The organism is uncultured Altibacter sp. (assembly GCF_963972995.1).
Classification (GTDB): Bacteria; Bacteroidota; Bacteroidia; order Flavobacteriales; family Flavobacteriaceae; genus Altibacter.
Map to the genome: position 1 here is coordinate 1 of NZ_CAXAXI010000012.1, position 57,671 is coordinate 57,671.

Consider the following 57,671-nt stretch of genomic DNA (forward strand, 5'->3'; position numbering starts at 1 on the left):
GTTAGGGATCCTTTTATTCAGCATAAGCGTAAAAAGCTGTGAGATTCAGCTCCACAACGTGGAGCGCACAGTTTTTACGGTGGTTTAGAATGCGGGAGCATTCCAAAATGCCTAAGAAAAGGATAGAAGGTCTTTTTCTTTGCAACTTTCTTTTGGACCAGCAAAAGAAAGTTGAATAATATTAAGAGTGTCGTTTCGAGGGATGCGCCGTAGGCGCATTGTATCGAGAAGGGGCATAATCACTTTACATAACCCTTCACCACTCACCGGTCTCACTGATCACTCCTCCGAAGCATGGTGAGGTTATGGTGGGGTTAAAGTGGGGTTAAAGTGGGGATAGACCGGGAGCAGCCTTGAACTAAACACGGGTGATCCTCGGGTGGCATACAGGTGGTATGCGGTACCCACAGTGGGTTTCTTACTTGGTGGTCTACTGGAACCAAAACCCAGCCTGCCCTGCTCTTTTCATGCGGACGATTGGCCTATTGAAATTTTTGCTATCTTTAAACCACTCCCCGACATCCCGCCGGAACCCTCCGGTAGGTGTCGGGTTTTTTATAGGGTACGAACAAAAGGCACGATAGACTGAGGACATGCCTTGTAAAAGTTAAGGAAATAGAAGATATAACTAGTTGTAACCAATTTTGAAAATAGATTTTGTGAACGATTTATTTAATTTCGTTATAAGACAGCTACTAACAGGATATATAGGAGCTACTCTTTTACTGATTTTATATAAAATCAAAGGACGAAAAATTACATACGAACAAATTTTGAATGAAGTCGATCCAAAAACGGGATTAAAAAAATATTACTATAAAGCCTTTTATTTAGGTCTCGGATTTATAATACTACTGATCTTAATTTTAACTACAATTATTGGACTCAACCCTAAAATCTATAGACCAAAATAATAACCATTTTGTTCAATAAATGTATATAGATATTTGCTTATTCGATTATCCACTAAGTTTTGACAACTATAGACTAATAACAAACGAAAAAACTGGTTACAACATAGGCTACCCTTCAGCGGGACTGAACTAATTGAAAGAAAAATTATACATTTAAAGAAACAAAAAACCAACTCGGATAGATTTGGTTACGCAACTCCCCACTCCGATCTAACCGCTGCGCGGTTTCCGGAAGTCGCTGCCAGACCCGCCGAAATGGTAGCCTTAACCGTTGTATACAATATGAAAAGAAACCTATTAGTTTTGCTGAGTTTTTTACTAAGTTTTACACTATTCTGTCAGAATATTGATTGTGAAAACTTTAGAGAAGGTGAATTTATAGTCCAATCAAGTAATCCTGTTCCAATAGAATATAAAGTAACAAGAACAGGTATGAATCAAATCGAGGAAATTATTAAAATTCCTCAAGAGATCGTGGATTCTGGTTATTTAGTTCAACCCGGATATGGAATTATTAAATGGATTGATGAATGTAGCTATCATTTAATGTACGATCCATCAATTCGACCACTTACTGAAACTGAAAGAATGGTTAATGAAAATGGAGGTGTAACTGTAAAAATAGTTAGTATCGATTCTACCTGCTGTAGTTTTCAATCTGTTTCTAGCGTAAATGGTGAAGAATATCTGATAGAAGGAATAATGTGTAAAAAATGATGTCATACTGTGTACAACACCGTATAACTTTTATAGCTAGTTTCGTAAACACTTGATGTTTGTAATTCACAAAAACTATATCTTTAACCGACAAACAACACAAGCGGCATTGCCGTCACTCCTGTCTGCCAGCAGGCAGGTCTAATTCGCTTGCTGCGCTGCCCACTATTGCTAACGCAAAATGCCTCGCTCCGAATCAGCTCCGTCAGACCGTCTCAAAGGTTGAGCAGGACCGGTTTACTTCATTATTTGATTCTATCAAATGATTAAAAATCATATCTTTAGCGAAACTAACCAGATTCCCGCGTTTACGGGAAATAGCATATGATCAAATTCTTCCGGAAAATCCGTCACAGATTACTCGCTGAAAACAAGTTTAGTAAGTATTTGCTTTATGCCATTGGAGAAATTATACTTGTAGTGATTGGAATTTTAATTGCGCTACAGATTAATGATTGGAATGAAAAAAGGAAAATTGGAAATGTTGAAAAAGAGATTCTAAATGTATTACTTGAAGATTTAAATGCTGCTAAAGAATATTCAGAAGCGTATATCACCAGTGAGCAAAGCTACCTTGATGTTATCGAAACCGTACTGCATACTGATTCAATAAAAACGATCTTAAGCAATACGGATAGAACCAGAGAATATTTCAATAAGGCATTTTGGGATTTTGAAATAAAATTTCCGGTAATTAATACGTATTCCGATCTAAAAAATGCCGGGAAAATTACACTTGTCCAAAACGATTCCATTCGAGAAAGACTGAGCGTTTTAGAGGCTAATATTTATAATTTAGATAAACTCATCCAGGATAGAATGAACGTCCATCAAATTAGAATTGATGAGATATGTGTGGAATATGTGAACTTCCTGCCGCTTCTAAAATATAAGATGCCTGATTACAATATTTCATTAGGTCCAGAAAACGACTACATTGCGATTATGGCACAACCAAAAGTTCGAAACTTAATGGGGATCAAATCTGTGCTCACGAATGAGGCATTAGGGTACCGCAAAAATCTTCACAATGAAATAGAAGCAATTATAAAATTGATACGTACTGAACTGAACGAAGGTAAGAACTAAAGAATATAAAAAACGATAACACAACAATGTAAAACCACGATGACGGTTTTAGGGTTCGATTGACAATTTCTTGCACCATTTGGCTATCTTAACTTCCGAAACATTTAAACAAACAGCGCTCCGATGCCCTCCCGTACCGAAAGGTAGGTTCGGGCGGCTTCTGATTATGTCCAGTGACCCGCTCCGAATCGCAACCGTCAGACTGTCACGAACGTTGTGCAAGTTCGTTGTGTCACCTAAGAACAATTGTTATGGCAAAAACGAAAACGAAAGAAACAGACGCAAATGTCTACGAGTTCATCAATGCATTTGCTAACTCAGAACAAAAGAAAAAAGATAGTTACGAATTGCTGAAAATACTGCAAGACATTACGGGCGAAGCACCCAAAATGTGGGGACCGACCATTATCGGCTTCGGTAGTTATCATTACAAATACGAAAGCGGACATGAAGGCGATGCTCCCATACTTGGATTCTCCCCTAGAAAGGCTGCCTTTTCACTCTATATTTATTCTGACACGGAAAAAAGTAATTCGATCATTTCCGACCTCGGAAAATTCAAAATGGGAAAAGCCTGTATTTATGTTAACAAACTTGCAGACATCAAAATTCCGGTTCTAAAAGAGCTTTGTATAGAGTCTATTAAATACATACAGGAACATAACGAGTGTTCTTGCAGGAAAAAATATTCTAACTAAGGCTACGCACAGTAACGGGTAGCGTCCATGCCCATTGCGGTGTGCACGCTACGCTCAACGTTGTACCCATGCTATCGAAACCCCAATCGATTAAAAATCATATCTTTAGAGAAACGAACTACCCATGCTAAAATTCTTTAGAAAAATTAGATATGACTTACTAAGCGAAGGCCAAACCGGTAAGTATTTGAAATATGCCATTGGTGAGATCTTATTGGTTGTAATCGGTATTTTGATCGCGCTACAGATTAACAATTGGAATCAGATAAAGAAAGATGACAAAGTTTTGAGGGAATACCTGGGAAAGATAAAAGCACACACCCAAGAAGACATGCGCATGTTAGATTCATTAACCAAGTATCGAAAAAATATTGGCGATCTTTGTAAGAAAGCAAGAACCGTGATTCTAGATAAAAAGGAAGATGAAAACCTGCTTCTGCTCATGGGTTGCGGATCTGCCTTTATGGATTTTCATTTCAAACCTAATACCGACGGCTATGAAGCGCTAAAAAATTCTAGTTATTTCGGTAAAATAAACAATACGAATCTCGATTCCCTTTTAATTCGGTACCACCGACTTGTAGATGACATTTCACAAAATGAAGAAAGTTATAATGGTTATCTAAAAGGCCAAGAGAATTATCTTTCCTCTCAGTTTGATAAATCGTTGGTTCTCGCAACAGCCTTCTTACCTCCGGATTCATTAAGCCTGAGAGCTACACCACAATCTGAATATTACGAAGATTTTAAAGTATACACTTCCTCTGCATCCTATAGAAATGTAATTAATTTAGCAGCTTTTCAGTTTGATTGGATGATTGATTTATATGGCCAACTTGATGAAGTTGGTGAAAATGTTATCAAGGAAATAGATTTATATGATAATTGATGTTCTAACGACAGTACAACAAAGCATAACGATTTTATGTCTGGTTGATCTGGAAAACGTGAGATTCCATAATTAAAAAGCTTTCTCTTTAACCAACAAATAATATGTCACGGTTTTTACATACATAGTACCGCTGGCACTACTCTGGTTATTTGGTATGCTGTCACCGTAACGCCATTAAATGTATACATAAATTGTCCATCTTTATTTTAAAAATCCAATGAATTAAAAATCATATCTTTAGAGAAATGTATCGCTAGTGATAAAATTCTTCCGAAAAATTCGACACAAATTACTAACTGAAAATAAATTCAGTAAATATGTGCTCTATGCGATTGGTGAAATCGTCTTAGTAGTTATTGGTATAATTATCGCACTTCAGATAAATAATTTGAATGAAAGGCGAAAAGATCGTGCATTTGAAAAAGAAACACTTTCGCAAATAAAAGAAAATCTCATACAGGATCGTACAAATCTTATAAACATTAAAGCCTGGCACCAAAAAGCTTTGGATGCCTCAGCGAAACTCGTAGATAATGGTCTTAGGACTAAAAAAATGGACAGTGTTCCTCATTGGCTGGGAGAAGTGGTACATTTTAGCAGGTTTCAATCACTTACAAATTCATATGAAGCACTCAAATCTAATGGTCTTCAGACTGTAACGAATCAAGCATTGAGAAAGAATTTAGGTATTTATTACGATGATAAGGTAAACCACACTAATAAGGCCTTAGCCGATATTGAGTATGTGTTTAATAATCAATGGCTACCGCTAATAGAGTCTCACGCCACCCAATTTGAATTCAAGAAAATTCTTGAGGTAGAGGATATGCAGCGTTTTTTTATTGAAACAAATGCTTGGAGAATACTTATGTTAAACCGCGATAACATAGGAGCTACCATTGGCTATTTGCAAAATACCATTGACGTAATTGATGTAACACTTTCACTTATGCCGGAGAATTTAAATAAAATTGAATGATAAATTTCATCCGAAAAATCCGTCACAGATTACTCTCTGAAAACAAATTCAGTAAATACTTGCTTTACGCTATTGGTGAAATCATCCTTGTCGTGATTGGGATATTGATTGCGCTTCAAATTAATAATTGGAATGACCGTAAGAAGAACGCAGCATTGGAGCTTACTTATTATAACAGAATATTAGACGATTTCGATATGGACAAACAACTCATTGTCCAATCTTTAGAAAAAGCCGATAAAAGGATTAACACAAGTAAAGAACTGTTATTAGAATTACATTCAGGTACAGAAAGCAAGAATTATCTTATAAACAAATTTTTAGTAGCTATTAGAGGTGATGTGTTTGTGGTTCGCGACGTTACCTTTAAAGATTTAATCTCATCCGGAAATATTAAGCTGCTTAATGATATCGCAATAAAAAATAGCCTGATTCAGTATTACAGCGAATTGGAAAACGTACAAACTCAAATGAAACAAAATAGAGATGAAAACCTAAAAAACATATTTGAATTATTCAGCGGTTCGGTCGAATTTGGAGGCACACAGGAACTGCAATACGTAAATCAAATTCTTGGACCGGAGATTCTTAAGACGTTAAAGCAAATTGATTGGACAAAAGATAAAGACAGCAAGTATTACGAAAAATTTCAAACGGAATTAGTATTCAATATTTCAATGGCAGATAGAGAAAAACAACATTTAATGACAATACGTAATTTAATGGAATCTCCTTATGCCCTATTGGTGCAGAAGTGTCGGAAAGATGAGAATTGATTAATGTATAACTATCACTATATTTACTTGCGGCTTTTGATATAGATAAAAATTCGAATCATAAAAAACCTTTATCTAAAAAAATCCGAATACATACCAAACATCGCACCCGAAGCATTACCCAAAACCTCTCGCCGCAACATCAAGACATCTGCCAAAACTGTTTATCGGAATGCAGGAATGGTAGTCTTCCCCGTTGGGCTTCCTTATTTTAAATTCCCAATTAATTAAATATCATATCTTTAGAGAAACTAACCGCTTGTGATAAAACTATTTCGAAATATGCGACAAAATGTACTTTCCGAAGGAAAGACCGGAAAGTATTTGAAATATGCCATTGGAGAAATCCTTCTCGTCATTATTGGTATTTTACTAGCCCTTCAAATTAATAATTGGAACGATCAAAGAATTGAAAGAAGACAGTTACATTTTTCTCTATATTCTATGATTGAAGAATTGAACCAAAATATTCAGTTTTTAGAAGCAGAAAAAGTAGACAAGCAAAAAAGATTATTAACAATAGAAAATTTTAAAGGGGTAACGGGTTCAGATCAAGACCATCGATATATAGTATTTGCCGTAAGTGACGAAATCAAATCGAAAGAATTTAATACGATTTATCTATCGTTAAAAGACGAGAAGAAGCTTCGCCTAATACAATCTCCGGAGCTGCGAAACCAAATTACTACCTTTTACGAATATGAACTAGCTGGTATTAGGGAGGCTAATATTTGGCATGAAAAGTTTGTTGGTGAAAATGTTGACCCTTACATTCTAGACAATATTCCTTTGTTCAACGACAGTGAAGCCAAACATGAAATGGTTAATGATTTTATTAATCAATCAAAATTTAAAAATATACTTGCCACACAAAAAGTGATCTATACAGGCTACGTATCTTCAAATGAAAAGGTTACTCAATTAGCCAATGACCTTAAGACCTCCATATCTTCTCACTTAAGTGAATAAAGCGAACAGAACTGTATATAGCTGTTCGTGACCATGTTTATTTGATTTGAAGAAACACAAGGCAACCATACCATTTCATTAACGTACGATCTACACTTCCAAAAATAGTATGTGAAACTGTTATGCTTCCTTATTTTAAATATGCAATTAATTAAATATCATATCTTTAGAGAAACTAACCAGATTCCCGCCTTTGCGGGAAATAGCATATGATCAAATTCTTCCGAAAAATTCGTCAAAGATTGCTTACCGAACATAAATTCAGCAAATATATACTCTATGCGATTGGGGAAATTGTACTGGTTGTTATTGGAATTTTAATTGCGCTTCAAATTAACAATTGGAATGAGAACTTAAATAAAGAAAGACAGGAACAAGAAATTTTGAACAATTTAAAACAAGATTTTGAATATAATCGCTCCGAATTACTTTCTGTATTAAACAGTAATGCCGAAAACATAAAAGCAGCCATTACCGTGCTACACAATACCGGCAATCGTTATTCTGAAGGATTCGATCTGGACCCAATACTTGGTGATGTAACCTCTTCTGTCTATTATTATCCCAAGAATGGTTTCTTAAATGACCTTATAAATTCCGGTAATTTGGGTATCATAAAAAGTACTGAATTAAGAAATCGTCTTTCTTCTTGGATGCCAAGATTAGATGATTTGAATCTTAGACAAAAAGCTACGAAGGAATTCGAGAACTTAATGATTAGGTATGTCATTGAAAATGGTAGTTGGTTGTCAGCCGATGCATCTGAAGACGATGAAACTATAATAAGACTAAATTTCCCCACTTCAGGATTTGAAATCAATAATAACGATCTTCTTAAGGATATAAAATTTGAAAATATGGTTGAAAATCAAGCTGTTTTCGTCGAACTGATTAATGAAAGACTACGGTTGTGCCTGGAACTAAATGAAGAGATATTAGCATTATTACATCAAGAAATAACTAAATAAAGAAGACCCACAACGAATCACTCACATGGCTCAATTGAAATCCAATTAAACACCGGTCGAACAAAAAAACTATCTTTAATCAGAAATAGCAACCAAACGGCTTCACATGTATTCTGATCTGCAGGCTCCACCTAAGATCATTGCTGCCGGTACGGCAGCCCCGGACGTACGGTACGTGCGGAATGCCATACGCTGGAAGGTGTATACAAGGACTTAGCTCTTTAGAACAAAATCATGGTTATGAGAATGACACAAAAAATTTTACCAACGTTAGTAATAATCTTAATCATCATGACAGGATGTAAATCTGATACCTCGGAATTGGATGGTATGGTCGAATTCGGGCAAAAATATACCGATGCCTGGAATAGTAAATTGCCCGAAAAAATGGCTTCATTTTACGCTGAGGACGGAATCCTTACCGTTAATAACGGAACTCCGGCAATGGGAAGAAAACAAATCGCAGAAACGGCGCAATCATATATGGAGGCATTTCCCGATATGGTTTTAACCATGGATAGTTTAGTAAAGAGAAATGATCAATATCGATATTATTGGACTTTTAAAGGAACTAACTCCGGGCCAAATGGAACGGGAAACAAGGTAGAATTCAGCGGATTTGAAGAATGGACCATGAATGACGATGGAATCATCGAAAAATCCATGGGAACTTATGATAGCGATGACTATGCAAGACAACTGAACGGAAGTTAAAAAACAGATTGCAAGAGAGGATAATCATGTTTACTCGCACCTAAATAGGTAAGTTACCGGATCTCGTGAACGTAGTTTCGAGAAGTGCTCGCAGGTCGGCACTTTACACGCTTGTCATTAGCATTTGCTATCTTCGTGCTACGATGTACGTGAGATTCTATGTTTCCGTAACAAAACCGTATGCCAAAAGGCTGGAACCATATTAGAAACCAGATACATGTGATATAAAACCAATACAACTGTACAATGAGATTACAATCAAATGCCGGCTTGCAAATACAAAAGCCAATAGCCGACGTTTTCGAAGGGATCGTGAATCCCGTGCACATGACCCAATACTTTATTTCTGAAAGCAGCGGACGCCTTGAAACCGGAAAAGAGGTGGTATGGAAATTCCCGGAATTTCCTGATACCTTTCCAATCACACAAGTTTCTGTTGTCCCGCAGCATGAGATCTCATTTGTATGGGATCCGGAAACTGTGGTGACGATCACGCTGGAAGCAATGCCTGATCAAAGCACCGTGGTTAGGGTCAATGAAAACGGGAAGGAACTTACCGAGGAGAACCTGAAATGGGCTTTGGAAAATTCAGGAGGTTGGGCAAATTTCCTCGCCTGCATGAAAGCTTATTTGGAGTACGGAATACGACTTCGTGAAGGGGCCTTTGATTTTATGCGGAAAAACAAGAGTAATTAAAACAAACATATCGATACGATGAAAGTTACGGCAGAAAAAAATGAACAAATTGGCAAAATGACCTTTGCATCTGTTTATCCTCATTACATAAACAGACTAGAGAAGAATGGCAGAACGAAAGCAGAATTCCATCAGGTGATAGAATGGCTAACCGGGTTCGATAACGATAAAATACAAGAAATGATCGATAAGAAGGCAACTTTTGAGACCTTCTTTCAAGAAGCAGAATTGAATCCCAATGCCCACCTTATTAAAGGCGTCATTTGCGGTTATCGCATAGAGGATATAGCTGATGAATTTGAATTGTACAGAAAATGTCGCTATTTAGATAAGCTCTATGATGAATTGGCAAAAGGCAGAAAGATGGAAAAAATTCTGCGGGAAGAGAAAACATAGACGTTTCACTCGTATTTCTTATCCCGAACAAAAGTTTCACAAACCATCTCCTAATAACAATGCATTGCTATCGTATGGGTAATGTTCTGCAAAATCTCAACAATCAATGCTGAATAAAATCAAAGGAAACAATTGGAGCGAGGAATCGTTGAAAGCTGTATTTCTAAAACTCATTGGAACGTATTCTAAGGATCTTTCCTATACTACAGAATGCTGGAAGGAGATCGCAGTTCACTATTCAAATCCATCCCGCTATTATCACAATCTGTCGCACCTGTCGACCATGCTTACGGAACTAGAACCGGTCCGATCACAATGTGAAGCGATCGACACCCTTCTTTTTTCCATATTCTACCATGACATCATCTATTTTCCAACTAAAAGCGACAATGAACACCAAAGTGCTTTACTGTTTAAAAAAAGAATTTCTAACACGAGCTTTCGACATATCGAGGAGTGCATGTCGCAAATAGAAGCCACCAAAACGCACGAGCTGTCAACTGATAACGATACAAATTTATTGCTCGATCTGGATTTGGTAATTCTGGGGAAAGATCCCGAAGCCTATTCAACCTACAGCAAGAATATTAGAAAGGAATACCGCATTTATCCTAACCTCATTTACCGTAGCGGTCGAAAAAAGGTACTTGAACACTTCTTGTCTTTACCGGCTATTTATAAGACAGAATACTTCAGAAAAAATTACGAAGCACAGGCGCGCACCAACCTTCAAAACGAGTGGGAGCAGCTATAATCGATCCGTTTGCAAACGGAAGCCTGAGCAAAAAACCTTTTTCATTGGGTAGTGTTTTCTTCAAGTTACGTATCTTAGTAATTCTAAGTAGCTGTCGATCAGCACTACTTAGAAGATCAATTATAATCGTAAACGATGAAAAAGAACATAGCAACAGCCGTCATAGGGCTGGTCTTTAGTTTTACTTCCGGAAGCTTTGCACAAACTTTCGATCCTGATTCTACGGTAATGGAAATGCTCCTCACCCATTGACCGGCGCCTGTAGTTGCTAATAAATATAGTCTGAAGTATGAAGTTCAGCATATATGGTTTCTTTCTTATTTCGTGCCTTTCGTGGGGTCAATCGAAGGTGGTTTCCACCTTGTCTCAATCGAAGTTGGACACCTCCGGGCCGCAACCGGTGCATGGTATTCTGTTACACATTGAAGATCCTGCAAAGCATCTTGTGTATTCCAAGAGCTTCGGCAAAACCCTCGACGGCAAAAGAGACCTTCTTCCGGAGGATAGCTTCCGTATTGCGAGTACTACCAAACTGTTTGTTGCCGTTAGTACGCTTCAACTGGTGGAAGAAGGAAAATTAACGCTTGACCATCCGTTTCTAGCATATCTCCCTGAAACCAAATCTAAGCCACTGCAATCCCTACATACCTTCAGGGACACCGTCCTTACCCATACAATTACCGTACAACAACTGCTATCCCATCGCTCGGGTTTGGCAGATATCTTTACAGACGCAGAAGAAGCCTTTATAGCGCATGTATTGAGTAATCCAAAAAGACAGTATACACCCCAATCGATCCTGGCACTCTTCTTCGATTTTCAATTGCATACAAAACCGCATTTTGCACCGGGCAACGGTTGGCATTATTCCGATATGAACTACGTACTGCTTGGGCTGCTTTTAGAACATCTTGAACAAAAGTCCCTTTCAGAAATCATTCGCTCCCGCATCATCGAACCGCTGGGGATGCATGCTACCTACTTTGAATTTTATGAACCGCCCGTTCCCTTAGAGTCTCGGGTAGCTCAATATGTTGGCACCCTGAATTTTTCCGAGATCAACACGTCTTTCGATTGGGCCGGCGGCGGACTCGTTTCTACCAATGGGGATCTTGCGGTATTCATTAAAGCCTTGTTTCAAGGCCAACTTCTTTCCGAAGCATCCATAGAAGCCATGATCGATGTACATCCAACGCAGGAAAATGAAAGTCTGTACGGGCTTGGCATCTATCGAACATCCTATAACGATGAATATTATTTTGGTCATTATGGTTACTACGGAACCTTTGTAGGCTATGCTCCTGCTACCGGAAGGGTTCTCTCCTACTGTATCACACAAGCAGAGCCCCCATTTAATGTGTACAACTACATTAGCGAAGTACTTTCAAATTACGATTGAGATGTAGTGGTTTTTTTCTGAAAGGTCTTCTAAAAAGTATATGCATAATAAATTAATTATCATATATTTAGAGGAACTAACCAAAGTATCATGAAATTTATCTTCCGAAGCTGTATGTATTGGCTTTTCTTCGGAAATGCAAATCGTTCTCAATTCATACGTAGAACGTACGGTTTTCTTGAATACTGCTTCGAACACCGGATGCATCCTTTTTCAGAGAATGTACATTTCCCGAATCTTTTTTTTCAAAACAACCAACTGTTGTTTGGCAGTATGCGAAACACCATTCTAAGTCAAAATCTTTCAGCATGAAAAATAAACCAACCCCGTGGAACAAGCTGGAGCTGCAAACATATATTCTATTGCTTTGTGCAAGTGCAGATACCGTTGCCAGTGAAGCCGAGATCCAATTAATAAAAACCAAGGCAGACCCTGCCACATTCAATAAAATATACAACGAATTTAAAAAAGATACCGAAGATGAAAGTCTGGAAAAGATAGAAGATAATCTCGAGTACCACGACTACTCAAGTAAGGAATTAGCACAATTACGCAAGGAAATGCATGCCGTTTTTTCTGTGGACAAGCGGTTTCATATGGCAGAACGCAATATCGACCGCATTTTAGACAATTTGCTGTACTGAACCAATGTACAAGAAATGAGATGTCCGCAGTACCGTCTGTCGATGCTTAGATGAATCGAGGATTCGGGACGCATCTATTCATTTGAATTTATGTAATTTACGAATCACTACATAATGATATTAAAGAAAAAATTAGGAACATTAAAACATCCCCGCCAAGTTAATTTTCCAATTATAACCAAAGGCTACAAAGAAAAGGCCCAGAGCACAACATAATATGAAAGCAAAGTCAATAAAAGGAACCTCCATCGAAGAAATCAAATCGGCATTGGAAAACAGCGTAGCGGACGGATTCGCACCAACTCTCGCTTTGGTATTTCTTTCGGTAGTCCAAGACCGAAAAGCAATTATGAATCTTTTGGATGACAAAGGAATTCAAATCTTTGGTGTTACCACCAACGGCGAATTTATCGACGAAGATACGCAGCAAGGATCTGTAGCAATGCTGTTACTAGATCTTGACACAAACTATTTCCAACTTTATTTTGAAGAATATCCCAAAAAGAATTACCGAGAAGTGGCCGCTTCGCTTGCAAAAATGGCAAAGAAAAATTTTGACAAACCTACTTTTTTAATAGGCACTAGCCATCCTGCAGTGGATGGGGAAGAAATTCTGCGTGGCTTGGAAGATATCGCCGGAGAAGATGTCAATGCTTTTGGCGGTGCCGCCGGAGACGATTATACCTTCAATGAGAACTTTGTTTTTACGAATGGTCGAGAAACCAATGAGGGCATAGTATGTATTGCCTTGGATGAGACCAAGGTGGAAGTAAAAGGCATTGCCACATGTGGATGGAAGGCCGTAGGTACTGAAAAGACTGTTACCAAGAGTGTTGGCAATCATATCTATACGATAGAAAATGAACCTGCATTGGATATTACCGTAAAATATGGGGGCCTTGAAAATATAAGTCCCGGAAATAAGGAAGTGCTCATGGAACTGGCCACCAATTTCGCGCTGCAATTGCAGCGCGAAAAGGGTGACCCGGTAATGCGTCCGCCATTGGTGGTAGATTGGGAGGACCGCTCCTATTATACGAGTGGCACCATACCGCAAGGCTCCAAAATTCGATTTTCTATACCACCGGATTGGGACGTCATGGAAAAGGTAGTAAAAGGAGTAGCACAATTAAAAGAAACTCAAATGCCTGAGGCCGACGCATTAGTCGTCTTTAGTTGCGCAGGAAGGATTTTGGCGTTGGGACCCATGATGAAGGAAGAAATTGAAGGTGTAAAGAATGTCTGGAATGTCCCCATGGTAGGAATGTTTAGCAACGCAGAGTTAGGCCGTGCCACCGGAGGAAATCTTGAAATGCACAACCTTACAACCTGTTGTGTGGCATTAAAAGAGAAGACTACTAACTAATAGAATACCCACACTTTCCTTTCAATGGGAGATTGGCAACGAAGTTTTGAAACTATAAATAATTAAAATGATGCAAAAAATAACAGTATTGTACGGCCATCCAACAGATCCCGAGGCTTTTGAAACGTATTATGAGAAGAACCACCTTCCGCTTACGGCAAACATGAAGGGCGTTGCAAAAATGGAATTAACAAAATTCTTAGGGACACCCGATGGTAAAAAAGCCGATTACTACCGAATGGCCGAACTCTATTTTAAAGATGTTGAGCAAATGCAGAAAACTATGGCTTCTGCCGAAGGACAGGCAACCGTCCTGGATTTGTCGAATTTTGCCACCGGCGGGGTCAACGTAATTATCGGCACCGTTCAAAACACGGATGAGTCATGATCGCAAAGACAGTAAAAGCAGCTTCCACCGAAGGTATCATCAAAGAAATTGATGAGGCTATTTCTCAGGATTTTAATCCCACCTTAGCCATTGTTTTCCTTTCCATAAAACAGGATTGGCAGGCCGTAACCAATGCGCTGGATCAAAAAGGAATTGCTGTTTTTGGTGCGACCTCCGCAGGTGAATTTATTGATAAGGAGATGGAAGAAGAAAGTATTGTGTTAATGCTGCTAGATATGAATCCTACCTACTTTAAATTGGAATTCCTCGAAACCGGTGAGCAAACCACGGAAGAAAATGCCGAAAAAATTGGCCGCTTAGGAAAAGAAACTTTCTCAAATCCTGCATTTATTGTCCTTTCCGGCTGGTTGACCACAGAAGGCGAAAGCATTGTGGAAGGTATTAAGAAAGGATGTAACGGAGACGTGACCATCTATGGAGGCATGGCTGGAGATGATCTACTCCTAGAGGGCCCCATAGCGTTTACCAAAGGAAAAAGTAGTTCACAAGGATTGTTGGCTCTTATAGTAGATGAGGATAAAATTGAAATTAATGGAATTGCCTCTTGCGGATGGCAGCCTATCGGCACTACGAAAACTATTACCAAAAGCGAAGGAAACATCGTTTACACGATAGACGACAAACCGGCCCTTGATATGATCCTTAAGTATCTGGGCGCGGACGAGGAATTTGATTCCGGTAAAGAAATGTTGTCGCAGTTGAGTGCCTACTACCCTTTACAAATGGAACGCGATAATGTTGCTCCCGTCATGAGGACCGCTATGTTCGCCAATAGTCAAGATCGGTCGATTATATGTGCCGGTAATGTTCCTGAAGGTTCCAAAGTAAAATTTTCGCTTCCACCTGACTTTGACGCCATCGAAATTGTAGTAGAAGAATGTAAAGAATTAAAAGAGCGGACGCAAGCTGAAGCAGATGCATTGATCATGTTCTCCTGCGTAAGCCGAAAGTTGTCTTTCGGTATATTAATGAAGGAGGAAATAGCACAGGTCCAACAAGTTTGGGAGGCACCTATGGTAGGGTTTTTTACCTATGGTGAATTCGGAAAATCGAAAACCGGGAAGCATGAATTTCATAACAACACCTGCTGTCTGGTAGCATTAAAAGAAAAATAAGAAAGAATACGCACCTCCTAAAATAAGTTCATAAATGATTTCAAAAACTATAAAAGCAAACTCAACAGCAGCCATTATCAAAGAAATCGATCAGGCGACTTCCGATGGTTTCAAACCCACGTTGGCTATTGTCTTCCTTTCCATTGAACAAGATTGGAGCGCTGTGAGCGACGTCTTAGACAAGCGCAATATTGCTGTTTTTGGTGCCACTACTGCGGGTGAATTTATCGATGGAGAGATTGAACAAGGCAGCGTTACCATGATGTTGTTGGACCTGAATAAGCGCTATTTTAATGTGACCTTTCTTGAGACAAGCGCTGAGGCGGCTTTTGATACCGCTAAGAGACTCGGTACTATTGGTAAAGAATCCTTTTCAAATCCGGCCTTAATAATCGCGACCGGCGGTGTATTTATTGATGGCGAAGCAATTATTGAAGGTATCATGGAGGGCTTCGGAAAACGGAGCACCGTGACACATGAAAATGAGTTGACCGTATTTGGAGGGATGGCCGGAGATGATTTATTAACCGAAAAGCCAGTTGTCTTTACCAACGGAAAAAGTAAAGACAATGCCCTGATCTCCCTCATCATCGACCAGGATAAAGTAGACGTACGAGGTATTGCTACCTGTGGCTGGAAGGCGATCGGCACGACAAAAACGGTAACCAAGAGCGAAGGTAATATTGTATATACCATAGACGATAAACCCGCGTTGGACATGTTAATGAAATATCTTGGCGTGGACGTAAAGCTGAATGACCAAACTGATGTCGTTCCATTTCAAAATTCATGGTATTATCCATTGCAATTGGAAAGAGACAATGGAGATACGGTAATTCGGGCCACCAGGTTTGCCAACCGTGTAGACCGTTCCCTTATATGTACCGGAAGTGTGCCCCAAGGATCTAAGATAAAATTTTCGCTGCCCCCGGATTTTGATTCCATCGAAACGGTCGTGTCAGAATGTGCGAGTATTAAGGACAATGCCCAACAGCAGGCCGATGCCTTGATCATGTTTTCATGTGTAAGCCGGCATTTATCTTTTGGAGCTTTAATGAAAGAAGAGATAGAACTTGTGCAAAAATTGTGGGATGCGCCAATGGTTGGTTTCTTCACCTATGGTGAATACGGAAAATCAAAAATAGGTACTAATGAATTTCATAACAACGCCTGTTGTGTAGTAGCATTAAAAGAAAAAGATTAAATGAATCAACACCTGGAAAAATTAAAAGAATTCATTCATCAGTCAGATGCCTTTTCAGAAGAAGATAAAGCATCGCTTCTTAAAACGGTAAAGAACGCAGAAAACGATCTCATGATCTCAGAATTTAAGTTAGAACGTACCGAAAAGGTCAAACGTACTACGGCAATCTTATTGGAAGAGACGATTGATGAGTTGGAACAGAAAAGAAAAACAATCGAAGTAGCCAACGAAGCCTTAAGCAAATCATTGAAAGAGTTGAAAGCGACACAGGCCCAGCTTATCCAGTCGGAAAAAATGGCTTCGCTGGGAGAACTAACGGCCGGTATCGCTCATGAAATTCAGAATCCCTTGAATTTTGTCAATAATTTTTCTGAAATCAGTAAGGAGTTGCTGGAAGAGATGATGGAAGAATTAAAAAACGGCGATCCCGAAGAGGTACACGCCATTGCCAACGATGTTATTCAAAACCTTGAAAAAATAAATCATCATGGCAAACGTGCCGATGGCATTGTAAAGGGAATGTTGCAACACAGCCGCAGCAGTAGTGGTGCAAAAGAACCTACAGACATCAATGTTCTCGTAGATGAGTACTTGCGCCTGGCATATCACGGACTGCGCGCTAAGGACAAATCCTTCAATGCAAGTATGGAGACACAATATGACACGTCCATAGGCAACATACCTATCGTACCTCAGGATATAGGAAGAGTGATCTTAAATCTTATCACGAATGCATTCTATGCCGTTACAGAAAAGAATAAGTCCGAAGAAAATGGATTTCAACCTACGGTTTGGATCGCTACTGAAAAGAAGAGGAAAACGATTGACATTTCAGTAAAGGACAACGGCCACGGAATGCCACAACAAGTCGTAGAAAAGATTTTTCAACCGTTCTTTACCACCAAGCCTACGGGTCAAGGCACGGGGCTGGGACTTAGTTTAAGTTATGACATTGTGAAAGCCCATGGCGGAGCGCTGAAGGTGGAAACCCAAGAAGGAGAAGGAACTCAGTTTACTATTCAATTGCCGTTACCTAAAGGATCATGAAAGTTGACAAAAAGATACAAACAGAAGTCTTTAAAGTGTACGACACTTGGTTACATGCGTATCTCAACGGAGATGTTGCTACCTATGACGCCTATCTTGATGACGACTTTCATTTTATTGGCTCTACCAATAACGAAGAATTTTTAAACCGAGCCGCCACCACACAATTCTTTGCTGAAACAGCCGAACAATTAGCAGGAAAATGCGACTTAAGGAACGAGACCAAAATCATGGATGCGTTCGACGATCTAGTCTTCATCAATCATTTTTTTGACGCTTGGTTCCAAAATGGCACCGATTGGAACTATTATGGGCGGTTCCGCTTCACTAATGTGCTTCGAAAAAACAACGAAGGATGGCGTTTCGTATACCAACACTATTCCACCCCCGATTCAAAAACCGACGCAGGAGAAACCATTGGTTTTGATAAGATACACGTAGAAAACCAAGAACTACGTGAAGCGATAAAACGTCGCACCTTCGAATTGGAGCAAAAGAATCGCGAATTGGAAGTAGAAGGTGCCCTGCAGCGTATAAGAGCCCAGGCAGTGGCAATGAAGGAATCCACAGACCTCTTGGACATTGTGGTGACCATGCGCAACGAGTTCATAAAATTAGGGCACGATGCTCACTATTTCTGGCATATGATGTGGCGGCCAGACACGTACGAAAAAGCGATGACCTCCGGAGATGGGAGCAAAATAGGTTTTGTGATGGAATTACCCAGGCATATACACGGTGACATACCGCAATTGGCCAAATGGGAAAAAAGCAAGAAACCTACGGTTGTGTATGCTATGGGGGTAGAAGACGCCCTAGATTATGTGGGTAAGATGGTGTCCCTTGGGGATTTTAAAAACATAGATCCGCAGGCTCCAACAGAAGATGACATACGGCATATAGGCGGGCTTACCTTTATCATGGCAAGGACCACTCATGGGGAAATAGGCTACAGTTTACCCGGCGTTGTAAAAAAACCGCCTACTGAAGATATCGAAATTTTGATCAAATTTGCCGGCGCCTTCGATCTTGCCCACCGTCGTTTCCTTGACCTTAAAAAAGCCGAAAAGCAGGCACGTGAAATACAAATAGAACTCGCTTTGGAAAAAGTGAGATCCCGCACTATGGCCATGCAGCATAGTGACGAGCTCCCCGTAGCCGCCAATGTGTTATTCACTGAAGTACAATCGCTGGGCGTCCCCGCCTGGAGCTGTGGTTACAACATACTTTTCGAAGATAAAAAATCGAGTACTTGTATTATGAGCAGTGAAGGTGAGCTTCAGGAACCGTTTGTGTTACCCCTTACCAAACATAAAAGCTTACGCCCATGGCATAAAGCCATAGTTAATGGAGATGACTTTTTTGTGTATGGGCAGGAAAGCAAAGAGCTGGTGGAACACTACAACTATATGAAATCTCTTCCCGAACTAAAAGGAACATTCGAGCAGTTTGAGAAAGCCAATATTGATTTGCCCACCACCCAATTCAATCATTTGGTGCGCTTCAATAAAGGATTTTTATTGTTCATTACTTATGAAGTTGTGCCGGAGGCACATGATATTTTTAAACGCTTCGGAAAAGTTTTTGAGCAAACATACACCCGTTTCCTTGACCTTCAAAAAGCTGAAAAGCAGGCTCGAGAAGCTCAAATCGAAGCTGCTCTGGAACGCACCCGTACCCAAAGTATGCTCATGCAGCATTCCAATGAACTGGATACTACATCAAAAGTTTTTCATCAACAGTTGTTACAGCTGGGCATTGAATCTGAATTCTCCTATGTATGGTTACCGGACATTGAAAATAAAAAACACAAATTCTGGGCCACATGGACGGAAAATACTAAATCATCATCAGAAATTAAAAGTCAGTCTTTTACCTATGATCTCGACAGAAATGAACCGTATACCGCCGCTTGCTTTGAGGCTTGGGAAAGCGGGGAAGCGGTTCACATCGTACCCATTCCACCTGAAGAGGTCCAAAATTTCTTCAGCATATGGAGCGAACTCCTAAGCGGGGCAAAAAATTTGAAGGCAAAGAATTTTCCTGAAGGCTTATATTATGCTGAAGCCTATATGAAGTACGGCTGCTTCGGAATAAACATTAGACGAACCCTTACGAAGGACGAACAAGACATATAAAAAGATTTACCGTAGAGTTTGAACGCACCTATACCCGTTTCCTCGACCTTCAAAGAGCAGAAGCACAGGCAAGGGAAGCACAGATTGAGGTAGCTGTGGAGCGTGTTCGCTCTGAAGCAATGGCTATGCATTCTACTGCCGATTTTGACAAAGTGACGCAGCAACTTCTAAAGCAAATGCAACATTTGGAACTCGATGGCTTTACGGGTACGTCCATTCTATTGATAGACGATAATGATTTCTTTACATGGTGGGATTTTTCATCGCCGGGAAATTTTTCAGACCCGCAAAGCCAAATATTGAGGTACGACGCACATCAATACCATTTATTAGGAACTGATGTTTTAGAAAAATGGAAAAAAGGCGACAAATACATCGTTTTCGAATATGATTTGAAAAAACTTAAAACTGCTATTAAAGAATGGGAGACTATTAATAGCGATATCGCCAAAGTTTTCAAGAAAGCAGTATTGGGTGGGCATCTCACGCATCAATGGAATCCCTGCGGTCGCTTATCCAACGGTTTATTGGCCTTTGATATGGTGACTCCACCGGATGAGGACGTTAAAAAAATTGTCATAAAAATGACACATGCTTTCGAGCAGGCCTATGTACGATTCCTCGACTTACAAAAAGCCGAAGCACAGACAAGAGAAGCTCAAATTGAAGCTGCATTGGAAAAGGTACGCTCCCGTTCCCTTGCGATGACCAAACCGGATGAGTTACAAGAGGTAGTTACCATAGTGGCCGAAAAACTGAAAGAGTTAGGTGTAATTTTTGACGCCGGAGGCGTGATCCTTTGTACTTACTTCCCGGACAATAAAGATGTGATGCACTGGATCGCCGCTCCGGATTTTTCGTATTCGGGTAAATATCTAGTCCCCTACTTTCAAAATCCTATCTTCGATGATGCATGGGAATCTAAGCTCGGTGGTGACGCCTACTTTTCTAAAGAATTTTCAGTAGAAGACAAGAATGCCTTTTTTCAATATGCCTTCGAACACAGCGATTATAAACATTTTCCCGAAGCGTTTAAACAGCACGCACTTTTGGCCGAAAAACATACGCTTTCAGCGGCTTGGCCGGAAAATTCGGCTATCATTATTCCATCGCTCACAGGAGTAACACCCTCTGAAGGAGATACTGAAATTTTAAAACGCTTTTCCAATGTTTTTGAACAGGCCTACATACGGTTTATGGATCTTCAAAAAGCCGAAGCACAGGCACGTGAAACGCACATAGAAATGGCATTGGAAAGAGTTCGCAGCCGAACTATGGCCATGCAACAAAGTAATGAAATCGGGGACGTAGCCCAGGTACTTTTTGAGCAATTAACGGGATTGGGAGGAGCCCTTTGGGGCACCGGTTTTGCATTCTGTGAAGAAAATGCTTCCGAAGATGAATTTTGGTTCGTGAATAAAGGAGGCATTTTACCTCATTTAATAATTCCCAATACGGTAGACCCCGTGCATAAAGAAATGTATAAGGGCTGGAAGGACCAATTGGCTATCTTTTCTACGGCAAAGGAAGGAAAAGAGTTAGTGACTCATTATAAGTACATGCTCTCTGTTCCCGATGTCCAACCTATATTCCAAAAAATGCTGGACGATGGTATTACCTTTCCAACATGGCAAAAATGGCATGCGGCCTATTTCAAACACGGATACCTCTTGGTGATCACAACCAAACCATACGAGGATGAAGAGATATTTATACGTTTCGCCAAAGTATTTGAGCAAACCTACACCCGTTTCCTCGACTTACAAAAAGCCGAAGAACAGGCGCGTGAAGCTAAAATTGAGGCCTCGTTGGAAAAAGTGCGCTCTGTAGCGTTAAGCCTTCAGAAGTCCGATGATATGCTGGACATCGCAAAAATTTTATACGAACAACTGCTGGAGCTTGGCTTTAGCAAAATCCGTAACGCTATCATCGACATTCATAATGAATCCGAAGAGACTTTTTTAGATTACGATTATTCGCATGATATGTCGAGTGCGATCACTAAATTCTCCTTCTATGGGGATCCGGTCATCGAACAACAAATCAAAAAAGTAAAGTCCAGTAATGATGCCTTTTTTGAAATTGAATTGAAAGGTAAACAATTGGATGAACTCATAGAAACTCGGTTACGCAACGGCGAAAAAGACGATCCTCGACTACGGGACACAGATCATCTTACCTATAATCTATATTCCTTTGGAAACGGTGCTATTGGGATTTCAAACTTCGGAATTCTTAGTGATGAACAAAAGGAAATATTGAAACGATTCCGCAACGTATTTACCTTTGCCTATAAAAGATATACCGATCTGGCCCACGCCGAAGCGCAGGCACGGGAAGCGAAGATAGAAGCCGCTTTGGAGAAAGTGCGATCCGTAGCGCTCAGCATGGACGAATCGACGGACCTGTTGCACATAGCGAAAGCCTTGTACGAGCAGTTGGAAGCTTTGGGATTCAGTGATATTCGCAATGCGATTATTGATGTGAACAATGAGGACGACCATACTTTTTTGGACTATGATTATTCCCACGAAATGGGCAGCACCGTAACGCTCATGTCCTACGATGACGATCCTACACTGGAAGAACAATTACGCGTCATAGCTGATACTACCGACGGATATTCTGAAACCATCCTGGAGGGGCAACAACTTGAGGATCTAATAAATATGCGACGCAAAAACGGGGAGGCTGACGATCCTAGACTGTTCAAAGCCGAAAAAGTCTCCTATATTTTATACGCATTTGGGAATGGCGCTATAGGAATCTCAAATTTCGGGATCCTGAGCAAGGATCAAAAGAACATTTTAGATCGGTTCCGAAATGTGTTCACGTTCGCCTATCAGCGTTTTACAGACTTACAAGTGAAAGAAAAGCAGTCGGCTGCGTTACTTGCTGAAAAACAACGATTAGAGCTTACCCTATCCGATCTACAGGCAACTCAAAAACAATTGATTCATTCCGAAAAAATGGCATCCTTAGGAGAGCTCACCGCCGGCATCGCACACGAGATTCAGAATCCGCTGAACTTTGTCAATAATTTTAGTGAAGTAAGTCAAGAATTGATCGAAGAACTCAAAGAGGAACTAAAGAACGGGAATATGGAAGATGTGACCGAACTGTTGGTCGATATCGTCCAAAACCTTGAAAAAATAAACCATCACGGCAAGCGTGCCGATGGTATTGTAAAAGGAATGCTGCAGCATAGCCGCAGCAGTAGTGCCGTAAAGGAACCTACAAACATTAATAAGTTGGCAGACGAATACCTGCGATTGGCCTATCACGGACTTCGGGCAAAGGATAAAAGTTTCAATGCCACATTAGAAACCAATTTTGATGAACGTATTGGAATGGTACCGGTAATCCCGCAAGACATAGGCAGGGTAATTCTTAATTTAATCACCAACGCCTTTTACGCCGTAAATGAAAGAAAAAATGCTTCAGAAGGAACAGATTATGAAGCTACAGTTTCGGTTTGCACGAAATTGGTGAAAGATAAGGTAGAGATTTCAGTAAGAGACAACGGCTTCGGAATTCCTAAGGACGTTCTGGACAAAATATTCCAACCTTTCTTTACCACAAAACCGACAGGACAAGGAACCGGATTGGGCTTGAGTATGAGCTATGATATCGTGACCAAAGCCCACCAAGGGGAGTTGAAAGTGGAAACTGAAGAAGGGAATGGTACAGAATTCAAGATTATATTATCAAAAAAATAGATATGAAGATATTAGTAGTAGACGACGAAAAAGATGTTAAAGATCTCTTCTTGCAGCGTTTTCGCAAAGAAATAAAAAAAGGGGATGTGGAATTTATGTTTGCCTTTTCAGGAGAAGAAGCCCTGCAGACCCTAGATACCATGCAACAAGAGGCCGTGTTGATTTTAAGCGATATCAATATGCCGGGGATGAGCGGACTCGAATTGCTTGAAAAGATCAAGAAGAATTATGTAAAGCCTCCACCCGTGGTCATGATGATCACCGCCTACGGTGATGAAGAAAATTTCAACACAGCAAAGAAATTGGGTGCAGACGATTTCCTTACGAAGCCAGTAGACTTTACATTATTGAAGGATAAATTATTAAATACGTAGCTATGGCCAAAATACTAGTAGTAGACGATGAAGCAGATCTGGAGACGCTCATTAAACAGAAATTCAGAAAGCAAATCCGCGAAAAGGAATATGAGTTCTTATTCGCTATAAACGGAATAGATGCGTTAGAAAAAATTGACGGTGAACCCGATGTGGATATCGTTCTAAGCGACATTAACATGCCCGAAATGGACGGACTCACTCTTTTAAGTAAACTCACCGAACTAAGACCCCTCCTTAAATCGGTTATCGTTTCGGCCTATGGTGATATGGAGAATATTAGAACAGCGATGAACCGAGGTGCATTTGATTTTATTACAAAACCCATCAATTTTGAGGATTTGACGCTTACCATGGAAAAAACATTGAAACATGCACAGCACCTTAAAGACACCTTACAAGCCATCAAAGAAAATAATATCCTTAAAATGTATGTGGATGAGAACGTACTCAACTTTATGGGAAGCAGGGAATACGAAACCACGCTCATGGCTAACGAGACCATTGAGGCCACTGTGATGTTTATTGATTTATGCGGTTTTACCAAGATAAGTGAAACCGCTCCGGCAGATACTGTAGTGAATATGATAAACACCTATTTTGATGTCATGGTACAAGAGATCATGGAGCAAAAAGGATTTATAGATAAATTCATTGGCGATGCCATCATGGCTGTCTTTCGAGGTGAGTATCATTTAGACCGGGCCATCGATGCCGCCATAGGGGTACGAAATAAAATCAAGGAACTTCCCAAAATTAAAGAACTGCAGGACTTTGAACCCAAAGTTTCCATTGGAATAAAAAGCGGGGATATGATCTCCGGAAATATTGGATCTGCCAGTTTAAGACGCTTGGATTATACGGTCATTGGCGATACGGTAAATACAGCGGCCAGACTTCAGGATGCTGCCAAAGAGAATCAGATTGTAATTTGCGAAAAATGCTACAACACTGTGAAGGAAGCTTTTAAGTGTAAAAAGATTGGCAGTATTTCGGTAAAAAACAAAGCCGAACCTATCACTGTGTATGAAGTACTGGAGTAAGTACACAATTCTTTATATAAAAACCGATTATTATGGAAGAATTTGAAAAACCCGAAATACCTACAACGCCCACTCAGCCTCCTCCAAAGAACGAGCACCTGGCCGATCTGGTGGATCACTACTGGGGAAGTATCAATTATGTAACGAGCCTGATAAAGGCTTCCGAATTAAAAGCCGGATTGATCCTGTCGTTTTATGGCATCCTCTTGAACTTTATCTATCAAGGTACCGGAACCATCTTGGAGAATGTGTCCAATGACACGGTATTCTACGTCTTACTAGGTTTATGGGTGTTCTGTACGGCTACTTCGGTGTATTATTGTATCCGATGCTTTATTCCGAAGATCGAGGGCAATTACGACAAGAACATGTTCTTTTTTGGAGATGTCATTTCCAAGTTTGGTAGCATTAAAGAATTTTCAAAGACTTTTTATAAGGTAAGTAGCAACGAGACTGAATTATTCGAACAATTGGGCGAACAGATTTTTATCATTTCAAAAATTGCAGCGTGGAAGTTTCGGAATGTAAAACGAGCCATTCGGTTTTTAGCCATGGGGCTTGTACTTCTATTTATTACAGCTATATACTACGCTGTATTGATGTTTACCTAGAATCACCTCTATGATTAAATTTTTCAGAAAAATACGCTACAACCTTATGGAACAGAATAAAACAGGAAAATACATAAAATACGCCATTGGTGAAATAATCCTTGTAGTGATTGGGATCTTGATTGCCTTGCAGATAAATAATTGGAACGAAGCCCGGAAAGAAAGAATAGCAGAAAAAGATTTTTATTGCAAGCTCCTCGAGGATTTTGAATTGGACCGACAGAACGTCGCACGACTTTATAAGGAATCTGACTATAAAATTGAGACTGCCAAAACATTGCTTTTGGAACTTCCACAAAAAAACAAAAGCAAGGAATACCTTATAGACACTTATATACAGGCATTGCGCACCAATGCTTTTGCACCCAGCAAGGTCGCCATCCTGGACATTACATCCTCGGGCAACTTAAATTTGATTAAGAGTGATTCCCTAAAACAGAACCTTATCCGCTATTATGCCGAACTGGACAACTTGCTATATCAATTGGAGCTAAATAGAAGCAAAAGCTTGGAAAAAGCATTCTCTTATGAAAATGATATAGCTTTCGGGTTTCAATATGCAGATTACGCAAAAAATGCCCTGGGCCCTGATGTCTTGGCTACCTTACCACAAACCAATTGGGAATTGGACCCCGACTCCGCTATATACAAACAATACCAGGACGACCTTGTATTTTTTGTAGTAATGAGCGACCGTGAAAAACAACATTTCAATAAGATTTTAAAGGAGATGGAACCAACATATAAGCAACTTCAACAATTGTGTGAAAAATGATAAAATTCTTCCGCAACATCCGCTATAAGCTCCTTGGTGAAAGCCGCTTCGGCCGCTATCTGGCTTACGCCATTGGGGAGATCATTCTGGTGGTGATTGGAATTTTGATAGCGCTGCAGATTAATACTTGGAACGAACATCGCAAGGCACAAGTCACAGAAAATACGTTTTATGAAGAAATTTTGCTTGATTTGGAAAAAGATGAAAAAAAGCTTGTGTACTACAAGCGTTTTTGCGTTAAACGAATCGCATATTTAGATACCCTCTTAACTTATGTACGCAATCCACAAAAAACAATGGGAATTGACAAATTCGGTAGGTACGTAGAACCGATTTTTTATTCAGAACAACCAACCATTTACGATGCGACCTTTGAGTCTGCTAAGGCGGCCGGCACATTTAACGTCATCTCAGATAAGATCTTGCTTAAAAATCTTGCTGAGTATTATTCCGACTTTATGCAGGTGAGGAATAATTTCAGCTCCCTGGAACGCTTTATCGAAAACCAGTTTGAACCAATGATGTACAGCCTTCCCGAAGGTTATATGAACGAAAACACGGGTGATTTAGTGATTAACCAATCAGATGTGACCGGGTTCTATAAAAAAATTGCCTCAATTAAAGACAACAGGAATATCGATTACGATTACAAAGACATATTGAACTACCCCCGAATGGAAAATTATATTATAGGTGACTTGGGCAGAACCTTCAATGTTTTGGGCAAGATTGAAATTAGGCAACAAAAGTTGAAGCAATTAAAACAGAATATTAAAGATCGTGATTAAATTTTTCCGCCATATACGCCAAAGACTTGTTAACGAGAACAGGTTTTCAAAATACCTCCTCTACGCTATTGGCGAGATTATCCTTGTGGTTATTGGGATATTGATTGCACTTTCCATAAACAATTGGAACGAAGAAAAAAATGAGCATAGAATAGAGAAGGATTACATGCAAAATTTACTGGAGGATTTGCGGGACGATTTGGATATCTATAAAAAATTTCAAAAACGCAATAGTGAAATATACACCTTGGTAGATTCCATTGTACCGGGCTTAAAAGCCGATAATAGGACCCAGCGGGTAAGCGAACTCTCCTATTGGACAAGAATGTTGACCATAAAGTGGATGATTATCCATCCTGTGGAACGAACCTTTGAGCAGATGAAAAGTTCTGGACATTTGAGGCTGGTAAAAAATAAGGATGTAGCCAACGGTATTTCAAACTATTACAATTCCCTCAAAGATTTTGACGGATACAATGAGGCCGGAATGCTTTGGGCAGCAGATTATGTGGAGACATTGGGCAAAATATTTGATGCTGAAATACTTTTAAAAATATTGCGGGAACGGAAAATGCAAGATGCAGGACCCAGCGATATGCTCACCCAAGACCCTATTATTATTAATCAATTGCTCAACAGCCTTCAGTATTTTAATGGTGCGCTCAATTTGGGCGAGACGGTAAGCATAAAAAGGCAGAAAAGTGCAGAGGACCTCATTTTGTTGATTCAAAAAACCTATAATCTCAAATAATGATAAAATTCTTCCGCCGTATACGCCAAAGACTTGTTAACGAGAACAGGTTTTCAAAATACCTCCTCTACGCCATAGGTGAAATAATCCTTGTGGTGATTGGGATTTTGATAGCCTTGCAGATCAATAATTGGAATGAAGCACGCAAAGACAGGAACAGAGAGCTTAACTACTTGCGTAACGTACATGCCGATCTAAGTAGAGAAGTAGAAAATAATTCCTCCTTCGCTACCTATCGTTTTAACAAAGCTAACGTCTGTTCCATACTTTTAAATGGGGACGCTCCTGCAACTATTGAGGATGTGGAAGAATACACCAATCGTTACGAACAGGTTTTTGTTTGGAACACCTTCGTGCCCAATAATAATACATTTAAAGAGCTGTTAAGTTCCGGCAACCTGAGTTTGATCACGAACGACTCCATTAAAAATGCATTGTTGGAGCTGGATAAGCGATATGCAGAAATTGCTACCGGTGAAGAACACATGCGAAGAGAGTTTGAAGCCTATTTGTACGATACGCACGTAGAAAATGTTGAAGCCCTTGCTTTCTTTGATTTAAAAAAACCTGAGTATGGATTTCCTGCTCGGTTAAAAACAGAAGATATTCCGAAGTCACATCACGATAAACTAATTAAAGACGCACAGTGGCAACACCATAATGAGGTCTTTAAAAATGGTCTCAGATTGGCCTTAATGAATAATAGTTATATCGCGGGCATTCATAAAGATCTGGGAGCATACATTCAAGAAATGATCAAGTTGATCGAAAACGAAATAGCCAAATGATCAAATTCGTTAGAAAAGCACGCCACAGAACTCACACCGAAAGAAACTTTTGGCTCTTTATAATAGTTACAATTCTCTTAAGCTGTACCACAAAGAACAGCCTGCCCGACCCCTTAGAGGCAGGCTGGAACGACCAAGCCGTATGCGAATTGCTTCAAGAGAATGACCAAGTACGGGTGTTGCGATGTACTTTCGCCCCGGGTGTGGGACACGAAAAACACTATCACGCTGCTCATGTAGGGTATACGCTCGCAGGAAGTCGCTTTAGGATTACCGATACAACAGGTACCCGAGAAGTAGACGTACCCACCGGATACCATTTTGAGAATGAACGTATCGGATGGCACGAGGTATTGAATATCGGAGATAGTACAGCGATCTTTTTGATCATAGAACCTAAATGCAACCAATAGCATTCACCTTTATAAAAAAAATTTAAGATGCTCTTTTGGATCAAGATTTTGCACACGATTATTTGGATATTCTTTGTAACGGTGATCGGTTACATTCTTTATTCGGGTATTTCAGGGAATCTTACCATGTACACATGGATAGGAATTGTACTAGTACTTGCTGAAGGACTGGTATTGCTTATATTTAAAATGTTCTGCCCCTTGACCCTTTGGGCTCGTAAGTATTCCGGTTCAACGCAGGCCAATTTCGACATCTTCTTACCCAATTGGTTGGCAACATATAATAAGATCATCTTCACATCGCTCTTTGTCATTGGAATGATCTTGGTCTTAATCCGTTTTTTTCTGAAGTAAACGCCTCCTCCTAAAAAAGGATTTTCTAGGTATTGAAATACCTCAGTTATAATTAAATCCCTATTTTTAGGGTTGAAGACCCTTCGTAACTTTTAATTTCATGAAAAAAATCACCACGCTCCTTTTTTTAGTACTTAGCGCAACCGCCTATTCACAAAGTTGGGATTTCGAAAGTCCCAATTATAAAGAGATCGAGAAAAACATACAAGACAAAGCGTCGCCTCTTTTTTACGATACGCTTATGGTCCGATTCCAAGATGCCGATTCTACCTTGACACTTCAGGAAAAAAGGCATCTGTATTACGGTTTCAGCTTTCACGACAAGTACGCACCGTATTCACACTCAAAAAGTTTGGACAACCTTATGACGCTTCTTAAGAAGGAAACCTTATCAGAATCAGAATTAGATCAAGTTGTCAATTTATCAGATTCATTGCTCACTACGAATCCTTTCGATGTAAGAGCCATGAACTATAAACTTTTTGCGTTCGACCAAAAGAGGGAAAAAGAGAACTTCAAGAAAACCTATATTAAAATGAATACGGTCTTTGATGCGCTTCTAAGTTCGGGCAACGGAACAAGTAAAGAAGAGTCTTTTTACGTGATCTATACCAGCCATGAGTACGATCTGCTCAATATTCTCGGATTTCAATTTGGCGGGATGCAACAACTTATTGAACACTACGATTATCTTACTGTTGCCGAAAACGAAGCCGGAATAGAGGGGCTGTATTTTGATGTGAGTCCGTGTTTAAATGCCATGTCTAACATGCTTGGTGAATAGCGGAATATGCCTAGAGAAAACTCTTTCGGAATTTATCATGATCTGCATATTGCTGCCGCTACAGAAGCCGTGTTTCAGGCCGTGTGTCTTCCGGAGAAGCTGGAACAATGGTGGCCGCTTCGCTGCACGGGAAGACCGGAGGCCGGAGCGGTCTATAATTTTTTCTTTACTCCGGAATTTGACTGGTACGGCGTTGTTTCTGAAATGGTCCCCGATAAAATCTTTGAAATTAAAATGACCAAGGCCGATACCGATTGGGACCCTACTCGCTTTCGATTTGAACTGGAGCCGAACGCATCGGGTACGTTGTTACGTTTTTCACATATTCACTGGATGCAACGAAATGCGCACTTTAGAACGGCCTCCTACTGTTGGGCGATCCTTCTCCATGGCCTCAAGCAATATGTAGAAAAAGGAATTATTCTTCCCTTTGAAGAGCGAAGTTAAGTCACGCAATAATGGTGTAGATATCATGAAAACAATCCTTAGAACACATTCTGACAATGATGACTTTATTTCCTTGGTACGTCAATTAGACAGCTACCTCGCTGTGACAGATGGGGATGAACACGCCTTTTATAATCAATACAACAAACTGGATCACATAAAACACGTAGTGGTTATTTATGTGCATAAAAAACCTGTGAGTTGTGGCGCAATTAAGCATTATGACGATAATACAATGGAGGTAAAACGTATGTTTACGGTTCCGCAGGCACGAGGGACAGGATTGGCCGGCAACGTTTTACAGGAATTGGAAGACTGGGCGCGGGAACTGGGGTATAATCGTTGTATCCTGGAGACAGGCAAAAGGCAAATAGAAGCAGTTCGGCTTTATACAAAAGAACAGTATACGCCCATTCCCAACTACGGTCAGTATCAAGAAATGGAAAACAGTCTTTGTTTCGAAAAACAACTGAAGTAGGAGTTATTCAGCGAGTAGCAGGGCTATCGTCTCTCGAACCTTCTCCGAATTCCAATCGGCGGCACCTTCCTTGCGCATTACGATCTTTCCTTCTTTTGAAATGAGAAAAGTAGTAGGCAAAGATTGATAATCCATAGCCGCGGGCGGACGTTGTCCTGAGACATAAACCGGTAGTTGATATGATTTTTTCTGAAGGAATTGGTTCACGACCGTTAGTTCTTCAGTGGTAACAAAATAGAAATCGACAACATCACCGTAGTCGTTGTGTAATTTCTGAAGGGAGGGCATTTCGGCGATACACGGCGGACACCAACTGGCCCAAAAGTTGACCAATACAACAGACCCTTCGGAGCGGGAAAAATTAACTTCTTCCCTAGTATGTGTTTGCAAAGGCCAATCGTACTCTGTTACGGTGACTCGTTCTTCCGAAGCTATTTCAGAAGGACTCCAGGCAATCAACCGCTGTACGAACACCTGTATAGGAACCCGTGTCTGCGGAAGTATAAGTAAGACTATGGCAACCAAAAAAACGAGGTTACTCCAGTGTTTCTTTAAAAATTTCATTATAGTAAACAAAAAACTCCCGCGGTTGCGGGAGTGTTCGTATGGAAACTTAAATTATTTCGCATTCTGCTTTTTGATCAGGTTCAACGCCGATCCTTCGCGGTACCATTTAATCTGTGCTTCGTTATACGTATGGTTCGTTTTAATGGTGTCTTTACTTCCATCGGCATGAACGACCTCGATGGTGAGCGGTTTTCCTTCAGAAAAATCAGAAATATCCACAAAATTGAACGTATCGTCCTCCTGTATCTTATCGTAATCGGCTTCGTTTGCGAATGTAAGCGCAAGCATCCCTTGTTTTTTAAGGTTGGTTTCATGAATTCGCGCAAACGATTTAACCAAAACGGCAGCCACGCCCAAAAATCGAGGTTGCATTGCCGCATGCTCTCGTGACGATCCCTCACCGTAATTGTGATCCCCTACCACCATGGTCTTGATACCTTTGGCCTTGTACTCTCGCTGCACATCGGGCACACCACCGTATTCGCCGTTTAGCTGATTCTTTACAAAATTCGTCTTCTTATTGAAGGCATTTACGGCACCGATAAGGGTGTTGTTTGAAATGTTATCGAGGTGGCCTCTAAATCGAAGCCAAGGACCTGCCATCGAGATGTGATCGGTTGTACACTTCCCAAATGCCTTAATTAAAAGTTTTACCCCTTGAAGGTCACTGTCCTTTATAGGTTCAAAGGGTTCTAACAATTGCAGACGCTCTGAAGTAGGGCTCACCTTCACATCGATCTTGCTTCCGTCTTCAACCGGTTCGAGATAACCGGCATCTTCCACTTCAAATCCTTTAGGAGGTAATTCGATCCCTCTAGGTTCGTCCAGTTTTACTTCTTGCCCATCCTCGTTGAGGAGTGTATCGTTCATAGGGTCAAAATCGAGACGTCCCGAGATTGCGATGGCTGCGACCATTTCCGGAGATCCCACAAAAGCATGGGTGTTTGGGTTACCATCTGCTCGTTTAGAAAAATTCCTGTTGAAAGAATGCACAATAGTATTCTTCTCATCCCCTTTCAAATCACTTCGATCCCACTGCCCGATACACGGTCCGCAGGCATTGGTAAATATAGTGGCGCCCAAATTCTCAAACACCTGCAATAAACCGTCACGTTCTGCCGTGTAGCGGATTTGTTCAGATCCCGGGTTGATTCCGAAGTCGCTTTTAGGTTTCAATTTTTTATCGATCGCTTGTTGCGCAATGGATGCGGCACGAGTAAGGTCTTCGTAAGAAGAGTTAGTACACGAACCAATCAAGCCCCAGTCAACCTTAATAGGCCAATCATTCTTACGGGCTTTTTCACCGAGTTGTCCCACAGGAGTGGCAAGGTCCGGTGTAAAAGGTCCGTTAAGATGTGGTCGCAATTCCGATAAGTTGATCTCGATCACTTGGTCAAAATAAGCTTCGGGATTTTCGTAGACTTCCGGGTCTCCCGTAAGATACTCCCTTAGTTTATTAGCTTCATCGGCGATCTCAGAGCGATCGGTAGCACGAAGAAATCGCTCCATGGAGTCATCGTATCCAAATGTAGAAGTGGTTGCACCAATCTCGGCGCCCATATTACAAATAGTCCCTTTTCCGGTACACGACAAGTTACGAGCTCCCGGTCCAAAATATTCTAAGATAGCGCCGGTCCCGCCTTTTACGGTAAGGATGCCTGCTACTTTCAGGATAACATCCTTTGAAGCAGTCCATCCGCTGAGTTCTCCGGTTAATTTAACACCGATAAGCTTAGGGAATTTCAATTCCCAAGGCATCCCTGCCATCACATCCACGGCATCGGCACCACCTACGCCTACGGCAACCATTCCTAGGCCACCGGCGTTCACGGTATGTGAATCGGTCCCGATCATCATTCCCCCCGGGAATGCATAATTTTCAAGGACTACTTGGTGAATGATCCCTGCTCCGGGTCTCCAGAATCCAATGCCATATTTATTGGAAACCGACTCCAAAAAGTCGAACACCTCGTTACTAGTCTCATTCGCTCGTTTTAGATCGGCTGCCGCACCTTGTTTGGCTTGTATCAAGTGATCACAATGTACTGTGGTTGGCACAGCCACCTTCTGTTTTCCGGCCTGCATGAATTGCAGCAAAGCCATTTGTGCAGTTGCATCCTGACACGCAATTCGATCCGGGGCAAAATCGACATAATCCTTCCCTCTTCTATAGGCTTTGGTAGGCATTCCATCCCAAAGGTGATTGTAGAGAATTTTTTCTGAAAGTGTTAGTGGTTTTCCAACAATCTCTCTTGCTTTGTCCACGCGTTCTTTCATTTGTGCGTAAACGCCTTTTATCATGTCAGTATCAAATGCCATAGTATCCTATTAATTTTTTTGAAGTGTAGCAAAAGTACAAAAATTAGAGATTATTTAAAAATATTTAATGAAAGCTTGTTATTGCTGCATATAATTTATGATATATGTAAAATATGTATGAATTATTAAGTATATAATATTTTTTTATTATGATAATTATGAAAATAACAATTTATTATCTTCGGAAATATTGAGTGATATCCGGCCGATCCCGTAGATCCATCATTGGCTTTTCATAAAAACGATACAACAGGTAAGAAAGTCCTATAGTGATACCAAGATACGTTACAACATAGAGCGCTTTGGCTCCTTCGCCTAGCGAATCGATTGAAACCAAGTTTCGCATAAGTTGCAAAATAATAGAGTAATGAAGCAAATACATACTGTAGGAAATAATGCTAATACGGGTCACGCTTTTACACCACCAGCCATGGCTGTGCTTCCATTGGGAAAGAAAAGGAAGGGTCAAGGCCATGCATATTGATCCAAATGGAAGATAGAGTACATTCCATACAAAAGGATGAGTCTCATACCCCAATTGAAAAAATGCGATACAGAGCAGCATTCCACAAAAGAGAACCATCCCACTTATAACCAGCACTCCCTTATATTGTTTCCAGAATGCCGAATGTGTCATGGATACATACGCCGCCAATACGCCAATGTAGATAGAATCGATACGATAAAGCACTACTGCTTTTAATTGTGTATTCCATTCGTTGGGTGTCGTAGCGCCGGTGTTAAAATGATACAGTAGTTTGGCACCCATAAAAAAAGCAATGATGAGTAAGGTCACGTAAAGAAAACGCATAGATCTAGGTGCCTTAAAAGGCACCAATACTGAAAGATACAACAGAAACGGCCCAATTATGTAGGCGAACTCTTCAATGGGTAAGCTCCATGATTCGGTAAAGAACAGCCCCATACCGGAACCAAAATTCTGAAGGAAGAAAAAATACGAAAACAAAGATTCGGGTAAGGTTCGGCCTAAAGAAAGCACCACTAAAATATTTATGAGGAGAATTAGGTAATAATTTGGCAACGTTCGGAACCATCGCCTTACCAAAAAATATTTTAATTGATTGGAATGAAACGTTTCCGAAGTGATAATCTTATACAGAATACGACCAATAAGGAATCCGCTAAGTACGAAGAACAGTTCTACGCCACTCACAGCCATTATTTTCAGCAATGGAACAATACCACCTTGAGCATCGGGATAGATCCAGAGCGCATGACCCAGTACCACGCTTAGAATAGCGACCGCCCTCATGAGGTCCAATCCAAAAATACGTTCGGAATATGTTCGTGTCATCGTTTTAAGGTAGGTTCCTTAAAGCGAAGGTAGTAATTTGAAGTAAGTAGACGTTCTAAAAAAGGTCTGTAATTATCTCTTCGATAGTGAGTCCTTCGGCTTCAGCCTTGTAATTCTTAATAAGGCGATGACGAAGAATCCCTACGGCGACTTTCTGCACGTCTTCAATGTCCGGTGAGAACTTTCCGTGCAAGGCAGCGTTCGCTTTTGCGCCTAAGATTAAGTTTTGTGAAGCTCTAGGTCCTGCTCCCCAATCAATATAGTTCTTAACCTGTGATGGAGCCGCTTGGCTCTTGGGCCTGGTTTTTCCCACCAATGTCACGGCATATTCTACCACATTGTCGGCGACAGGAATTCTTCTTATGAGCTGTTGGTATTGAATGATCTCTTCTGCAGAGAACAATGGATTGACCTTGGTCGATTCCCCTGAAGTGGTTGCCTTCACTACTTCTACTTCTTCAGCAAAAGAGGGATAATCAAGGTTCACGGCAAACATGAAGCGATCCAGTTGCGCTTCGGGCAGCGGATAGGTTCCTTCCTGCTCTATGGGGTTTTGTGTTGCCAATACAAAATAAGGCAGGTCCAGTTTATAATGATGACCCGCCACGGTAACAGCGCGTTCCTGCATTGCTTCTAAGAGGGCTGCCTGCGTTTTTGGAGGAGTCCGGTTGATCTCATCGGCCAAGATAATGTTGGCAAATATGGGACCTTTTATAAATTTGAACTCTCTGTTTTGATCTAGGATCTCAGACCCCAGAATATCACTGGGCATCAGGTCCGGTGTAAATTGAATACGCTTGAATTTGAGGCCCAACGCTTCAGCTACCGTATTGACCAACAAGGTCTTTGCCAAGCCCGGAACACCAATAAGCAAGGCGTGACCACCCGAGAAAATAGACAGCAGCACTTGTTCCACTACTTCATCTTGGCCTACGATCACTTTTTTGATCTCTTGCCGTAAAGCCGAATATTTTTGTACTAATTGTTCTACTGCTGTTACGTCTGACATGTGCTACTTCTTATTTTTTTAACCAATTGCTTGAGAAATCGCAATTCATATAATCTTCGTTCACATGAATATAGGTTTCCTTTATCTTTTTATCCTGCCATTCTCCAATTGCCTCGATTTGCTTTTCTTTGAGAGCAAGTTCCTTTATCTTTTCATAATCCTTCACATAATCAGCTGTATGCTCATCGTATTTATTTGTGACCATTAAAAGCTTAAAACTGCTTTTTCCTGTATAATCGCGGTCTGTAAATACTTTAGACACTTCATCTTTCTTTAGGTTGTATACCTGTGCACTAAGCGTAGGATCCATTTTAGTGAGATCAAACCGCGTGTCACCGGTAACCGGATTTACCAATTGTCCTCCGTTAAAACGGGTTTCCTTTTCATCGGAATATTGTCTCGCAGCCTCTGCAAAGGTGATGGCGCCACTTACGATTTGAGTGCGAATAGAATCTATTTTGGCTCGAGCTTCATCGATGGTTGTTTGCGAAACCTCGGGGAAGAGTATCACATGACGAACATCTACCTCTTGCCCGCGTATTTTTTCTACATATAGTATATGAAAACCAAATTCGGTTTCGAAAGGTTCACTAACTTCCCCCTCCAGTAAGGAGAAAGCCTGATCTTTAAACTCTTTAGCAAGGGGAGAATTTCTGGTAATTGAACCTATTAGACCTCCTTTAGCGGCACTTCCATCTTTAGAATACAACACCGCTTTGGTGGCAAAACTAGCGCCATTATCCACAACGTCTGCACGCATCTCATTTAACCTGTCAATAACATCCTGTTTGGCTTTTTCGGTAACCTCCGGTTCGATAACGATCTGGGCAACTTCTACCTCGGCACTAAAAACGGGGCGGTCATCTTCAGGAATAGAATAGAAAAAATTTCGCACTTCTTCAGGGGTAACCTCCACTTTCTCCACAATGGTACGTTGCATTTCACTAGCAAGTTTTAGGGTCTTATTCACTTCAAAAAGTTCGGCACGGAGATCGGCTAGATTATCCTTTCGGTAGTAAGCGGCAACCTTCTCTTCGCTGCCTAGTTCGCTAATCATGTATTGTAATTGCTGCTCGATCTTTTGATTGATCTCTGCATCGGGCACCAAGATACTGTCTTGTTTGGCATGGTGTGCATAGAGCTTGTCCTCCAGCAACTTTCCGAAGAGCTGACAACGCGTGATGCCGTCTGTAGAAATGCCTTGTGCTTCCAGTTCCAGATAACTCTTATCGATATCGCTATCCAAAACAATGTATTCACCAACCACAGCACTCACGCCTTCGGCTTTAAAACGCTTAAATGGCTGAACCGTATCTTTTTCGACTTGCGTTACCAACACTGCATCATTGCTTTTGGCTACCCCCGTGCTGTCTACGGTCACTACTTCCTGTGCGCTAGCACCGGACATCCACAGCATCAACATCATGCACAATAGGCTATTGTTCTTGATAAATTTCAAAATTTTTGTTTTTAATAGCATCATTAATAATATCTTTTTCTAGGTTCTTGATGAGTTCGAGCTTTCGCTTGTTTAGAATGATCTGTTTGATGGTGGGCCGAACGTAGGAAAGCGGCGCGATATCGTTCGTAGTAAGAACATCTTGAATTTTCACCAAATATACTCCTAATGAATCTTGTAACTGAGTAAAATTGGATTTTTTTAACAATTGCTCATTTTGGGCGCTCAATGCGGGAATTTCTTCTACCAATGACTTCTTTTTTACCCACATGGAGTCATTGAAATTGAATTTCTTAAACTGAATACTGATCTCATTGAGATCTTGTTTATCCTTTTTATTGAAACGATCTAACTTTTGACGTGTCGATGAAAGATTGGAATAATTTTCTGCCACATGAATATAGCGAACCTTCAGCAATTCGTCATTTAGCTTAAAATTTTCTTTGTTCAATGCGTAGAAATCCTCGTATTCGGTTTCAGAAACCGTACTGTCCAATTGTTTAGTTACAATTGCATTCTTATACGCCTCTGTATAGAGTTCGTTCTTGTACTCCTGTACCAACTTATTGTAGGTGTCGAGTTGATCTTGCGGTAGGTTGATCGCAGCCTTGTTGAGTAACAGCTGCTGCCGCGCCCAGCGATTGATATAGTTGGAAACAATAAGCGTACTGTCTTCCTTCGAGGTGGATTCTGAAACAAGTTGCTGAATATCTTCTTCATAAAGATAGTTGTCGTTCACTCTGGCGATAGGTGTACGTTGTGTCTCTTGCTTAAAATACTCGCAAGACGTCAACACCATCACACACATGAATATACCAATTACCTTCCCCATTACGACTCCAACTCTTTGGTTACTTTCTTCAATACTTTTTTATTTACTTCCACCTTGTATTTTGAGCGCAATGACTGCATCCAGTTTTCTTCCACATGGTTCTGGTAATCGCTCAACACCTTACCCCTTACCTCCTCTAAGGTCTTAGGCCCGGGGGGCAAGATCTTATCGACCTTGACCAACACATAGGATTCGCCAATTCTATGTATCTTGGATACACCGGTGCGTACTTCAAAATCTTCGGGAAGATCGGCTTCTCCAATTTCAAATATCCCGGATGTAACGATCACATTGATCTTTTCTTGTGTGTTCAGTTTCGATTTGATCTCTTCGGCGGTGCTGCCCTGCTCTAACAATTGTAGCGCGCTTTTGGCAGCTTCGTTCGTGGTAGCCGAAACGATCATTCCTTCAACACGTTGTCCCCATTGATATTTGTTGCGTACCGAAGCGAAATACGTGTCCAAGCCTAGAGAGTCTTTCTTTGCTTTGTTCCAAACATTCTTGTTCATTACATCGAAAATAAGGAGTCCGTCGCGGTATTCGGAGATGACGGCGGCATAATCCTCGTTCTCGTCTTCCAATCGATCGCGGAAATAGGCTTTCAGTTCGGCTGTTTCAAATTCATCGTACATAACCTCTACCAAATTTTCAAGGGTCTTGAAAGGTCTTAGTTCTCGTTGTCTTTTTACAATATAATCTGCAAATTCCCGGTAATGTACAGGACGATCTCCCACGGTAAAGATGACTTTATTCTTTGCAGGTTCGAGTGTGTCATAGGTCCAACGTCGTTTCAAGGCATTCTCGTCTAAGAATTCCGTAAAGAAGGGAGTAGGATCATTCTTCATCTGAAAGCCGTACTTTTCTTTTATCTTTTTATTGATCTGATTCGTAATCTTTTTAGACCGGGGCATGTCTGTTACTTTCTGTACCAGACCAGCCTTCATTTCTTCATAACTAAGGATAGGATGTACCTCATCCAATCGAATGATATGCCAACCAAAATCTGTTTTGATTGGTTCTGAGATATCTCCTACATTTTCCAAAGCGTACGCCGCCTCTTCAAATTCTTTGGAGCGAAGATCTCCTTTTCCGAATTTGTTGAGTTTTCCTCCTTGCTTGCCCGAATTCTTATCATCTGAGAATTGCTTGGCAAGACTTTCGAAAGATTCTCCTTGCCGAATCAATTGATAAATTTCTTGGATACGTTCTTTCGGATTAAACGTACGGGTCGCATCTTCTTTATCGGACACCATGATATGTGACGTTGTAATCTCCGGCGCACGTTTTCTCTTATCATGCACCTTTATAATGTGATATCCGTATTGCGTACGTACAATATCCGATATGCCACCCACAGGCGTGTTGTAGGCCGCAGTTTCAAAAGGATACACTAGGGAAAATACAGAGAAGTACCCCAACCTTCCTCCAGATTCCTTTGCGGCAGGTTCTTCGGAAGTTTCCTTCGCCAAGACTTCAAAATCCTCCCCTTTCAACGCTCGTTCGCGTATCTTAAGGATCTTGTTATACGCAGCCAGCGTATCTTGGGGTACATCATCAAGACCCGATAGTACCAATATGTGGCTGGCGTCTACGTCTTCTAAACTTCGGTTATAGGCTTCCAAAGCCAGGTCGTCAACAAATTTATCTTCGTACAGATAGTTACGGGAGAATTGCTCTTGATACTTTGCGTACTCAGAGCGATACCCTTCTTTTTCGTGTAATTTTTGATCATAGGCTTCCGCCACCTTCAGTTTATAATCAATAAACAAATCCAAATAGCTCTCTACGTTCTTTTGTGATTCATCCTGGACCAAATCCAAATTCTTTTTGTATACACGTTTAAATTCAGAAGTATAGACAGGAACATCGTCTATGGTAAGAAGTACTTCTTTTTTCTCTTGAGCAAACAGGGAAATACTACACAAAAGCACAAAAAACAGGGATCCTAACTTTGTATTCATTTTTACATTCTATGTTTAAAGTAATCTGGCAAAAATAACAAAAAGCAAGCGTTACGCAAGTCACATTACAGGAACGTTTTTCCTTGGATTATAGTGCTTCATTCTTTGCAGAAATTATACCAAAAATGTACCTTGCAAAGCAACTAAACGATCAAACCATGAAATACAGTTGTGAAATCACCATCAACCTGCCTCGTGAAGAGGTCATTAAAAAACTGGACAATCCGGAAAACATGAAACATTGGCAACGCGGACTGGTAGCTTACAAAACGCTAAACGGCTCTCCGGGTACTGAAGGTGCGACCATGGAACTTGAGTATAAAATGGGCAAACGCGATATGGTACTTATTGAAACGATTTTAAAAAATCAGTTTCCCAAAGAGTTCCACGCAACCTACGATGCCAAGGGAGTTCATAACATTCAGAGAAACTATTTTAAGAAGATCGACGACAATTCAACAAAATGGATCTCGGAATCTGAATTTCAATTCCAAGGTTTCGCGATGAAGCTCATGGGCTGGGTTATGCCCGGTGCTTTTAAGAAACAATCTATGAAGTATCTTACCGATTTTAAGAACTTTGCCGAACATGGTACGTCGGTTCAAGAGGTAAAATGACGGCGCGTGTCAAGCTTATCTGGGATTTTCGCGGTCCGAATGCCCAACCCATTGCCGCACATCATGCCAAACATTTGGAAGAATTTGCTGTAGCCGAAGGGATCCCAAATGCACAAACCGGAACCGAGCCCCTTAGTGATATGCACACAATCGCTTTCCTCATTGTACCCTGGGACCTTATGGAATCGTTACGCAGCAGACTAAAACCCAATCGCGGACAAAAGGTTTCTGAAACATGAAAGATTTTTTTAAGACATTGTTTGAATATAATCACAGTTGTAACCACAAGATGATCACATTGCTGGCGGAAACTCCCGAAGCCTATTCAGAAAGAGCACAGACCTTATTGAGCCATACATTCAATGCGCAGCATATTTGGAACAGCCGTATACTTGCTACCCAACCACATTATGGCGTTTGGCATCTTTTTGAACGAGATGAACTTGGCGAGATCAATGATGCGCACTATGCCGAAAGTCTTTCCATACTTGCAAATCAACACCTTGACCTAACGGTTTCCTATGTCAACACAAGGGGTGAATTCTTTGAAAACAGTATACAGGACATCCTGTACCACGTCATTAATCACAGCACGTATCATCGTGGACAGATCATGAGTGAACTGAAGCTACAGGGCGTGTCCCCGATTGCTACCGACTATATTTTTTATAGACGAACGAATACTCCCATGTTGTAACAAGCTGTTAAAAAGTAAGTCTTTAGCAAAATTTTTAGTAGTATTGCAACCCAATAAAACAGTATAATATGAAATTCTTCAAGTTATTTCTTTTATTCATATGTGTAAGCGGCTTTGCGCAATCTAAAGTAGGCACTATCGATGTGGATTTTATCTTGTCCAAGATGCCGGAACTACCCTCCGTACAGAAACAAGTGGAAGAATACGCCAAGGGTCTGGATGCCGATTTCGAGAAGAAGATGGCTGCCTACAACACTTTGGTAGACACGTATCAGCAGGAAGAAGCTATGTATACCCTGCTTCAGAAACAGGAAAAACAAAAAGAGATCGTAGCCATGGAAGACGATCTGGAAAAATTTCAGAAGAACGGGAGTCAATTGATAGTAATTAGACAAGACGAGTTGCTACGCCCACTGTATAAGAAAATTGGCACCGCCATGGAGACCGTAGCCGAAGCCGGAAAATATACCCAAATACTTCAAATGAATGAAAATGTGGTGTATATAGATAAGAATTTTGACCTCACCTTGGCTGTACTAAACGAGCTGGGCATCACGTTGCCCGAGGAAAAGAAGTAGTCTTATTGTTTAATAATCTTATGGGAGGAAAGGATTTCTTTTTCATCACTCAATATTAAAAAGTAGATTCCGGGAGGCACATTTCCGTTTATGAAGATCCTTTCGTGGTAAACGCCTAAGTTTCGCACTTCATTTGATAAAAATACATCAACAGGATGTCCAAAAATGTCATAAAGAGCTAACGTAATTGCTCTGGTTCCCCGGAACTTAAAATTCACGACAGCCTCACTTTGTAAAGGATTAGGATACACAGAAATTTTAGTATCATCACCGGGTTCTTCTATAACAGTTCCTTGGGATTCTGCCAAGAACCGCATCAATGCAAATGAACCATTGCCGCTTACAATAATTTTACCATCCTCTTGAAGGTCCATTCCTTTAAGCCGAAAAAACCCGCCTTCCAGATTCCCTACAGAGAAACCTCCTTCGCCAAAGGTGTCATCTGGAACACCGTCTTCACTGAAGCGACATAGTAAATAATTACGTCCGTCAATATAAATTTGTCCGCCTACAAGAATTTTTCCATCCGACTGAATAGCTACATTATAACCCACAGAATCATTTTCATTGAGTAAAGGCTTAAAGTAAATGCCCTCTTCTGCAAAAGTAGTATCCAAAATACCGTTCGGAAGGTACCTTGTAATAAACATATTCTGAGTATTACCGTCAAAAGCTTCGCCTACAATTAGGATTCTACCTTCCATGTCTATTTCAGCATCATAGACCAACAGCTCCGTTCCTATAGGCATAATAACTTTTCCTTCAACACCAAAAGTAGTGTCTATGGTGCCATTTGCATTATAAAGCACCATGGCAAGATTCTTTTGTTGCGGTTGAGAGGTAAGTGTTATACCCACCAAGAGGAGCTTGCCGTTCTCAAATAAAGATACGGAATATGCCCCATCCACGTTGTTTGCAATATCTGTTCTCACCCTTCCACTTCCATTAAAGGTAGTATCGTAAGAACCATCTGGATGTAATCTTGCTATGGCGAAATCGGCATTATTTCCATTGTATGAAGAACCAACAACTACTATTTTGCCATCCGGCTGGATTAGAATATCACTACCGGTATCTGCAGAAGTTCCATAGTCAATTGTTTTAGTACCGTTGCCCCAATCATCCGGTATCGCTCCATTGTTCGTAAATTTCGATACGGTCATTCTCCTTGAATATGGGACACCACTGGATCCGTATCCTGCCGTCCCGGCCACATAAATTTCTCCCGATGCGCTAAATGCCACAGCCGTCCCACTACCTTCATTCCCTAAAAAAATAGTCTGGGCTGCACCTTGTTGACCAAAACTTTCATCTATGGTGCCATTGGGGTTATAGCAAGTGATCATATAGCCTGCTCCCCAATTACCGCCACCCGATATTATAGACCCATCGGATCGAACACCACAAAATTCATTTCGATGATCATTATTGTCCGTATAGGGCGCAATTCCAAAATCACCGAAGGTTACATCAAGATATCCGGCATTTTGTCCTGCAGCCGTACTTAGCAACGTAAGACCTAAAATTAATGTAAGAAAACTAGCGTATTTCATTGATTACTTTTTTATGAGTTGAATAGTTCTTGTTGCACTCCCATTACTAAGTTTTAGTACGTAATTTCCGGTAGCAATGCCATCGAAGGCTAAGGTGTGTTTATGGTCTCCTGCCTCTTTACCTTCGGAAGAAAGAAACGTACGTATCAACTTCCCGGAGAAATCGTATAAGGTGATTGAGATCGTTTCGGCTTGAGAAAGGGTGTATTCTAAAGTTGTTTCCGAAGCAATTGGGTTGGGATAGATTAAAGGATGCAATTGTATATCATTAAAATCCACTATTCCTAACTCTAAACTAATAAAATAACGAGCCAAAACAATGTCAGACGGTTGAAGCGATGAATACGCAAGAACCGCCATACCATCATTTTGAAGTTTTATGCCGCTAATTCCCGTAAAAGCAGGGATCGCATTTAGAGAAATACTAATCATACCTGAATTACCAAAGCTTTCATCCAATTCGCCGTTTGAATGAAACTGAAACAATACCAAGCTAGTTTGATTAGTATCAGTATTGAATCCAGACATTAGTATCTTACTACCATCCCTTATGTAAAGCGACATAACCCCATATATTCCTTCTGTATTCGTAGTAACCATGCCTCCGGTGCCAAAATTAGTATTCAAAGCGCCATTGTTTGTGTATTCCAACAAAATGGAATTAGTTCCATTAAACGCTCCTAGCAAAATGTTTCCGTTGTTTAGTTCTTGCATAGCAACTGTTTTGTCATCTAGACTACCGGTATCTGTGATTGTATATCCGCTGTTTCCAAAACTTGTATCCAATGTACCATTTGAATTGTAACGAAGCAATACAATATTATTATTAGAAGTGCCCTCCCTCGTTTCTCCTGCTACTATTATTTTACCATTGAGCAATTGTTTCACGGCTGATCCCGAATTGTAATTTGATCCAACATGGGTCGTGATTCTTCCGTTATTTCCAAATGACGCGTCTGGTAGTCCATTTGAAAGTATTCTAATTAAACTTATATCGGTTGAATTTCCGGTTGAACTTGGAGAAGCTCCCGTGATTAATAATTTTTCATCCGTTTGAAGTACAGCGCCGTTAGCAACATCATTCCCGGAGGTGGTGTTTATCCAAACTCCTGAAAGTTGCTGTCCAACTTCATCAAATTTTAATGCAACTACTTTATCGTCTTGAGATCCTACTTGTATTGACCTCCCTGAAATAAAAAAACTTCCGTCGGGAAGTAACGAAATTCTCGTCATGACATCTTGGTAAGGGCCAAAAGTGTCTTGAACGTAGCCCACGTTGTTAAATGACATATCCAAAGAGCCATTTGGTAGATATCTTGCTATAAAATACCCAAAAGATGAGTCAACTAGCATGCCTCCCAGCACTAAAATTTTACCATCCGGCTGAATAACCATGTCAAAGACAAATTCATTCTGATTCAAATCGGTTATCACGATCCCATCCTCCCCAAATGTAGGATCCAAGGCGCCTTGTTGACTGAACACCAACATACTAAACAAAAGGAAAAGTGAATTTAGAAGTGTAATTTTAAATCGCATGGCAGGGTGTCTTTACATAAAGATACCCAAATACGAAAAGGTTGCCAAGCAAATACTATAAATTGTAGGAAATTACCTTGAGTAATTAGGAGCTTCCTTAGTGATGGTCACATCATGCGGATGGCTTTCATGGATCCCCGATGAGGTGATCTTGATAAACTTTCCGGTAGCTTGTAAAGTCTCAATATCTTTGGAACCACAATAGCCCATTCCGGCACGAAGTCCGCCAATAAACTGTGTCATGCTCTCCACAAGGTCCCCTTTATACGGCACACGGCCTACGATTCCTTCGGGAACTAATTTTTTTATGTCGTCTTCCACATCCTGGAAATAGCGATCCTTAGACCCTTGCTTCATAGCTTCCACAGATCCCATTCCTCGATACGACTTGAACTTACGTCCTTCGTAGATGATGGTCTCCCCGGGAGATTCTTTGGTACCTGCCAATAAGGATCCCAACATAACACTATCGGCTCCCGCGGCTAAGGCTTTAGGGATGTCTCCTGTATAACGTATTCCTCCATCGGCAATCACGGGCACACCACTACCTTTGATCGCTGCAGCAACTTCCAGTACGGCCGAGAATTGCGGGAATCCTACGCCGGCCACTACGCGTGTTGTACAAATAGAACCGGGTCCAATGCCTACTTTTACGGCATCGGCACCGGCATCGACCAAATATTTGGCTGCTTCGGCGGTAGCGATGTTCCCGACGACCACATCCAATTGCGGAAATTTCTTTTTAACTTCTTTGAGTACAGCAACCACCCCTTTGGTATGTCCGTGTGCGGTATCGATAATAACGGCATCTACTTGTGCCGCTACTAAGGCTTCGGCGCGTTCCACAGCATCTGCAGTTACACCCAAGGCAGCAGCGACGCGTAGTCTTCCGTATTGATCCTTGTTTGCGGTAGGTTTCTGTGTTAGTTTGGTGATATCGCGAAACGTGATAAGCCCTAACAAGGCTCCTTCTCTGTTCACAACAGGCAACTTTTCGATCTTGTTCTTCTGAAGGATTATCTCGGCTTCTTTTAAGGAGGTCCCTTGGGCAACGGTGACCAAATTTTCGGAGGTCATCACTTCACTGAGCTTTCTGTCATAATTCTTCTCGAACCGAAGGTCACGATTGGTCACGATACCTATTAACTTTCCGTGGGAATCTGTAATAGGGATCCCACCAATACTGTACTCCTTCATGGTCTGCTGGGCATCGCCCACGGTGGCGTCTTTAGAAAGCGTTACCGGGTCTTGGATCATCCCACTCTCGGCTCTTTTCACTCTGCGAACTTCGGCCGCTTGCTGCTCGATGGTCATGTTCTTATGCAACACGCCAATACCCCCTTCACGGGCCATGGCAATGGCCATAGCACTTTCGGTAACCGTATCCATGGCTGCGGAAACGATTGGAACATTTAAGGTGATGTTTCGGGAAAATTTGGTTTCTATAGAAACTTCTCGGGGTAATACTTCAGAATAGGCAGGCACTAAAAGTACGTCGTCGTAGGTAAGGCCTTCTCCAAGAATCTTGTCGTTGTGTGCAGTCATCGCAATTAAAATTAACTTCCGAAGTACCGAAAGTGGTTACGTATTAATTGCGTGCAAATATACTATATTTAGTTGAGAATTATTGTTTTTTAAACAACTGAATTAAAACCGCACCGGCCCCTACCACATAAACCACCGTCATCACCGTGCCGGAGATCATCACAACATACTTCATCCAAGAGATCCCTTGCCACATCAAATAAATGCCGCCAAAGGTAAATACGATCGAAACAAAGGGTTCGATCATTAAGAAGGCTTTCCATTTTTGAGGGAGGGACGTCAGGGCCAACAGTCCTCCCAAGAAGAAAAAGATAAAAGAAATCGATAAGATATGGGTATGCAAAATGGTGAGCATCTCACGCTCCCCTTTTTTAAATTTCATCACCTCGGGATCCGCTACATCTTCATTCCCTAAGTAATTCTCCTCAATGCCATGGGGTGTGGTCGTATCGGTCTGTCCTACAAATAATAATCCGGTTCCATAACCTATGCTCAAGACCACTACAAAGGCCGCAATAAACTGTTTTATATGCTTAGGAAGGGTATGAATGCGTCCGTGTAGTTGCATTACAGTTTATTTTGCTTCTGAAGGATGGAGATACTCTGTAACAGATCGTTCACGGCTTTGGTCATATTTCGCACCGAAATAGTAGCTCCACTAATAGGGATGATCTCTTGGTTATACCGAAGCTCTTTGGCACCCGCCGCAACGCCGTCGAACTGCTGCAACCAACGCTTACTTCCAATCTCGCCGCCGTACTCTTCACGATAGATCAATACTTTGCTCTTGGTAATAATGAATTGTTTATCAAAAAGCACCAGATAGTCGAACGTAGCGGTCTTACTGGGGGCATTCCCAATATACCCATAACCGGCAAACGTATTATTTACAAATACCTTGAACAGATTCTCTTCACTAAACCGGGAAGGGACTTTTTCTTGATCCGCTTCAGAAATAGTAATAGTCTCCTTTCTAATGATATCTGTATCGAAGAACTTCTCCATTACCTTATCGGCTTTCTTCTCAACATTTGACGGAATGGTGAATGCACTCAACAAAAGTACAAACACAACAAGGAAGGGCAATTTTTTAATCATGATACAAAGGTATTTAACTATTCGGACTTCATAAAATTTTTAAATGGGAATACCTCTTGTGTGTACAAGAGGCATCCCGGCTAATAAACATCTTTAGCAACTTAGAACCATACGCCGATCCCAAAGTTCAAGCGGTCGTCCACATCTCCGTTCTCTACATTGTTGTCTCTAAACTGATAATCTCCTTTCAATACTACCCCGGGTGCGATGTGATAGCTCAATCCGGTAGTGATATCGGTTCGGTTGTACGCATCATTTCTTACAAGGCCGCCTTCGGTGTCGGCATGCGTATCGTAATTCTCATATCGTGCGAAAGCAAAGAGACGTTGCTTGGCGGTAAGCGGTAATAAATTGTAGGCTCCTTCAATATAATACCCTTGCAAAGCGCTTCCCAAATCACGCCCGGTAAGATTGTTATATGCTTCGGTATCGTTCAAAGAAGCGTAAATAAACTGTCCTCTTGCGGTAAAACGCTGATATCCGTATCGGGCATCAACACCCACCATTGCGATTCCAATATCGGCTCCGTCCAAGATTTCAACATCATCTTCGGCTTGGGTCCTTCCGAAATATCCCGACAGTCCCAATCGCAAACCGGGTATTCCGTAATAATCCAATTTTGTAGAAAAAGTAGGTGAATCAATGGTAGATTGTATCCCTTTTTGACGTCCGCCGCGCAGGCCGCTGCTTCCGCTAAGAAAACCGGTGGCCCCTCCTTCTCCGTCTGAAACCGTAGATTTGAAGCCGTTAAAAATGTACGCTTGATACCCTAAGGAAGCATCGGGAAAACGACCCGTCACCCCTACTCCAATCTCACGCCACGTAGTAGGAACAATACTATTGTCTACTGCAGGACGTTCCACACCATTGAAGGTGGTTGGTTCGTGGAATTCGTTCACAATACCCATGGGTACCAGCATCAATCCACCGCGCAAACTCAGATTATCACTCACGGCATAGTTTACAAAAGCTTGTTCAACGAACACTTCCTCCACATGCTCAAACTCGATCTCCGATACGAACTGTGTCTTTTCATTGAACTTGTATCCCAACAGTACAACCAGACGCTGTACGTCCAATTCGCCGTTGTCTCCTTCCGGCTGATTGTAATTGATCTCTCCATACGCACCAATAGTAACGGCTTTCCCATAATTTCCGGAAAGGATACGTTGCGCAGCGTTCTGTTGAAGTTGTGGATCTACCGAAATAGAATCGTTGGCGGTTTGCGCCATGTTAAATGAAGTAACTAATAATAGGGCTAGAATTGTTAGATTTCTCATGATTTTTATTTAGACTGAATATAAATAGGTGTGTTTTTCAGCCGCAAAAATAAAATCAAATTGAAGATCTCACAAGCTTATTTAGAATAAATTTAAATAAATTTTAATGTCATGTTATAAATGTTTAAAAGTGAACTATTTATTACCGGAAATTTCCAACTGCGCTTTATACTGAAGCCTTGCCACAGTGGCCCACTGCAGCAAAAGTACGGTTTCATCTTCCGAAAGATCCCCGTGAATCCATGTGTACGAATCTAATGGCATTTCTCCCTCTTTTACCATTTCGATCACTTCTTCCAGCTTATGGTCCTTTTTCTTTGCCGAGTAGCTTTCCCATTCAGACACGTTAAAGTGACCCTGCCCGTGTTCTATATGTTCTGCCAGCCAAAATGAAAAGGGAGCTATTTCGGCATACCACGGATATTGTGTATGATTGCTGTGGCAGTCATAGCAGTTCTCTTTCAGCAGGGAGGCAACCTGTGCCGAAGGTTTTGTCTCCCTTTCAAAAGCCATGACACTTTCATATCCTGCCTGATTCTTCTCCGGACGTATAAATTGAATGACGATTAAGGCGATCAATGCCAAAACGAGGAAAATCTTTAGTATTTTTTTCATGGTTCCTGTTTTTTAGATTTTAGATAGAGTATCACAGCCTTCCGAATATCGGAAGCGGCTTCGTTTTCCATGGGTTCATAGACCTCCAATACACCGGGATGCTTTGGTGTTAGGAACGGAATATCGTATCCTTTTAACAAGAAGTCACTAAAAGCAATGGTGTACGTTTTGTCTTCATCTATTGCTTCGCCTCCCAGCAACCATCCTCCTGAAGTACTTTCTGAGATGTTGTACCGTTGTAAATAGGCTCCTGTGCCGCCACTTGCCTTCCCGTAGTCCAACACCTCTAATAACAGGGCACCTTCCATGTCTACCTTAACTACATTACCTCCAAACGGTAGCACTCTAAAGATGTCCAAGCTTGTCACGTCCCCTGCCAACATGTCGTCCAACCGAATGGAACCGCCATTTACCAAAGCACCATCTACATCGTGGGTAAAAGAGCGTGCCATCGCATGCGTTATGATCGCTCCTAAATTGGTCTGTATGCCCCTACTTGCACTGTCGGTTCCATCCAGAGGCGGATCTGCCACATAGATCACTTCGTTGGGATTGTCGATTACCTCCGAAACAGATCGCTGTAAAATTTCATCCCATTTTTCCACGATGGCCGCCACCTTAGGGTTGGAAGGTGTTCGTTCATCTATAGGCAGCAATTTCGAATCGATTTCAAGTACTTTTGTTTGGGTATTATACATGATTGTATGCACGTAGACCGTTTTTGCGTTCGCATCGGCTTTTACGATCGTTCCGTTTGCCGTGGGTATTCGCATGCTGTTGTGCTCATGACCGCCCATAAACAGTGGTACTTTAGGCAATTGTCGAGCCAATTCGGTGTCTTGTTCCAAGGTAACATGCGTCAACCCGAAGACAAGATCGGTCGTGGGTTCCAGATCCTGATATGCCCTTTTTGCTTCGGAAAGCACATCGCCATAGAATACAAAGTCCTGCGGATTGGAATCTAAGGTGACACTAAAGAAACCGAGGGTGACCATGGTTCCGTCGGAATCGGTCACATTAAGATGATGCGTATCATTCACCGGAATCGTATTGTTTTCCCGCTCATACACAAAAGGAATGGTATCCCCGCCCGCCACATGGCGCACATTGGCAGTCGTCCATGAAAACCGGGATTCATTCAATCGTTTTTGAAGACCTGCTTCGCCTATATCAAACTCATGATTGCCAAATGTTACGAGATCAAACTCCATAGCATTCATCACTTCTATCATTTGCTTCCCTTGAATACGTTCCCCTTCATACTTAATAGTTCCTAGTAGCGACGGATTTAAAAAATCTCCGGCCATGAAAAGAAACGTATTCGGATTTAGGCTTGCAATGGAATCTCGTACATAAGCGACACGAGCCAATCCGCCATACTTTCCTCCGCTTAAGGGTGCGATCTCGTACACATCATTAAGCTGAATAAAGGTAAACGTTATAACCCCATCATCCGTTCCGGCGGATCCTGGACTTTGTTGCGGTTTACACGCCAGCAACACCAACAAGAAAAGCATGGAAGAATAATACAGTAATTTCATATTAATGGTATTTTGTAAAGATCTTAGTGGCTTGATTATGTGCACTTTCAAAGGACATGGGGTTGATACCACTGTCAATTTTTTCCGCCGTAAAATAACTTAGCATCTTTTCCGTAGGCATGTTACCGGTCAATTCATCCTTGGCCATAGGGCAACCGCCAAACCCTTGAATGGCTCCATCAAAGCGACGACAACCGGCTTTGTACGCTGCATCGACCTTTTCATGCCATGCGGTAGGCGTGGTGTGCAAATGTGCTCCAAATTCGATGTGTGGATATTTTGGAATGAGATTAGAGAACAAATAGGTAATGATCTCGGGAGTGGAAGTGCCTACGGTGTCACTCAAGGAAAGTATCTTTACTCCCATGGCCGAAAGCCGCTCGGTCCATTCCCCTACAATAGCAACATTCCAGGGGTCTCCGTACGGGTTTCCAAAACCCATAGATAGGTAGGCAACCACTTCTTTAGAATGTTGGTCTGCCAGATCCAAGATCTCCTGTAAGATATCGATGGACTGCGCAATGGTCTTGTGTGTATTGCGCATTTGGAAATTTTCAGAAATGGAAAAAGGATATCCCAGATACTTGATCTCAGGATATCGTACCGCCGTCTCAGCCCCCCGAACATTCGCAACTATTGCCAACAACTTACTTTGTGTTTGCGTTAGATCCAATTGCGCCAAAACCGCGGCTGTGTCTTGCATTTGCGGGATGGCCTTGGGTGATACAAAACTACCAAAATCAATGGTGTCAAAACCACATCGCAGTAAGGATTGAATGTACTCGACTTTTTCGTTGGTAGGTATCCAGTCTTTGATACCTTGCATGGCATCTCTGGGACATTCTATGATCTTGACGTGTTGCATTAGGATAAAGATATAAATTCCCGAGCAGGGAAAATTCTATTCATTCAAAAAATCTAAGGGATCATGATATACAAAGCGATTCCGACAAAAACAAGTATCTGAAGCCATTTTAAAACAAGTCCAACAGTCTTTCCCTGAGTGAGAAAACGCTTAATACTTCCGGCCAACAAGGCGATGGCACTAAAAGTGAGAAATGAAACTACCATGAAGGTCATTCCTAAAATATAAAATTGGAGAACGGTGTTTTCAGAAGGATCCCATAAAAAAGCCGGAAAGAACGCCAAGAAAAAGATCATGACCTTCGGATTTAGCAAATTCATGATTACGCCTATCTTGAACAGCTCGCGGGTTGACTTTTCGGGGGCACTGTTCGCATAGGATATCTCCGCATCACTTTTAAAAACTTTATACGCCAAGTACAACAGATAAAGGGCACCTAGTATCTTGATCGCATAGAAAAGAGTTTCCGAAGCGGTAATCAAAGCAGACACTCCAAAGGCCAGTAACGTTGTGTGTACGATACAGCCGCTAATGAGTCCCGCCGTGGTCGCAATACCACTTTTGGCTCCGTTCGTCAAGGATTGCGTAAGCACATAAATATTGTCCGGACCGGGAGAAAGTGCCAACGCCAGCGTTGCTAAGATAAAAAGGTACAGGTGCTCGATCATGCCTGTTGCTGCTTCACTAAGGCTTTGTTTATCTCCTTTACAAGCTTGGGACCTTCATAGATAAAGCCGGTATACAGTTGCACCAAACTTGCACCGGCATTCAATTTTTCAAGGGCATCCTTGGGTGAATGGATGCCCCCGACCCCAATGACCGGAAAAGCATTGTTACTTTTTTCACAGAGGAACCGGATCACTTCGGTCGAGCGTTCGGTAAGGGGTTTTCCGCTCAGACCACCGACTTCCTGCCGTGCAGGTGATTCCAGACCCTCGCGGGAGATCGTTGTGTTGGTAGCGATGACCCCATCTATTTTAGTGTCTGAAACGATGTCGATGATATCCAGCAATTGCGCTTCGGAAAGATCCGGAGCAATCTTTAACAGTATGGGTTTACGCTTTAGCTTTTCAGCATTCTGCTGCTGAAGCTTCCGTAGCAGTTGCGTTAGCGGTTCTTTATCCTGAAGCGCTCTCAGGTTAGGCGTGTTTGGAGAACTTACGTTCACCACAAAATAGTCGACATGATCGAACAATGCCTCAAAACCGATCACATAATCGGTAACAGCTGCTTCATTAGGTGTGGCCTTGTTCTTCCCAATATTTCCTCCAATAAGCACATGTCCTTTCCCTGAAGGATTCTTCTTCAATCGCATTACCGCTTCTTCAACGCCACCATTATTGAAACCCATTCGGTTAATGAGTGCCTCATCCTCCACCAAACGGAACAATCTTTTTTTAGGGTTCCCCGCTTGAGGCTTAGGCGTAAGCGTCCCGATCTCAATAAACCCGAAACCAAAATTGGACAGCTCGCGATACAGTTTCGCGTCTTTGTCGAAGCCGGCGGCTAAACCAACCGGATTTGGAAAACTAAGTCCGAAAAGTTCTCGTTTCAATACGGGATTTTCCACATGGTACATGCTTCGGAAAAGTCCTCCCATTCCTATTCGGTTCATAAATCGAATGAGTGAGAAGGTGGTGTGATGAATTTTTTCAGGATCGAAAAGATACAGGATGGGCCGAAGAATCGCTTTGTACATAGGTGTGAAAATCTTTTGCAAAAATAGTATTAAAGTGCGTAATAGTTAATTTGAATATGTTTTAATTTGTACTGAAAATCTAGTAATATGATCGACAAACAACACCTCATCAACCGATTTATAGGTTATGTTACCGTGGACACCGAAAGTGATCCTGAAAGCGACACAACCCCCAGTACCATGAAACAATGGGATCTGGCCAATGCATTGGTGGAAGAATTAAAAAGTATTGGCATGGAGGAGGTAACCATAGACGAACATGCCTATATTATGGCAACCTTGCCCTCAAATGTGGATCATGAAGTGCCGGTTATTGGATTCATTTCCCATTTTGACACAACTCCCGATTTTACCGGGGCAAATGTAAAACCTCAGATCATAGAGAACTACAATGGCAAAGATATTGTCCTTAATGAAACTGAAAATATTATACTGTCACCGGATGATTTTGAGGAGCTGCTATTGTACAAAGGAAAGACCTTAATCACCACCGATGGCACCACTTTACTAGGCGCTGATGACAAGGCAGGTATCGCTGAGATCATATCGGCCATGGAATATCTCATACAACACCCCGAGATTAAACATGGAAAGATTCGTGTAGGGTTCACCCCCGATGAGGAAATTGGTCGCGGAGCACATAAGTTCGATGTGCAGAAATTTGGAGCGGAATGGGCCTATACCATGGACGGAAGCCAGGTAGGTGAATTGGAATATGAGAATTTTAACGCGGCAGGCGCCGTAGTAAGTATTAAAGGTAAGATCGTTCATCCCGGATATGCCAAAGGCAAGATGATCAATAGTATGTATATCGCCACAGATTTCATCAATTCTCTCCCCAGGTTGGAAACACCTGAGCATACCGAGGACCGACAAGGATTCTTCCATTTGTACAGCATCAAGGGTGGTGTCGATGACACCAAGCTTCAATACATCATTCGGGATCATGATCGAGAACATTTCGAGGCCCGCAAAGAGATGCTGTTGAAGTTGGCAGACGATATCAATGAACAGTATGAGCGCGAAGCCGTTACCGTGGAGATCAAGGATCAGTATTTCAATATGCGGGAAAAGATCGAACCGGTAATGCATGTTGTGGATATAGCGGAAGAAGCTATGAAAAAGGCTGGTATTACACCTTTGATCAAACCCATTCGTGGAGGAACGGACGGCTCGCAGTTAAGCTACATGGGACTCCCCTGCCCCAATATCTTTGCGGGCGGACATAATTTCCACGGACGATATGAGTATGTTCCTGTGGAGAGCATGCAAAAAGCTATTGAAGTGATCGTTAACATCGCCCAGCTCACCGCCGAAAGAGCGTAAGCTTTAGAAGAACATAAAAGTCAAAAAAAAACCCTTCAGAAGATCTGAAGGGTTTTATATTAATAAAGAATATTACTATTTTTTCGCAGGCGCATTTTCCTTATTGGTCAATTCCATAGAAAGCGCGGAGCGTTCAAATTTTACTTTACCGGCCCCTGTTTCAATAATACACGTGCCATCTTCGTGAAGCTCCAACAGTTTGCCGTGCAATCCACTTTTAGTGACCACTTTATCTCCTTTTTTAAGTCCTTTGTCAAAATTCTTTTCCTGCCGAAGCTTCTTTCGCTGCGGAAGTACAATAAAGAAAATGATAAAGACTGCAAATAGTAATAGTGGTCCGAGAAATTGTTGCATTTCTGCACTCATAGTGTGTGTTTTATTGTGCGGTATTCGTTTGGATCATGGAAGAAGCATTACCTGCCTGTCCTTCAGGAGCATTTACGAACGCCTTGATCTTTAGGGTTTCTTTTCCGGCAGCAGTATTGGCCGTAATGGTTACAGTCTTACTTACTTGATTCTTCCCACTTCCGTTGAATTTTACCAATAATTCTCCCTTTTCCCCGGGGGCAACAGGTGCTTTGGTATATTCAGGAACAGTACATCCGCAGCTACTTTTTGCATCAACGATCACCAATGGAGCATTCCCGGTGTTCGTGAATCTAAATACATGCTCTACGGCTGTATTTTGTTCGATAGTTCCAAAATCGTATTCGGTCTCTTCAAATGTCATTACAGGTACTTCACCTGCTTTTGCATCACGATCTGCAGCAGCAGCTACATTTTCTTCGTTCACTTTATCGGCTGCGTTCTCTTTACAAGAAGTAAAAGCAACTGCAGCGAGTACTGCTACTAATAAGATTGATTTTTTCATAGAATAAAAATTTTTAAGTTTTAAGCGTGGCTAAAGTACTTATTTTTTTGTTTTTATGTAAGGCCCCTGCCAATTTTATTTAATTTCCTTGCTTCGGTAAATTCCTTTACGATCTTGTCCAGTATCCCATTGATAAACAAACTGCTCTTGGGTGTTGAGTATTCTTTTGCAATTTCAAGATATTCGTTAATGGTGGCGCGTACAGGGATAGATGGGAAATTAAGGAACTCTGTAATTCCCATCTTTAGTATGATCATATCCAACTCTGCGATCCGCTCGGTATCCCAGTTAGGGGTTTTGCCATCGATCTCCTTACTCAATTTCTCTTCGTTAAGAATGGTCTTACGGAATAAGGTAACCGCAAAATCACGATCCTCGTCATTCTTATACAGTTCCGGCAGCAACACCGTCTTTACATTCTTGCCCGATACTTTGGACAATACTTTCACCAGTGCGGTATTCACAATAGGAAAATCATCCAACCAAGTAAGTCGTTTGTCTTCCAAATAGTCATAAAGCTTTTCATTGGGAGCCACGATCTCCTTGTACACCTTTATAATAAAATCCTTGTCTTCCGCAAAGGAAGGTTCACTCTTGGCAAGATAGGTATCATACCACTCCTGCTGCCGTAGTGTTTTTAACAGAATACGGGCGTATTCATCATCTTCTTTCCAATAGTTGAGTTTCTTCTTCTTGATCGCTTCGGAAAGGGAAGATTGCTCTGCAATAAGCTGAAGCAATTTATTGTTCACGAAATTCTTGCTGGGATTCTTCTCTTTCGCCGTAGGCAAATGCTTGTTCTGCGATTTTACCAGATATTCTTGGGCTTGATCACGCATCTCGACCAAGATCTGAAGCATAATAAGGTAAAGATCTTCCATTTGGTCCAAGCTGTACAGCAAGAACTTCTCTTGTTTCTCAATATCCTGATAAGCCGTTTGGTTGAAGGCATACACCGACTGTAATACTTTTACCCTAATATGTCTTCTCGTTAGCATATAGAAAGAACTTGTAAATAACAACGCACAAGAAACTCTTGTGCGTTGCAAAGATACTATTTTATAAAATGATTACTTGTTATTTTTTTTAGCGTCAATTCGCGACTGTGCAATGTTCAACGCTGCTTGATGTGTGGTCACATCATTGGTTTCGGCATTGGTAAGAATCTCTAATGTG

61 protein-coding genes (1 of these 61 running past the window's edge) are annotated in these 57,671 nt (G+C 41.2%); 39 read left to right on the top strand and 22 right to left on the bottom strand.

The features are described from left to right. Positions 1 to 1,196: 1,196 nt before the first annotated feature. From AACZ11_RS06735 to AACZ11_RS06900, 34 genes are all read left to right on the top strand, one after another. Positions 1,197 to 1,631 carry a hypothetical protein gene (locus AACZ11_RS06735; RefSeq protein ID WP_290626602.1) on the top strand — a complete coding sequence of 145 codons (435 nt, stop codon included), beginning with the start codon at positions 1,197 to 1,199 and terminating at the stop codon, positions 1,629 to 1,631. A gap of 324 nt (positions 1,632 to 1,955) precedes the next feature. Continuing rightward, on the top strand, positions 1,956 to 2,720 hold the full coding sequence (locus tag AACZ11_RS06740; protein WP_290626600.1) for a hypothetical protein: 765 nt from the start codon (positions 1,956 to 1,958) through the stop codon (positions 2,718 to 2,720). 251 nt (positions 2,721 to 2,971) lie between these two features. After that, the gene (locus tag AACZ11_RS06745) at positions 2,972 to 3,418 is read left to right on the top strand and encodes a DUF1801 domain-containing protein (RefSeq protein WP_290626598.1); all 447 of its coding nucleotides are present in this window, start codon (positions 2,972 to 2,974) and stop codon (positions 3,416 to 3,418) included. 124 nt (positions 3,419 to 3,542) lie between these two features. After that, a complete protein-coding gene (locus AACZ11_RS06750) occupies positions 3,543 to 4,307 on the top strand; it encodes a DUF6090 family protein (RefSeq protein ID WP_290626596.1) in 765 nt (254 codons plus the stop codon). 259 nt (positions 4,308 to 4,566) lie between these two features. Further along, a complete protein-coding gene (locus tag AACZ11_RS06755; RefSeq protein WP_290626594.1) occupies positions 4,567 to 5,289 on the top strand; it encodes a DUF6090 family protein in 723 nt (240 codons plus the stop codon). Further along, positions 5,286 to 6,065 carry a DUF6090 family protein gene (locus AACZ11_RS06760; protein ID WP_290626592.1) on the top strand — a complete coding sequence of 260 codons (780 nt, stop codon included), beginning with the start codon at positions 5,286 to 5,288 and terminating at the stop codon, positions 6,063 to 6,065. Before AACZ11_RS06755 ends, AACZ11_RS06760 begins: the two co-directional genes overlap by 4 nt. A 282-nt stretch (positions 6,066 to 6,347) precedes the next feature. After that, positions 6,348 to 7,034 (top strand): DUF6090 family protein, encoded by a 687-nt coding sequence (locus tag AACZ11_RS06765; RefSeq protein ID WP_290626590.1) that lies wholly within the window; start codon positions 6,348 to 6,350, stop codon positions 7,032 to 7,034. 209 nt (positions 7,035 to 7,243) lie between these two features. Then, complete coding sequence (locus AACZ11_RS06770; protein WP_290626588.1) at positions 7,244 to 8,002, top strand: DUF6090 family protein; 759 nt, start codon at positions 7,244 to 7,246, stop codon at positions 8,000 to 8,002. 291 nt (positions 8,003 to 8,293) lie between these two features. Then, positions 8,294 to 8,716: a DUF1348 family protein gene (locus tag AACZ11_RS06775; protein WP_290626586.1), complete on the top strand. Its 423-nt coding sequence runs from the start codon at positions 8,294 to 8,296 to the stop codon at positions 8,714 to 8,716. Positions 8,717 to 8,962: 246 nt separating this feature from the next. Continuing rightward, positions 8,963 to 9,412: an SRPBCC domain-containing protein gene (locus AACZ11_RS06780; protein ID WP_290626583.1), complete on the top strand. Its 450-nt coding sequence runs from the start codon at positions 8,963 to 8,965 to the stop codon at positions 9,410 to 9,412. 18 nt (positions 9,413 to 9,430) lie between these two features. Further along, positions 9,431 to 9,808: a DUF2200 domain-containing protein gene (locus AACZ11_RS06785; RefSeq protein ID WP_290626581.1), complete on the top strand. Its 378-nt coding sequence runs from the start codon at positions 9,431 to 9,433 to the stop codon at positions 9,806 to 9,808. 106 nt (positions 9,809 to 9,914) lie between these two features. After that, complete coding sequence (locus AACZ11_RS06790; RefSeq protein WP_290626579.1) at positions 9,915 to 10,562, top strand: hypothetical protein; 648 nt, start codon at positions 9,915 to 9,917, stop codon at positions 10,560 to 10,562. A 289-nt stretch (positions 10,563 to 10,851) separates the two neighbouring features. Continuing rightward, complete coding sequence (locus AACZ11_RS06795) at positions 10,852 to 11,961, top strand: serine hydrolase domain-containing protein (protein WP_290626577.1); 1,110 nt, start codon at positions 10,852 to 10,854, stop codon at positions 11,959 to 11,961. Positions 11,962 to 12,051: 90 nt separating this feature from the next. Then, the gene (locus AACZ11_RS06800) at positions 12,052 to 12,273 is read left to right on the top strand and encodes a hypothetical protein (RefSeq protein ID WP_290626576.1); all 222 of its coding nucleotides are present in this window, start codon (positions 12,052 to 12,054) and stop codon (positions 12,271 to 12,273) included. Further along, positions 12,270 to 12,605, top strand: a complete 336-nt coding sequence (locus AACZ11_RS06805) for a hypothetical protein (RefSeq protein WP_290626574.1) — start codon at positions 12,270 to 12,272, stop codon at positions 12,603 to 12,605. Before AACZ11_RS06800 ends, AACZ11_RS06805 begins: the two co-directional genes overlap by 4 nt. A 217-nt stretch (positions 12,606 to 12,822) precedes the next feature. After that, entirely contained in the window at positions 12,823 to 13,971 is a 1,149-nt protein-coding gene (locus AACZ11_RS06810; protein WP_290626572.1) for an FIST N-terminal domain-containing protein, read from the top strand. Between the two features lie 67 nt (positions 13,972 to 14,038). Further along, on the top strand, positions 14,039 to 14,359 hold the full coding sequence (locus tag AACZ11_RS06815; protein WP_290626570.1) for an EthD family reductase: 321 nt from the start codon (positions 14,039 to 14,041) through the stop codon (positions 14,357 to 14,359). Further along, complete coding sequence (locus AACZ11_RS06820) at positions 14,356 to 15,495, top strand: FIST N-terminal domain-containing protein (protein ID WP_290626568.1); 1,140 nt, start codon at positions 14,356 to 14,358, stop codon at positions 15,493 to 15,495. The genes AACZ11_RS06815 and AACZ11_RS06820 overlap by 4 nt, the downstream gene beginning before the upstream one ends. Positions 15,496 to 15,529: 34 nt before the next feature. After that, positions 15,530 to 16,699, top strand: a complete 1,170-nt coding sequence (locus AACZ11_RS06825; RefSeq protein WP_290626565.1) for an FIST N-terminal domain-containing protein — start codon at positions 15,530 to 15,532, stop codon at positions 16,697 to 16,699. Further along, positions 16,700 to 17,746, top strand: coding sequence for an ATP-binding protein (locus tag AACZ11_RS06830; RefSeq protein ID WP_290626563.1), 1,047 nt, complete (start codon positions 16,700 to 16,702; stop codon positions 17,744 to 17,746). After that, entirely contained in the window at positions 17,743 to 19,884 is a 2,142-nt protein-coding gene (locus AACZ11_RS06835; RefSeq protein WP_290626561.1) for a nuclear transport factor 2 family protein, read from the top strand. The genes AACZ11_RS06830 and AACZ11_RS06835 overlap by 4 nt, the downstream gene beginning before the upstream one ends. A 125-nt stretch (positions 19,885 to 20,009) precedes the next feature. Then, complete coding sequence (locus tag AACZ11_RS06840) at positions 20,010 to 23,603, top strand: ATP-binding protein (RefSeq protein ID WP_339831916.1); 3,594 nt, start codon at positions 20,010 to 20,012, stop codon at positions 23,601 to 23,603. A gap of 2 nt (positions 23,604 to 23,605) precedes the next feature. Next, entirely contained in the window at positions 23,606 to 23,977 is a 372-nt protein-coding gene (locus tag AACZ11_RS06845; protein WP_290628021.1) for a response regulator, read from the top strand. A gap of 2 nt (positions 23,978 to 23,979) precedes the next feature. Next, positions 23,980 to 25,020, top strand: coding sequence for an adenylate/guanylate cyclase domain-containing response regulator (locus AACZ11_RS06850; protein ID WP_290628023.1), 1,041 nt, complete (start codon positions 23,980 to 23,982; stop codon positions 25,018 to 25,020). A 32-nt stretch (positions 25,021 to 25,052) separates the two neighbouring features. After that, positions 25,053 to 25,631, top strand: coding sequence for a Pycsar system effector family protein (locus AACZ11_RS06855; RefSeq protein WP_290628025.1), 579 nt, complete (start codon positions 25,053 to 25,055; stop codon positions 25,629 to 25,631). A gap of 46 nt (positions 25,632 to 25,677) precedes the next feature. After that, entirely contained in the window at positions 25,678 to 26,406 is a 729-nt protein-coding gene (locus tag AACZ11_RS06860) for a DUF6090 family protein (RefSeq protein ID WP_290628027.1), read from the top strand. Then, positions 26,403 to 27,194 carry a DUF6090 family protein gene (locus tag AACZ11_RS06865; RefSeq protein ID WP_290628028.1) on the top strand — a complete coding sequence of 264 codons (792 nt, stop codon included), beginning with the start codon at positions 26,403 to 26,405 and terminating at the stop codon, positions 27,192 to 27,194. Before AACZ11_RS06860 ends, AACZ11_RS06865 begins: the two co-directional genes overlap by 4 nt. Continuing rightward, positions 27,187 to 27,945: a DUF6090 family protein gene (locus AACZ11_RS06870; RefSeq protein ID WP_290628030.1), complete on the top strand. Its 759-nt coding sequence runs from the start codon at positions 27,187 to 27,189 to the stop codon at positions 27,943 to 27,945. The genes AACZ11_RS06865 and AACZ11_RS06870 overlap by 8 nt, the downstream gene beginning before the upstream one ends. Then, positions 27,945 to 28,733 carry a DUF6090 family protein gene (locus AACZ11_RS06875; RefSeq protein WP_290628032.1) on the top strand — a complete coding sequence of 263 codons (789 nt, stop codon included), beginning with the start codon at positions 27,945 to 27,947 and terminating at the stop codon, positions 28,731 to 28,733. The genes AACZ11_RS06870 and AACZ11_RS06875 overlap by 1 nt, the downstream gene beginning before the upstream one ends. Further along, positions 28,730 to 29,146, top strand: a complete 417-nt coding sequence (locus tag AACZ11_RS06880; protein ID WP_290628034.1) for a cupin domain-containing protein — start codon at positions 28,730 to 28,732, stop codon at positions 29,144 to 29,146. The genes AACZ11_RS06875 and AACZ11_RS06880 overlap by 4 nt, the downstream gene beginning before the upstream one ends. A 27-nt stretch (positions 29,147 to 29,173) precedes the next feature. Continuing rightward, on the top strand, positions 29,174 to 29,500 hold the full coding sequence (locus tag AACZ11_RS06885) for a hypothetical protein (protein WP_290628036.1): 327 nt from the start codon (positions 29,174 to 29,176) through the stop codon (positions 29,498 to 29,500). Positions 29,501 to 29,600: 100 nt separating this feature from the next. After that, on the top strand, positions 29,601 to 30,284 hold the full coding sequence (locus AACZ11_RS06890) for a DUF4919 domain-containing protein (protein ID WP_290628038.1): 684 nt from the start codon (positions 29,601 to 29,603) through the stop codon (positions 30,282 to 30,284). Between the two features lie 6 nt (positions 30,285 to 30,290). Then, entirely contained in the window at positions 30,291 to 30,731 is a 441-nt protein-coding gene (locus AACZ11_RS06895; RefSeq protein WP_290628040.1) for an SRPBCC domain-containing protein, read from the top strand. A gap of 25 nt (positions 30,732 to 30,756) precedes the next feature. Then, on the top strand, positions 30,757 to 31,209 hold the full coding sequence (locus tag AACZ11_RS06900) for a GNAT family N-acetyltransferase (RefSeq protein WP_290628042.1): 453 nt from the start codon (positions 30,757 to 30,759) through the stop codon (positions 31,207 to 31,209). 3 nt (positions 31,210 to 31,212) lie between these two features. On the opposite strand, the gene AACZ11_RS06905 is transcribed toward AACZ11_RS06900, so the two are convergent. The 7 genes from AACZ11_RS06905 to AACZ11_RS06935 form a co-directional block, all read right to left on the bottom strand. Next, positions 31,213 to 31,734 (bottom strand): TlpA disulfide reductase family protein, encoded by a 522-nt coding sequence (locus tag AACZ11_RS06905; RefSeq protein WP_339831922.1) that lies wholly within the window; start codon positions 31,732 to 31,734, stop codon positions 31,213 to 31,215. A gap of 93 nt (positions 31,735 to 31,827) precedes the next feature. Continuing rightward, positions 31,828 to 34,095 (bottom strand): aconitate hydratase, encoded by a 2,268-nt coding sequence (locus tag AACZ11_RS06910; protein WP_290628046.1) that lies wholly within the window; start codon positions 34,093 to 34,095, stop codon positions 31,828 to 31,830. A 175-nt stretch (positions 34,096 to 34,270) separates the two neighbouring features. Then, on the bottom strand, positions 34,271 to 35,410 hold the full coding sequence (locus AACZ11_RS06915) for an acyltransferase (RefSeq protein ID WP_290628048.1): 1,140 nt from the start codon (positions 35,408 to 35,410) through the stop codon (positions 34,271 to 34,273). Between the two features lie 55 nt (positions 35,411 to 35,465). Beyond that, positions 35,466 to 36,419 carry a MoxR family ATPase gene (locus AACZ11_RS06920; RefSeq protein ID WP_290628050.1) on the bottom strand — a complete coding sequence of 318 codons (954 nt, stop codon included), beginning with the start codon at positions 36,417 to 36,419 and terminating at the stop codon, positions 35,466 to 35,468. 10 nt (positions 36,420 to 36,429) lie between these two features. Beyond that, positions 36,430 to 37,878 (bottom strand): peptidylprolyl isomerase, encoded by a 1,449-nt coding sequence (locus AACZ11_RS06925; protein ID WP_339831925.1) that lies wholly within the window; start codon positions 37,876 to 37,878, stop codon positions 36,430 to 36,432. Continuing rightward, positions 37,856 to 38,710 carry a peptidyl-prolyl cis-trans isomerase gene (locus tag AACZ11_RS06930; RefSeq protein WP_290628052.1) on the bottom strand — a complete coding sequence of 285 codons (855 nt, stop codon included), beginning with the start codon at positions 38,708 to 38,710 and terminating at the stop codon, positions 37,856 to 37,858. The genes AACZ11_RS06925 and AACZ11_RS06930 overlap by 23 nt, the downstream gene beginning before the upstream one ends. Continuing rightward, entirely contained in the window at positions 38,710 to 40,671 is a 1,962-nt protein-coding gene (locus tag AACZ11_RS06935; protein ID WP_290628053.1) for a peptidylprolyl isomerase, read from the bottom strand. The genes AACZ11_RS06930 and AACZ11_RS06935 overlap by 1 nt, the downstream gene beginning before the upstream one ends. 158 nt (positions 40,672 to 40,829) lie before the next feature. Between AACZ11_RS06935 and AACZ11_RS06940 the strand changes: the two genes are divergently transcribed. The 4 genes from AACZ11_RS06940 (at position 40,830) to AACZ11_RS06955 (ending at position 42,563) form a co-directional block, all read left to right on the top strand. Then, positions 40,830 to 41,288 carry an SRPBCC family protein gene (locus tag AACZ11_RS06940; protein ID WP_290628074.1) on the top strand — a complete coding sequence of 153 codons (459 nt, stop codon included), beginning with the start codon at positions 40,830 to 40,832 and terminating at the stop codon, positions 41,286 to 41,288. Beyond that, positions 41,285 to 41,527, top strand: coding sequence for a hypothetical protein (locus tag AACZ11_RS06945; protein WP_290628054.1), 243 nt, complete (start codon positions 41,285 to 41,287; stop codon positions 41,525 to 41,527). Before AACZ11_RS06940 ends, AACZ11_RS06945 begins: the two co-directional genes overlap by 4 nt. Next, positions 41,524 to 41,985, top strand: a complete 462-nt coding sequence (locus AACZ11_RS06950; RefSeq protein WP_290628056.1) for a DinB family protein — start codon at positions 41,524 to 41,526, stop codon at positions 41,983 to 41,985. The genes AACZ11_RS06945 and AACZ11_RS06950 overlap by 4 nt, the downstream gene beginning before the upstream one ends. Positions 41,986 to 42,053: 68 nt before the next feature. Next, on the top strand, positions 42,054 to 42,563 hold the full coding sequence (locus tag AACZ11_RS06955; protein WP_290628058.1) for an OmpH family outer membrane protein: 510 nt from the start codon (positions 42,054 to 42,056) through the stop codon (positions 42,561 to 42,563). A 2-nt stretch (positions 42,564 to 42,565) separates the two neighbouring features. Here the strand turns inward: AACZ11_RS06955 and AACZ11_RS06960 are convergent, their stop codons facing one another. The 11 genes from AACZ11_RS06960 to AACZ11_RS07010 all read right to left on the bottom strand — a co-directional run bounded on the left by AACZ11_RS06960 (position 42,566) and on the right by AACZ11_RS07010 (position 54,298). Then, complete coding sequence (locus tag AACZ11_RS06960) at positions 42,566 to 44,116, bottom strand: T9SS type A sorting domain-containing protein (RefSeq protein ID WP_290628060.1); 1,551 nt, start codon at positions 44,114 to 44,116, stop codon at positions 42,566 to 42,568. Between the two features lie 3 nt (positions 44,117 to 44,119). Further along, on the bottom strand, positions 44,120 to 45,655 hold the full coding sequence (locus AACZ11_RS06965) for a T9SS type A sorting domain-containing protein (protein ID WP_290628062.1): 1,536 nt from the start codon (positions 45,653 to 45,655) through the stop codon (positions 44,120 to 44,122). A gap of 72 nt (positions 45,656 to 45,727) precedes the next feature. Then, positions 45,728 to 47,200 (bottom strand): IMP dehydrogenase, encoded by a 1,473-nt coding sequence (gene guaB / locus AACZ11_RS06970; RefSeq protein ID WP_290628064.1) that lies wholly within the window; start codon positions 47,198 to 47,200, stop codon positions 45,728 to 45,730. Positions 47,201 to 47,279: 79 nt separating this feature from the next. Next, positions 47,280 to 47,768, bottom strand: a complete 489-nt coding sequence (locus tag AACZ11_RS06975) for a hypothetical protein (protein ID WP_290628066.1) — start codon at positions 47,766 to 47,768, stop codon at positions 47,280 to 47,282. Then, on the bottom strand, positions 47,768 to 48,298 hold the full coding sequence (locus AACZ11_RS06980) for an FMN-binding protein (RefSeq protein ID WP_290628068.1): 531 nt from the start codon (positions 48,296 to 48,298) through the stop codon (positions 47,768 to 47,770). Before AACZ11_RS06980 ends, AACZ11_RS06975 begins: the two co-directional genes overlap by 1 nt. Before the next feature lie 101 nt (positions 48,299 to 48,399). Then, positions 48,400 to 49,578 carry a hypothetical protein gene (locus AACZ11_RS06985; RefSeq protein WP_339831935.1) on the bottom strand — a complete coding sequence of 393 codons (1,179 nt, stop codon included), beginning with the start codon at positions 49,576 to 49,578 and terminating at the stop codon, positions 48,400 to 48,402. A gap of 135 nt (positions 49,579 to 49,713) precedes the next feature. Next, positions 49,714 to 50,193, bottom strand: coding sequence for a heme-binding domain-containing protein (locus AACZ11_RS06990; protein ID WP_290624964.1), 480 nt, complete (start codon positions 50,191 to 50,193; stop codon positions 49,714 to 49,716). Then, complete coding sequence (locus tag AACZ11_RS06995; protein WP_290624965.1) at positions 50,190 to 51,734, bottom strand: bifunctional metallophosphatase/5'-nucleotidase; 1,545 nt, start codon at positions 51,732 to 51,734, stop codon at positions 50,190 to 50,192. The genes AACZ11_RS06990 and AACZ11_RS06995 overlap by 4 nt, the downstream gene beginning before the upstream one ends. Before the next feature lies 1 nt (position 51,735). Then, positions 51,736 to 52,599: a hydroxymethylglutaryl-CoA lyase gene (locus AACZ11_RS07000; protein WP_290624966.1), complete on the bottom strand. Its 864-nt coding sequence runs from the start codon at positions 52,597 to 52,599 to the stop codon at positions 51,736 to 51,738. Between the two features lie 53 nt (positions 52,600 to 52,652). Further along, positions 52,653 to 53,267, bottom strand: a complete 615-nt coding sequence (locus AACZ11_RS07005) for a LysE family translocator (RefSeq protein WP_339831939.1) — start codon at positions 53,265 to 53,267, stop codon at positions 52,653 to 52,655. Next, the gene (locus AACZ11_RS07010) at positions 53,264 to 54,298 is read right to left on the bottom strand and encodes a quinone-dependent dihydroorotate dehydrogenase (RefSeq protein ID WP_290624987.1); all 1,035 of its coding nucleotides are present in this window, start codon (positions 54,296 to 54,298) and stop codon (positions 53,264 to 53,266) included. The genes AACZ11_RS07005 and AACZ11_RS07010 overlap by 4 nt, the downstream gene beginning before the upstream one ends. An 87-nt stretch (positions 54,299 to 54,385) precedes the next feature. Between AACZ11_RS07010 and pepT the strand changes: the two genes are divergently transcribed. Further along, a complete protein-coding gene (gene pepT / locus AACZ11_RS07015; protein WP_290624968.1) occupies positions 54,386 to 55,624 on the top strand; it encodes a peptidase T in 1,239 nt (412 codons plus the stop codon). A gap of 75 nt (positions 55,625 to 55,699) precedes the next feature. On the opposite strand, the gene yajC is transcribed toward pepT, so the two are convergent. The 4 genes from yajC to AACZ11_RS07035 form a co-directional block, all read right to left on the bottom strand. After that, positions 55,700 to 55,990 carry a preprotein translocase subunit YajC gene (yajC, locus tag AACZ11_RS07020; protein WP_034261659.1) on the bottom strand — a complete coding sequence of 97 codons (291 nt, stop codon included), beginning with the start codon at positions 55,988 to 55,990 and terminating at the stop codon, positions 55,700 to 55,702. Between the two features lie 10 nt (positions 55,991 to 56,000). Next, positions 56,001 to 56,495, bottom strand: coding sequence for a DUF1573 domain-containing protein (locus AACZ11_RS07025; protein ID WP_290624969.1), 495 nt, complete (start codon positions 56,493 to 56,495; stop codon positions 56,001 to 56,003). Positions 56,496 to 56,548: 53 nt separating this feature from the next. Continuing rightward, positions 56,549 to 57,493: a transcription antitermination factor NusB gene (gene nusB, locus AACZ11_RS07030; protein ID WP_290624970.1), complete on the bottom strand. Its 945-nt coding sequence runs from the start codon at positions 57,491 to 57,493 to the stop codon at positions 56,549 to 56,551. Positions 57,494 to 57,565: 72 nt separating this feature from the next. Beyond that, on the bottom strand, positions 57,566 to 57,671 hold the 3' portion of the coding sequence (locus AACZ11_RS07035) for a Glu/Leu/Phe/Val dehydrogenase (protein ID WP_290624971.1). It continues 992 nt past the right edge of the window; only the last 106 of its 1,098 coding nucleotides appear in the window; the start codon falls outside the window, past its right edge; its stop codon occupies positions 57,566 to 57,568.

Coding starts and splice junctions, on each gene's coding strand:
- AACZ11_RS06835 (WP_290626561.1), top strand. CDS start 17,743: ATGAAAGTTGACAAAAAGATACAAACAGAAGTCTTTAAAGTGTACGAC.
- AACZ11_RS07000 (WP_290624966.1), bottom strand. CDS start 52,599: ATGCAACACGTCAAGATCATAGAATGTCCCAGAGATGCCATGCAAGGT.
- AACZ11_RS06895 (WP_290628040.1), top strand. CDS start 30,291: ATGCCTAGAGAAAACTCTTTCGGAATTTATCATGATCTGCATATTGCT.
- AACZ11_RS06880 (WP_290628034.1), top strand. CDS start 28,730: ATGATCAAATTCGTTAGAAAAGCACGCCACAGAACTCACACCGAAAGA.
- AACZ11_RS06910 (WP_290628046.1), bottom strand. CDS start 34,095: ATGGCATTTGATACTGACATGATAAAAGGCGTTTACGCACAAATGAAA.
- AACZ11_RS06745 (WP_290626598.1), top strand. CDS start 2,972: ATGGCAAAAACGAAAACGAAAGAAACAGACGCAAATGTCTACGAGTTC.
- AACZ11_RS06760 (WP_290626592.1), top strand. CDS start 5,286: ATGATAAATTTCATCCGAAAAATCCGTCACAGATTACTCTCTGAAAAC.
- AACZ11_RS06960 (WP_290628060.1), bottom strand. CDS start 44,116: ATGAAATACGCTAGTTTTCTTACATTAATTTTAGGTCTTACGTTGCTA.
- AACZ11_RS06935 (WP_290628053.1), bottom strand. CDS start 40,671: ATGAATACAAAGTTAGGATCCCTGTTTTTTGTGCTTTTGTGTAGTATT.
- AACZ11_RS06770 (WP_290626588.1), top strand. CDS start 7,244: ATGATCAAATTCTTCCGAAAAATTCGTCAAAGATTGCTTACCGAACAT.
- AACZ11_RS06940 (WP_290628074.1), top strand. CDS start 40,830: ATGAAATACAGTTGTGAAATCACCATCAACCTGCCTCGTGAAGAGGTC.
- AACZ11_RS06865 (WP_290628028.1), top strand. CDS start 26,403: ATGATAAAATTCTTCCGCAACATCCGCTATAAGCTCCTTGGTGAAAGC.
- AACZ11_RS06740 (WP_290626600.1), top strand. CDS start 1,956: ATGATCAAATTCTTCCGGAAAATCCGTCACAGATTACTCGCTGAAAAC.
- guaB (WP_290628064.1), bottom strand. CDS start 47,200: ATGACTGCACACAACGACAAGATTCTTGGAGAAGGCCTTACCTACGAC.
- AACZ11_RS06900 (WP_290628042.1), top strand. CDS start 30,757: ATGAAAACAATCCTTAGAACACATTCTGACAATGATGACTTTATTTCC.
- AACZ11_RS06985 (WP_339831935.1), bottom strand. CDS start 49,578: ATGAGAAATCTAACAATTCTAGCCCTATTATTAGTTACTTCATTTAAC.
- AACZ11_RS06885 (WP_290628036.1), top strand. CDS start 29,174: ATGCTCTTTTGGATCAAGATTTTGCACACGATTATTTGGATATTCTTT.
- AACZ11_RS06765 (WP_290626590.1), top strand. CDS start 6,348: ATGCGACAAAATGTACTTTCCGAAGGAAAGACCGGAAAGTATTTGAAA.
- AACZ11_RS06860 (WP_290628027.1), top strand. CDS start 25,678: ATGGAACAGAATAAAACAGGAAAATACATAAAATACGCCATTGGTGAA.
- AACZ11_RS07025 (WP_290624969.1), bottom strand. CDS start 56,495: ATGAAAAAATCAATCTTATTAGTAGCAGTACTCGCTGCAGTTGCTTTT.
- AACZ11_RS06775 (WP_290626586.1), top strand. CDS start 8,294: ATGACAGGATGTAAATCTGATACCTCGGAATTGGATGGTATGGTCGAA.
- AACZ11_RS06805 (WP_290626574.1), top strand. CDS start 12,270: ATGAAAAATAAACCAACCCCGTGGAACAAGCTGGAGCTGCAAACATAT.
- AACZ11_RS06975 (WP_290628066.1), bottom strand. CDS start 47,768: ATGCAACTACACGGACGCATTCATACCCTTCCTAAGCATATAAAACAG.
- AACZ11_RS07005 (WP_339831939.1), bottom strand. CDS start 53,267: ATGATCGAGCACCTGTACCTTTTTATCTTAGCAACGCTGGCGTTGGCA.
- pepT (WP_290624968.1), top strand. CDS start 54,386: ATGATCGACAAACAACACCTCATCAACCGATTTATAGGTTATGTTACC.
- AACZ11_RS06810 (WP_290626572.1), top strand. CDS start 12,823: ATGAAAGCAAAGTCAATAAAAGGAACCTCCATCGAAGAAATCAAATCG.
- AACZ11_RS06830 (WP_290626563.1), top strand. CDS start 16,700: ATGAATCAACACCTGGAAAAATTAAAAGAATTCATTCATCAGTCAGAT.
- AACZ11_RS06955 (WP_290628058.1), top strand. CDS start 42,054: ATGAAATTCTTCAAGTTATTTCTTTTATTCATATGTGTAAGCGGCTTT.
- AACZ11_RS06790 (WP_290626579.1), top strand. CDS start 9,915: ATGCTGAATAAAATCAAAGGAAACAATTGGAGCGAGGAATCGTTGAAA.
- AACZ11_RS06800 (WP_290626576.1), top strand. CDS start 12,052: ATGAAATTTATCTTCCGAAGCTGTATGTATTGGCTTTTCTTCGGAAAT.
- AACZ11_RS06780 (WP_290626583.1), top strand. CDS start 8,963: ATGAGATTACAATCAAATGCCGGCTTGCAAATACAAAAGCCAATAGCC.
- AACZ11_RS06920 (WP_290628050.1), bottom strand. CDS start 36,419: ATGTCAGACGTAACAGCAGTAGAACAATTAGTACAAAAATATTCGGCT.
- AACZ11_RS06930 (WP_290628052.1), bottom strand. CDS start 38,710: ATGGGGAAGGTAATTGGTATATTCATGTGTGTGATGGTGTTGACGTCT.
- AACZ11_RS06980 (WP_290628068.1), bottom strand. CDS start 48,298: ATGATTAAAAAATTGCCCTTCCTTGTTGTGTTTGTACTTTTGTTGAGT.
- AACZ11_RS06795 (WP_290626577.1), top strand. CDS start 10,852: ATGAAGTTCAGCATATATGGTTTCTTTCTTATTTCGTGCCTTTCGTGG.
- AACZ11_RS06750 (WP_290626596.1), top strand. CDS start 3,543: ATGCTAAAATTCTTTAGAAAAATTAGATATGACTTACTAAGCGAAGGC.
- AACZ11_RS06990 (WP_290624964.1), bottom strand. CDS start 50,193: ATGAAAAAAATACTAAAGATTTTCCTCGTTTTGGCATTGATCGCCTTA.
- AACZ11_RS06850 (WP_290628023.1), top strand. CDS start 23,980: ATGGCCAAAATACTAGTAGTAGACGATGAAGCAGATCTGGAGACGCTC.
- AACZ11_RS06785 (WP_290626581.1), top strand. CDS start 9,431: ATGAAAGTTACGGCAGAAAAAAATGAACAAATTGGCAAAATGACCTTT.
- AACZ11_RS06820 (WP_290626568.1), top strand. CDS start 14,356: ATGATCGCAAAGACAGTAAAAGCAGCTTCCACCGAAGGTATCATCAAA.
- AACZ11_RS06735 (WP_290626602.1), top strand. CDS start 1,197: ATGAAAAGAAACCTATTAGTTTTGCTGAGTTTTTTACTAAGTTTTACA.
- AACZ11_RS06875 (WP_290628032.1), top strand. CDS start 27,945: ATGATAAAATTCTTCCGCCGTATACGCCAAAGACTTGTTAACGAGAAC.
- AACZ11_RS06915 (WP_290628048.1), bottom strand. CDS start 35,410: ATGACACGAACATATTCCGAACGTATTTTTGGATTGGACCTCATGAGG.
- AACZ11_RS06950 (WP_290628056.1), top strand. CDS start 41,524: ATGAAAGATTTTTTTAAGACATTGTTTGAATATAATCACAGTTGTAAC.
- AACZ11_RS06945 (WP_290628054.1), top strand. CDS start 41,285: ATGACGGCGCGTGTCAAGCTTATCTGGGATTTTCGCGGTCCGAATGCC.
- nusB (WP_290624970.1), bottom strand. CDS start 57,493: ATGCTAACGAGAAGACATATTAGGGTAAAAGTATTACAGTCGGTGTAT.
- AACZ11_RS06840 (WP_339831916.1), top strand. CDS start 20,010: ATGCATTCTACTGCCGATTTTGACAAAGTGACGCAGCAACTTCTAAAG.
- AACZ11_RS06855 (WP_290628025.1), top strand. CDS start 25,053: ATGGAAGAATTTGAAAAACCCGAAATACCTACAACGCCCACTCAGCCT.
- AACZ11_RS06995 (WP_290624965.1), bottom strand. CDS start 51,734: ATGAAATTACTGTATTATTCTTCCATGCTTTTCTTGTTGGTGTTGCTG.
- AACZ11_RS06845 (WP_290628021.1), top strand. CDS start 23,606: ATGAAGATATTAGTAGTAGACGACGAAAAAGATGTTAAAGATCTCTTC.
- AACZ11_RS07010 (WP_290624987.1), bottom strand. CDS start 54,298: ATGTACAAAGCGATTCTTCGGCCCATCCTGTATCTTTTCGATCCTGAA.
- AACZ11_RS06890 (WP_290628038.1), top strand. CDS start 29,601: ATGAAAAAAATCACCACGCTCCTTTTTTTAGTACTTAGCGCAACCGCC.
- AACZ11_RS06965 (WP_290628062.1), bottom strand. CDS start 45,655: ATGCGATTTAAAATTACACTTCTAAATTCACTTTTCCTTTTGTTTAGT.
- AACZ11_RS06825 (WP_290626565.1), top strand. CDS start 15,530: ATGATTTCAAAAACTATAAAAGCAAACTCAACAGCAGCCATTATCAAA.
- yajC (WP_034261659.1), bottom strand. CDS start 55,990: ATGAGTGCAGAAATGCAACAATTTCTCGGACCACTATTACTATTTGCA.
- AACZ11_RS06815 (WP_290626570.1), top strand. CDS start 14,039: ATGATGCAAAAAATAACAGTATTGTACGGCCATCCAACAGATCCCGAG.